This window comes from Mucilaginibacter sp. P2_D11, assembly GCF_056404435.1.
Window position 1 is genome coordinate 115,344 of the sequence record NZ_JBFUEA010000004.1, and the last position, 57,671, is coordinate 173,014.

Annotated in this window: 46 protein-coding genes (2 of these 46 cut by a window edge); 36 read left to right on the top strand and 10 right to left on the bottom strand. The window is 46.4% G+C overall.

The genetic code is table 11. From position 1 onward, the window contains the following. From AC1DXC_RS07170 to AC1DXC_RS07180, 3 genes are all read left to right on the top strand, one after another. Nucleotides 1-35, top strand: partial view of a hypothetical protein gene (locus tag AC1DXC_RS07170; protein WP_477458459.1) — the 3' end only. 292 nt of this gene lie to the left of the window's left edge; 35 of the gene's 327 nt are visible here — the last part of the coding sequence; its start codon lies off the left edge, out of view; its stop codon occupies nt 33-35. 75 nt (nt 36-110) lie between these two features. After that, nucleotides 111-317, top strand: a complete 207-nt coding sequence (locus AC1DXC_RS07175) for a hypothetical protein (protein ID WP_477458460.1) — start codon at nt 111-113, stop codon at nt 315-317. Between the two features lie 113 nt (nt 318-430). Then, nucleotides 431-1,117: a response regulator transcription factor gene (locus tag AC1DXC_RS07180; protein WP_477458461.1), complete on the top strand. Its 687-nt coding sequence runs from the start codon at nt 431-433 to the stop codon at nt 1,115-1,117. A 258-nt stretch (nt 1,118-1,375) separates the two neighbouring features. On the opposite strand, the gene AC1DXC_RS07185 is transcribed toward AC1DXC_RS07180, so the two are convergent. Continuing rightward, complete coding sequence (locus tag AC1DXC_RS07185; RefSeq protein WP_477458462.1) at nt 1,376-2,629, bottom strand: alpha/beta hydrolase-fold protein; 1,254 nt, start codon at nt 2,627-2,629, stop codon at nt 1,376-1,378. A gap of 268 nt (nt 2,630-2,897) precedes the next feature. Here AC1DXC_RS07185 and AC1DXC_RS07190 point away from each other — a divergent pair, with 268 nt between their 5' ends. After that, on the top strand, nt 2,898-3,554 hold the full coding sequence (locus tag AC1DXC_RS07190) for a hypothetical protein (protein WP_477458463.1): 657 nt from the start codon (nt 2,898-2,900) through the stop codon (nt 3,552-3,554). Nucleotides 3,555-3,560: 6 nt separating this feature from the next. Here AC1DXC_RS07190 and AC1DXC_RS07195 read toward each other — a convergent pair whose 3' ends face one another. Continuing rightward, nucleotides 3,561-4,028, bottom strand: a complete 468-nt coding sequence (locus AC1DXC_RS07195; protein ID WP_477458464.1) for a hypothetical protein — start codon at nt 4,026-4,028, stop codon at nt 3,561-3,563. A gap of 270 nt (nt 4,029-4,298) precedes the next feature. Between AC1DXC_RS07195 and AC1DXC_RS07200 the strand changes: the two genes are divergently transcribed. Beyond that, nucleotides 4,299-4,571: a hypothetical protein gene (locus AC1DXC_RS07200; protein ID WP_477458465.1), complete on the top strand. Its 273-nt coding sequence runs from the start codon at nt 4,299-4,301 to the stop codon at nt 4,569-4,571. Between the two features lie 218 nt (nt 4,572-4,789). Here AC1DXC_RS07200 and AC1DXC_RS07205 read toward each other — a convergent pair whose 3' ends face one another. The 3 genes from AC1DXC_RS07205 to AC1DXC_RS07215 form a co-directional block, all read right to left on the bottom strand. Beyond that, complete coding sequence (locus AC1DXC_RS07205; protein WP_477458466.1) at nt 4,790-4,984, bottom strand: hypothetical protein; 195 nt, start codon at nt 4,982-4,984, stop codon at nt 4,790-4,792. A gap of 278 nt (nt 4,985-5,262) precedes the next feature. Next, a complete protein-coding gene (locus tag AC1DXC_RS07210) occupies nt 5,263-6,999 on the bottom strand; it encodes a phospho-sugar mutase (protein ID WP_477458467.1) in 1,737 nt (578 codons plus the stop codon). 306 nt (nt 7,000-7,305) lie between these two features. After that, nucleotides 7,306-8,475, bottom strand: a complete 1,170-nt coding sequence (locus AC1DXC_RS07215; RefSeq protein WP_477458468.1) for a tetratricopeptide repeat protein — start codon at nt 8,473-8,475, stop codon at nt 7,306-7,308. Between the two features lie 375 nt (nt 8,476-8,850). On the opposite strand from AC1DXC_RS07215, the gene AC1DXC_RS07220 reads away from it, so the two are divergent. From AC1DXC_RS07220 to AC1DXC_RS07260, 9 genes are all read left to right on the top strand, one after another. Continuing rightward, on the top strand, nt 8,851-10,209 hold the full coding sequence (locus AC1DXC_RS07220) for a hypothetical protein (protein ID WP_477458469.1): 1,359 nt from the start codon (nt 8,851-8,853) through the stop codon (nt 10,207-10,209). 2 nt (nt 10,210-10,211) lie between these two features. Next, nucleotides 10,212-12,644 carry a hypothetical protein gene (locus tag AC1DXC_RS07225; RefSeq protein WP_477458470.1) on the top strand — a complete coding sequence of 811 codons (2,433 nt, stop codon included), beginning with the start codon at nt 10,212-10,214 and terminating at the stop codon, nt 12,642-12,644. 790 nt (nt 12,645-13,434) lie between these two features. Further along, the gene (locus AC1DXC_RS07230) at nt 13,435-16,548 is read left to right on the top strand and encodes a SusC/RagA family TonB-linked outer membrane protein (RefSeq protein WP_477458471.1); all 3,114 of its coding nucleotides are present in this window, start codon (nt 13,435-13,437) and stop codon (nt 16,546-16,548) included. A gap of 21 nt (nt 16,549-16,569) precedes the next feature. Continuing rightward, nucleotides 16,570-18,297: a RagB/SusD family nutrient uptake outer membrane protein gene (locus AC1DXC_RS07235; RefSeq protein WP_477458472.1), complete on the top strand. Its 1,728-nt coding sequence runs from the start codon at nt 16,570-16,572 to the stop codon at nt 18,295-18,297. Between the two features lie 136 nt (nt 18,298-18,433). After that, entirely contained in the window at nt 18,434-22,015 is a 3,582-nt protein-coding gene (locus tag AC1DXC_RS07240; RefSeq protein ID WP_477458473.1) for a VCBS repeat-containing protein, read from the top strand. 72 nt (nt 22,016-22,087) lie between these two features. Continuing rightward, a complete protein-coding gene (locus AC1DXC_RS07245) occupies nt 22,088-23,944 on the top strand; it encodes a 3-keto-alpha-glucoside-1,2-lyase-like domain-containing protein (RefSeq protein ID WP_477458474.1) in 1,857 nt (618 codons plus the stop codon). 64 nt (nt 23,945-24,008) lie between these two features. Then, entirely contained in the window at nt 24,009-25,934 is a 1,926-nt protein-coding gene (locus tag AC1DXC_RS07250) for a c-type cytochrome (protein WP_477458475.1), read from the top strand. Between the two features lie 96 nt (nt 25,935-26,030). Further along, on the top strand, nt 26,031-26,798 hold the full coding sequence (locus AC1DXC_RS07255) for a 3-keto-disaccharide hydrolase (protein ID WP_477458476.1): 768 nt from the start codon (nt 26,031-26,033) through the stop codon (nt 26,796-26,798). 143 nt (nt 26,799-26,941) lie between these two features. After that, nucleotides 26,942-28,570: a M1 family metallopeptidase gene (locus AC1DXC_RS07260; protein ID WP_477458477.1), complete on the top strand. Its 1,629-nt coding sequence runs from the start codon at nt 26,942-26,944 to the stop codon at nt 28,568-28,570. Nucleotides 28,571-28,999: 429 nt separating this feature from the next. Here AC1DXC_RS07260 and AC1DXC_RS07265 read toward each other — a convergent pair whose 3' ends face one another. Together AC1DXC_RS07265 and AC1DXC_RS07270 are read right to left on the bottom strand one after the other, a co-directional pair. Further along, nucleotides 29,000-29,728, bottom strand: coding sequence for an esterase family protein (locus tag AC1DXC_RS07265; protein ID WP_477458478.1), 729 nt, complete (start codon nt 29,726-29,728; stop codon nt 29,000-29,002). A 62-nt stretch (nt 29,729-29,790) separates the two neighbouring features. Further along, nucleotides 29,791-30,387, bottom strand: a complete 597-nt coding sequence (locus AC1DXC_RS07270; RefSeq protein WP_477458479.1) for a GDSL-type esterase/lipase family protein — start codon at nt 30,385-30,387, stop codon at nt 29,791-29,793. A 200-nt stretch (nt 30,388-30,587) separates the two neighbouring features. On the opposite strand from AC1DXC_RS07270, the gene AC1DXC_RS07275 reads away from it, so the two are divergent. The 12 genes from AC1DXC_RS07275 to AC1DXC_RS07330 all read left to right on the top strand — a co-directional run bounded on the left by AC1DXC_RS07275 (nt 30,588) and on the right by AC1DXC_RS07330 (nt 44,174). Further along, nucleotides 30,588-31,607, top strand: a complete 1,020-nt coding sequence (locus tag AC1DXC_RS07275) for a hypothetical protein (RefSeq protein ID WP_477458480.1) — start codon at nt 30,588-30,590, stop codon at nt 31,605-31,607. A 203-nt stretch (nt 31,608-31,810) separates the two neighbouring features. Beyond that, complete coding sequence (locus AC1DXC_RS07280) at nt 31,811-32,590, top strand: polysaccharide biosynthesis/export family protein (protein WP_477458481.1); 780 nt, start codon at nt 31,811-31,813, stop codon at nt 32,588-32,590. Between the two features lie 14 nt (nt 32,591-32,604). Continuing rightward, nucleotides 32,605-35,079, top strand: coding sequence for a GumC family protein (locus AC1DXC_RS07285; RefSeq protein ID WP_477458482.1), 2,475 nt, complete (start codon nt 32,605-32,607; stop codon nt 35,077-35,079). Nucleotides 35,080-35,128: 49 nt separating this feature from the next. Then, entirely contained in the window at nt 35,129-36,004 is an 876-nt protein-coding gene (locus AC1DXC_RS07290) for an ABC transporter permease (RefSeq protein WP_477458483.1), read from the top strand. Nucleotides 36,005-36,012: 8 nt separating this feature from the next. Beyond that, the gene (locus AC1DXC_RS07295; protein ID WP_477458484.1) at nt 36,013-37,317 is read left to right on the top strand and encodes an ABC transporter ATP-binding protein; all 1,305 of its coding nucleotides are present in this window, start codon (nt 36,013-36,015) and stop codon (nt 37,315-37,317) included. 50 nt (nt 37,318-37,367) lie between these two features. Then, nucleotides 37,368-38,306, top strand: coding sequence for a glycosyltransferase family 2 protein (locus AC1DXC_RS07300; protein WP_477458485.1), 939 nt, complete (start codon nt 37,368-37,370; stop codon nt 38,304-38,306). Then, a complete protein-coding gene (locus tag AC1DXC_RS07305; protein WP_477458486.1) occupies nt 38,290-38,904 on the top strand; it encodes an acyltransferase in 615 nt (204 codons plus the stop codon). Before AC1DXC_RS07300 ends, AC1DXC_RS07305 begins: the two co-directional genes overlap by 17 nt. Nucleotides 38,905-38,927: 23 nt before the next feature. Then, entirely contained in the window at nt 38,928-39,908 is a 981-nt protein-coding gene (locus tag AC1DXC_RS07310) for a glycosyltransferase family protein (protein ID WP_477458487.1), read from the top strand. 26 nt (nt 39,909-39,934) lie between these two features. After that, entirely contained in the window at nt 39,935-40,771 is an 837-nt protein-coding gene (locus AC1DXC_RS07315) for a DUF5672 family protein (protein ID WP_477458488.1), read from the top strand. Beyond that, nucleotides 40,761-41,927, top strand: coding sequence for a glycosyltransferase family protein (locus AC1DXC_RS07320; protein ID WP_477458489.1), 1,167 nt, complete (start codon nt 40,761-40,763; stop codon nt 41,925-41,927). Before AC1DXC_RS07315 ends, AC1DXC_RS07320 begins: the two co-directional genes overlap by 11 nt. Nucleotides 41,928-41,981: 54 nt before the next feature. Next, nucleotides 41,982-43,046, top strand: a complete 1,065-nt coding sequence (locus AC1DXC_RS07325; protein ID WP_477458490.1) for an NAD-dependent epimerase/dehydratase family protein — start codon at nt 41,982-41,984, stop codon at nt 43,044-43,046. 9 nt (nt 43,047-43,055) lie between these two features. Further along, a complete protein-coding gene (locus AC1DXC_RS07330; protein WP_477458491.1) occupies nt 43,056-44,174 on the top strand; it encodes a glycosyltransferase family protein in 1,119 nt (372 codons plus the stop codon). Between the two features lie 15 nt (nt 44,175-44,189). Here the strand turns inward: AC1DXC_RS07330 and AC1DXC_RS07335 are convergent, their stop codons facing one another. Beyond that, nucleotides 44,190-44,399, bottom strand: coding sequence for a hypothetical protein (locus tag AC1DXC_RS07335; protein WP_477458492.1), 210 nt, complete (start codon nt 44,397-44,399; stop codon nt 44,190-44,192). 211 nt (nt 44,400-44,610) lie between these two features. Between AC1DXC_RS07335 and AC1DXC_RS07340 the strand changes: the two genes are divergently transcribed. The 10 genes from AC1DXC_RS07340 to AC1DXC_RS07385 all read left to right on the top strand — a co-directional run bounded on the left by AC1DXC_RS07340 (nt 44,611) and on the right by AC1DXC_RS07385 (nt 56,323). Beyond that, nucleotides 44,611-45,741: a glycosyltransferase family protein gene (locus tag AC1DXC_RS07340; RefSeq protein WP_477458493.1), complete on the top strand. Its 1,131-nt coding sequence runs from the start codon at nt 44,611-44,613 to the stop codon at nt 45,739-45,741. A 7-nt stretch (nt 45,742-45,748) separates the two neighbouring features. After that, complete coding sequence (locus AC1DXC_RS07345; RefSeq protein WP_477458494.1) at nt 45,749-46,906, top strand: glycosyltransferase family protein; 1,158 nt, start codon at nt 45,749-45,751, stop codon at nt 46,904-46,906. Nucleotides 46,907-46,960: 54 nt separating this feature from the next. Then, nucleotides 46,961-48,049: an acyltransferase family protein gene (locus AC1DXC_RS07350; RefSeq protein ID WP_477458495.1), complete on the top strand. Its 1,089-nt coding sequence runs from the start codon at nt 46,961-46,963 to the stop codon at nt 48,047-48,049. Nucleotides 48,050-48,203: 154 nt separating this feature from the next. Continuing rightward, on the top strand, nt 48,204-49,445 hold the full coding sequence (locus tag AC1DXC_RS07355) for a glycosyltransferase family 4 protein (RefSeq protein WP_477458496.1): 1,242 nt from the start codon (nt 48,204-48,206) through the stop codon (nt 49,443-49,445). Between the two features lie 33 nt (nt 49,446-49,478). Further along, nucleotides 49,479-50,840, top strand: coding sequence for a hypothetical protein (locus AC1DXC_RS07360; RefSeq protein WP_477458497.1), 1,362 nt, complete (start codon nt 49,479-49,481; stop codon nt 50,838-50,840). 33 nt (nt 50,841-50,873) lie between these two features. Further along, nucleotides 50,874-51,965, top strand: a complete 1,092-nt coding sequence (locus AC1DXC_RS07365; RefSeq protein ID WP_477458498.1) for a glycosyltransferase family 9 protein — start codon at nt 50,874-50,876, stop codon at nt 51,963-51,965. Next, nucleotides 51,962-53,179 (top strand): glycosyltransferase, encoded by a 1,218-nt coding sequence (locus AC1DXC_RS07370; protein ID WP_477458499.1) that lies wholly within the window; start codon nt 51,962-51,964, stop codon nt 53,177-53,179. Before AC1DXC_RS07365 ends, AC1DXC_RS07370 begins: the two co-directional genes overlap by 4 nt. A gap of 312 nt (nt 53,180-53,491) precedes the next feature. Beyond that, entirely contained in the window at nt 53,492-54,049 is a 558-nt protein-coding gene (locus tag AC1DXC_RS07375) for a WcaF family extracellular polysaccharide biosynthesis acetyltransferase (protein ID WP_477458500.1), read from the top strand. Continuing rightward, on the top strand, nt 54,046-54,858 hold the full coding sequence (locus tag AC1DXC_RS07380) for a glycosyltransferase family 2 protein (RefSeq protein WP_477458501.1): 813 nt from the start codon (nt 54,046-54,048) through the stop codon (nt 54,856-54,858). The genes AC1DXC_RS07375 and AC1DXC_RS07380 overlap by 4 nt, the downstream gene beginning before the upstream one ends. Before the next feature lie 208 nt (nt 54,859-55,066). Continuing rightward, entirely contained in the window at nt 55,067-56,323 is a 1,257-nt protein-coding gene (locus tag AC1DXC_RS07385) for a WcaI family glycosyltransferase (protein WP_477458502.1), read from the top strand. 32 nt (nt 56,324-56,355) lie between these two features. Here AC1DXC_RS07385 and AC1DXC_RS07390 read toward each other — a convergent pair whose 3' ends face one another. Next, nucleotides 56,356-57,456 (bottom strand): endonuclease/exonuclease/phosphatase family protein, encoded by a 1,101-nt coding sequence (locus AC1DXC_RS07390; RefSeq protein ID WP_477458503.1) that lies wholly within the window; start codon nt 57,454-57,456, stop codon nt 56,356-56,358. 126 nt (nt 57,457-57,582) lie between these two features. Next, nucleotides 57,583-57,671, bottom strand: partial view of a glucose-1-phosphate thymidylyltransferase RfbA gene (gene rfbA, locus AC1DXC_RS07395; protein WP_477458504.1) — the 3' portion only. 772 nt of this gene lie beyond the right edge of the window; 89 of the gene's 861 nt are visible here — the last part of the coding sequence; the start codon falls outside the window, past its right edge; the stop codon is at nt 57,583-57,585.

A 57,671-nucleotide genomic window follows, 5' to 3' on the forward strand; every position in this document is an offset into this window, starting at 1 on the left:
ATAATAAGGACTATGCCACTATCGTAGTTGATTAATCATTTCATAGACGCTGTTTATGCAGGGCGCTCAGTAGAGTATCTTGCGCTAGTTTTGTAGAAAACTTGCATAGCATGAACTGGACAAAAATCAACATCAGCGCTATCGGTTTGGCGGCTTCGGTTTTTGGTTTGGTTTTGCTCATCAAAGCCACCAGGCGCGCAAGGTGGAAGGATTATAGTGTCGATTACACGTCTGGTTATGGCAGACGGTTTCGGTGGTGGATATTGTTGCCCTTGTTCATCCTCTTATCGATAGCATACCTGATCAAGGGGCTTTAGAAATATGGGCTTGCCGGTCTTATTTTTTTAAAAAGTTCTCCTAAAAGTTAAATGGCTCCTATATAATTTGTGTGTTATACCTTATATTTATCTTTTTACAAGGTACCACATACATGCCATCCATTAACCCAAAACTGCCCGATCATCTTAAAACGAAAATCAAAGAACACATAGCTACGTTTGAACAACTGCCAGGCGTAGTCATCATTCATGATATGGTGGATGGATCGGTGGCATATCTATCGCCAAGAGGGCTTGCCCTGCTGAACACTACTATGGAGGAAATAGCAACTATACCGGTGGAGGAGTATCACCGCAGGCATTTTAACGACGAGGATGCAAAGGATTACGCCCCCAAGTTATTCGATTTCATGAGCCGCAACAGCGATGAAGAGATGGTAACCTTTTTTCAGCAGGTGCGTTTTGCCGGGAGCGATAACTGGAACTGGCACCTATCCAGTTTAAAGATTTTTAGCAGGGATGATAATGGCAAGCCCCGTTTGCTGATAAGCCTGGCACTACCCATAGATGCTATGCACCACATGACTACTAAGGCCGAACGGCTATTGCAGGAGAATAATTTCCTGCGCAAGAATTTCAAGATCTTCAGCCGGCTTACCCCTCGCGAAAAAGAAGTGCTGCGCTTAACCGCGTTAGGGAAAAGTGCGGCCGAGGTATCCGCTGAGCTTTTTATTGCCGAAACCACTGCCGAAACTCACCGCCGCAATATCAAAGCCAAATTGCAGGTTAACACCTATTTCGAACTCTCGGAATACGCCCGGGCCTTTGATTTGATATAGCTGTTTTGTTGCCGGCCTGACCTACAGTAAATTACCTACTTGTAAGTATTGCAGGGGCTGGCCGCGCTTTCTACTTTTAAAAGTTTTGCAAAGGTACTGTCGCATAAAAAAATAGTACCTAAACCATTTCACATTAAAACAAGTAAAGTTTTTGCATCGCGGGGGTGGTGCAATTCGCCTCCTGGTCATTGGTCGGAGTTATATGCTTCGGCCAATGAAGCGGCGATGAGGTACTTGAACCCCTTAATTCCCGTCGCGTTATTTTTTACCCTCGCTTAATAGTTTATCCAACTTGTCCTTTGTTTCGGGTAAAGCTTTCAGCGATAAAGCGCTTTTGAAACTTTTGATCGCTTTGATTTTATCACCCGTTGCAAGATATAGATCGCCCAGGGAGTCATAGCAGTTGGCACTTTCGGGATAGTTGCTAATATTCAGTTCGAATAAAGTTTCTGCCTTTTTATACTGTTTAGCATTCAGCATTTGGTATCCAAGGCTGTTAACCTGGCTTTCGCCCGGCTTAACCATATAGCCCATTTGTTCTGACACGTTCTTGTAATGCGCTACTAATACCGAATCTATCCTAAAATTGGGGTTTTTTAGTTCGCTTTCGTAAATTTTAAGTTTGTAGAAATCAAAAATAAACCGAAGCGCATCATATTCTCCAATCAACCTTACGGATGGGTGATTGTCGTCTTCGTAATACTTGTATTTGAAGCGTAAATGGTTCTTTTTGTTTCTGGTAAGGTCATGAATCAGTTCTAAATTGCTACGGATAAGCGCCGTTGAGCCGCTGGTGTCTTTTTGCACGTTTAGCGTGTCTGCACCTTTTTCCATGCGATTAGCTATGGCCATAAACAGCGTTTTGCTTTTATAATTTTGAGCGGCCAAAATGGTTTTTGCGTCTCTAACAGGTTTTTGATGGTCCCACCATAGGGATGCTTCGAGCGAAACATAGGAATTAAACAGCTCCGGTTTATGCAGTAAGGTGTTCATCACCGTTAAGCCGCCAAGGGAATGGCCAATAATTGTTTTATAAGTTGTGGTAGGGTAAGTGGTGTCGATATACGGGATAAGTTCTTTCTCAATAAAGGCCATGAATTTTTCGCCATTTCCAACCACACCGGGTAGTTCTTTATCGGTACCTGTGGTTAGTTCGCTCAGCCTGTCTGCCTGCAAAATACCCACCACAATCATGGGCGGGCAAAGGCTCGATTCGGCCATATGCTCGGTAATGCTCACAACGGTGTTGAAATTCTCGGCACCGTCCAACAGGTAAATCACCGGGTAATTTCCCCGGTCTTTAATTTTATTCCCGCCGTTGCTGTTGGGGATATGTATCCATATTTTACGCTGCTGGCCCAGTATTTTCGAAGGGATAGTTTCCTCAAAGCCGGTAGTAAAGGGGCTGTTTTCCTGCGCATAGCCGCAAACAGTAATTAAGAGTAAGAGGATACCGCATAAAAAAGATTTAGTAAGGTTTTGTGGGGTAAAGCCGGGTAGATGGTACTTCATGAAGGGGGATTTATGTATGTAATATACAGACGCTGGGTATATCGATTATGTTACAGGATACGTCACGAGGTATGGAATTAAAGATTATGTCTAGCGGGGACGGCAGACTAATAGTTAAGCCAATTAGCCAGTACCGGCGTGCAGGTAGCTATGCTAGCAATTGATAAACACCAGCGCGTACAGTGGTGTGGGCGGAAAGAAAAAAAATCATTTCCGGTATTCTTTAATTTCCTGGCAGTATATTTACGCAGTTAAACACCAAAACCTTATGCGTAAAATTACTCTGCTTGTGCTTTGCTGCTGCGGCCTTATATCTGCCTGTTCAAATAAAGTATTTCATAACGGTTATTATTTTGATAACAACGGGAAGAAAGTAAGTGGACTAATTACCTTTCAGCCATCGGGCGATTACTTTTATTACAAAGCCGCAAAAGATGCCGATAAAGAGAAAATCAAGCTTGAAAACATCAAAGCCCTGGTAATGGTGCGCCTGAATGAGAACGACAGCCTCACGGTACTCACCGAAGGCGGTAACGTCAATAAAAAATACTTCGCCAAAACCATTGCCGTTACGCCAACAACTCACCTGTATTACAAATTCAAATCAATTTCCAGCGGTGGTGGGATGACGATGACCCAAACCCCGGCACCGTCCTTTGGCCGGCCTACCTCAACCTCACATATTACCTATAATTATGGCTGGCGAATGTCTCCTTATTATGATGCCACAAAGATGATACCGATGTATCAGGACGGTAATACCACCTACGAGTTAACCAAAGGGAACTTTATTAAAGTGCTGAGCAAAGCATTTGCCGACGTGCCCGACCTTGTGCAACAACTGCAAAACAAAAAATTCAAGTTTAAAAACCTGGACAAGATATTGGCAGCATATCGCTCGAGGACGAAATACACGGGGAATTAGCGTTATCTACTGTAAAATGCTTTCGATATTCCGGATGCTTCTGTTCCGTCCCCTGATATAAAACAGATGTAGCATTGCGCGAAATACGATAGCACCAACAGCTGCACCCGCAATGCCCGATAATAATTGCCGCAAATTGAAATGAACAAATGCCGGGATAATCATTGCCAGCGCCACAAACCCCACCCAAACTACAAACAGGATGCGGAAGGCCTTGTGTAGTGTGGTATCAATTTCTACCAGCGTAGTATATTCATCTAAGGGTATTAACTTGCCGCTGAGCACGCAGGCCGGCGACTTGGCTGATGAGCCGATAATCTTAAAATCGGTATCGTTAACTTGGCCTATAAAGTATTTAGTGGTTATTACCCTCGCCAGCGACGATTTGTAAAACGTATTGCGGCTTAAGATTTCCCTGGTTGCGGGCAGGCTTTGATTTACAGTAAAGATGTAGTTGTTTTTGCTGAGATTCATGTAAGGCTACGGTGAGATGTAAATGTAGAAATTTTGCACGGAAGGCGTTATGAATAATTTTTTGCTGAGCTCGGATGCTTTTATCGTGACCGCAGATTCGCAATACAAGATACTCTTTTTCATAGCAAGACGTTGCGCGTTGCCGATATGCTTTGCGGGAATGTCCTGCTGCCGCAGGGTCCTTTTTCAAAGAGACCCTGCGGGCACGGAAAAAATTGGTTAATCGTAATCTTATCGGTACTTTAGGCTGTACCCTATCACAATAAGTAAATGCGACTAACAGAATACATCTATTCGTTTTTTTACACAGCCTGCTTTTGCTATGCAATTTACATGGGCGTAACAACCGGTTTCAGAGGTTATCATATACCAGCTTTGCCGCTGGTTATTGAAGTCCTTACACTGCCTGTAGGCTTTATTTTGTTCCTTATCGACAGCATCAGGCTCCGGCCTCTAAGCCTCAAAAAGCTAAGGGTGCATTTGATCGGGCTGAGCGCTAATGTCGCTATTGTAGTGTTTGTATTGTTGTTGGCTTTTCATTGATTTTATCATCCGGTTGGTTAAAAGTAGGTTAGCTAAAAACTTAAATGATTGTAAGTCGAAGGTACAACCTTACCGTCTTCGCAGGGGTGTCTCGGCCGAGGACTCTGCGTTTCAGGGCGGAATGATTTTCGTTTACGTTATGCTTTGCGGGAATGTCCTGCTGGGACGGAGAGGCTATATGAAAACGACTTGCTAATTCGTATAGTCTATGGTATTTGCTAATAATTATCTTTCAACTCGATCACTCCGCAAAGGGCTAACAAGCCTAACATAAATAAAATAATGCCACTAATAAGCATTGTAATCTTATGGCGGTTATTTATAGAATTACTTTCATTATCGAATCTTAATCTTGTAAAATAAAATAATAGTGCCGCGCCTATCAAAACACATAAAATTTCGTAAACTTTCATACTTTTAATTAATGTTGGTCGTAATTTTTAGATTTAATCCATTGCTTTCGCCGTCGCTGTAGGGTCTCCGCTCATCCAGGAGCCCGCGCCTGGAGATGCCAAAATTTGTTAGCGTCTACGCTTACATCATTGAGACATAAGTGCCTAAGAATGTACGTAAGCATTGACGCTTACAATTTTATTCAATCCGGCGGACGCCGGACTGCGCGGTAGTAAGTTACGAAAAAAGCCACCAGTCTTCCAACCGATGGCTTTCAAATGTCAAAGGAGTGGAGAGCTTAAACCCCCAAATCCTTCATGATAGTATTGATCTTATCATCTAACAGCTTATCCGTTTCGGCGTAGGCTTCTTTGCTGGCCAGTTTGCCGTTTACGCTGCAATAAAATTTGATCTTTGGCTCGGTGCCGCTTGGGCGGGCCGAGACGATGCTGCCATCCTCAGTGATAAACTGCAATACATCTGATGTTGGCAGTTCGATAGGCTTGGTAGTGTTAGTGGTAAGGTCGGTCTCCACGCTTTTTTCGTAATCTTTCAGGGTAATTACTTTAGAACCGCCCAGTTCGGCAGGCGGGTTGTTGCGGAAGGTTTCCATCATGGCCACAATTTCTTCGGCACCGGTTTTACCTTTTTTGGTAAGCGATATCAGCTTTTCTTTATAGAAACCGTATTGCACGTAAGTATCCAGCAAGGCTTCGAACAGGCTGCTGCCTTTGTCTTTATAATAAGCGGTCATTTCGGCAATAAACGCGCTGGAAACTACCGCATCCTTATCGCGCACAAAATCGCCGATGAGGTAACCGTAGCTCTCTTCGCCACCACCGATGAAGGTTTGCTGGCCTTCAAATTTGGTCATCAGCTCGCCGATGTATTTGAAGCCGGTAAGCGTGTTGTAGCAGGTAACGTTTTTGGCTGCTGCTATAGCATCTATCAGGTAGGTGGTTACAATGGTTTTTACGATGTATTCCTTGCCGGTAAGCTTGCCTTTTTCTTCCCATGCGGTAAGCAGGTAGTTAATGAGCATGGTACCTGTTTGGTTGCCGTTCAGCAGTACAAATTCGCCCGCAGTGTTTTTTACGGCAATGCCTACACGGTCGGCATCAGGGTCGGTTGCTAATACCAGGTCGGCATCGGTATCCTGTGCTTTTTTAAGCGCAAGGGTAAGGGCCTCTTTCTCTTCTGGGTTGGGGTAAACCACGGTAGGGAAGTTGCCGTCGGGCGTGGTTTGCTCGTCTACCAAAATCACGTTCTCGAAACCGAAACGCTCCAATGCCTGCGGCACCAAAGTAATACCCGTGCCGTGGATAGGCGAAAAAACGATCTTCAGATCCTTTTGGCGTTTGATAGCATCCGGCGAAACCGAAAGGGTGGTAATGTTATCCAGGTAAAGTGCATCTACCTCTTCGCCAATTTCTTCGATGTTGGCATCTACGCGTGTGAATTTCACCTCGTCGATGCTTTTGATGGCGGCAACCTCGTCCATTACGGCAGCATCGTGCGGAGCAACAAACTGGCCGCCGTCATCGCCGTAGGCTTTGTAGCCGTTATATTCTTTAGGGTTGTGCGATGCGGTAAGCATTACCCCGCTTTTGCAACCGAAGTGGCGCACAGCGAAGGAAAGCTCGGGCGTGGGGCGCAGGGCCTTAAAGTAGTAAACGTGGATATCGTTTGCCGAGAAAACGTTGGCAGTAATGGTAGAGAACAGGTCGGCATTGTTGCGGCTATCGTGCGCAATGGCCACTTTTATTTTTTCGCCGGGGTAGGTTTTTTTAAGGTAATTGGCCAAACCCTGCGTAGCCGAGCCGATGGTGTATTTATTAATACGGTTGCTACCCGGGCCCATTATGCCGCGCAGGCCGCCGGTGCCAAACTCCAGGTCGCGGTAAAAGGAGTCGGTAAGTTCTGTATAAGCTTTATCGTCTATCAGTTTCTGAATTTGGGCCTTTACGTCGGCATCATAATTCCCCTCGAGCCATGAGTTGGCTTTCTGAAGGATGGTAGGGTCTAATTCCTGCATAGTAGTTTGTAGTTGTATTTCGGGTTAATAGGATTCGTACATCCAAATATGATAATAAAAATGTATTTTAAGTATGGCGAGGTTTATTCTGTAAAGAATATTAACACGGGCTTAATAGAATAATAAAAAGGGGGATTTTGTTTAGCAGAAGGGGAGGATATTTTTGTGTGGGAGGAGAGGTCTGAATCAGGGTTTTCAGAATTCAAGAATGAACAGAATTTAAAGAGAGTGTTATTAACCTCCAACATGTGCGGCAAAGAGCATTCTGAAAATCCTTGAATTCTGAAAATTCTGATTCAGATGACTTTACGGCTTTCCAACCGTATCATCAACAAACACATCATCCAAATCGGGTTTGTTGCCGTCGGTTATCTTGCCTTGCAGCATGCTTTGCCCGGTAGTGCCGGGGTTATTGCCATGGCCCAGCGGCCATTTGCCGGTAGTTCCGTTTACCTTTAAATCGGCCACGAGGGCGGCATTAAGGCTAAAATCGGTACAGTTGTTTTTGCTGAGGTGGTATTTTAGCCCTGCATATTTCTGCGTGAGCACCAGTATCTTCTCAAATTTACGTCGCGAAATGAATTTTCCGGCTACTTCGTCCCATTTATGCTGCGTATCGTCGCGGTAGCCCGAAGGCGATGAAGGGAATAAGGGCGAGCCGGCAAACGGGTGGTTCTTGTAAGGATAAAAGCCAAATGAGAGCGATACGTATGTAGAATCGCTGTTGTATTTGATGAGTGTAATAAAGGTATGCCCCGAGTTGGTGAAATGATAAACCTTGGGTTTGCCTGCTACGGGTTGTTTTACATGTATTAGCATAGCGTAGGCTACGGCTTTTTTGCCATCCTTAAAAGTATCTGATATTCGTTGGTAGGTTATTTTAGGGCTGCGCGGCTCAGTGGTTGCAGGTAAAAGCACCGCCGGCTGCCGGGCCAGCAGGGTATCATCTACCGCGTTAAAGTTGAGGTAGCGTTCGTCCAGGTCGGTAGTATCGGCGGCGAGGGAATCTGCCGGGGCCTGCATTAGCGTGTCGGCACTGGTATCGTGCTGATTGTACTGCATGGTTTTGAAAAAGCATTTCATAGCCAGTGAGTACATTTTTAATTTGGCGAAGGCATTGGCCAGGTTATATAACAGCTTTTTGTTTGATTGATTGGCATCCAAATCGGTACTGATGCTAAGCTGCTTTAGGCGCTGCATCAGCAGTTTCCGCTCGGCAGATTTACTCAATTTTACCTGAAGATCCTGCTCCAGGCCGGGGTCCTTCAGGGCGAGGTTGCTTGCAGCCCGATTGTTTATGCTGAAGCCCGGGTTTTGCGCATGCGCATCTTTAAGGTACCTCCCCGTGGTATCAACTGCATCGTATTTCGCAGCCGAAAATACCTGTGCTTTTACGCATAATTGCGCGCACAACAATAAGGCGGTAATTACTACTGCTTTTACGTTAGATGTGATATAGCGGGTTGGCATTAACATTATGCTGAGCTTGTGCAATATAGATAATACGCGCGGATTTGATATACTTACTTAGCCACCAAACCCATTTGCCGCTTATTTTTTACACAAAACCGACTGATTTGGGCGGATTAATGCGCAAAACACGCTTGCAAATACCGTGAAAACACGGTGAGCAATGGCATAGCTGATTGCTTAGTTTTATAGAAAAGGAACGGAGCTATCTACTGATTGTTAGTGATTTGCGAAGCATTGGATGCGTATTTCTCTGTGGTGAAATTTTATTACTGGCAAGAAATGTTTGGCTGTTAGGAGGCAATTTAGAGGCCTGCTTATTAAAAGGGACGTATTATGTACTGAAGTAATTTTAATTTATTTAACCTAATTCTCTTTCATATGAATTTCAAAATGAAAACAAATGGTTTAAAAAATAAACCATTTTTGCAAAGCCTGGGGCTTGTACTCATTACTTTGAGCATTGCGCTTTTATTGTTTAAACTAATATTGCTGGCGTTGCCGAATGGGAAGATTTCGTCTCTAAACGGTACGGAGATGTCTGTCATGTTTTTTATTATTATGCTTGGGATAGCGTTTGTTTTCCCGGAGCTGCTGAGTAACAAAGACAAGGAAGCCAGTACCATGCGCATTGTTGTGTTTATGATGGTAAACGTAATATGCATATTGCTCATTAAAATTGGTTGGAGTAAGCACAGTCTTGGCGATATAGGGTTAGACGCAAACTGGATGGGCGTTATAGCTTTTGTGTTTGGTGCCAAGGCAACTCAAAGCTTTTTTGAAAACAGGTCGCCGGTGCCGCCGGTGTCGGATGCGAATAGCAGTCAGCAGATAAACCAATCAGATTTAGCGAAGCGGGCAATTTTGCAAAATGAAGTTTCCTTAAAAACAAATCACCCCAATATTGCATCGATAAGCGATGCAGTGCACGATCTGAATGGAATTACCACCCATGTTGTGGCTATTTACCTATCAGATAATAATACCGTCGACCTGCCTGATAAATTGGAGGCCTTGTTAGAGGATGGCAGCAAAAGGACAATAGGAACAGAAATTATAAAAAATGTAGGGTCAGGCCAAATTCAAATAAGCCAGAAGGCCGACAATATTAGTGACTCATCATCAAGCTTGTTTAGGGGCAGCGTATGCTGCCTTGTAAAATCTACCACCAACGAGACATTTACAGGCGTGCTTACGGCCGGGCATGTTTTTAGCGACGGCCGTTTTACAAGCTGTGGTGGTTTGGTGGCGCCTCAACAACAGGGGAGTAGCCTGTTAAACCTCCAGGCAGCAGGGCACTGGCATTTACAGCTAATAAACAATTTTCAGGATTTAGCCGTGGCCCGACTAAGCACACCACCTCCTGTGGACAGTAACTATATAAAGATGGCCGGGGGCTACCATGATGTTACCGATGCCGACGTGGTTACCCCGGATACGAATGTGACGCTTATTTCATTCCAAAGCAAACGGGATGCCTTTATCATAGATTACAACGTAGCGTTTGATATTAAATATAAGGATAACCAAACCATCAGGATGAACAATATTATCCTGATAGGTACCTCACGGATCCGCGAAAATTCGTTGCCCGTATCAATTCCAGGCGATTCCGGGTGCTGCATAATCAGTAAAACGGATAATAAGCTTGTTGGAATGCTGCTCGGCGCCAACGATAAGTACTCGTTTGTGCTCCCGGTAAAGAAAACTCTAGAAACCTATAATCTTAAACCCTTGTAATCATGAAAAAACTGATCCTCCTTTTTTGTTCGGTACTGCTTTACAGCGTTGCCACGGCCCAACAGGTAAAATTTACCATCGTAAACAATGTTATTAAGAGTGATCCGGTAACTTACAGTACGTACACGCTTCCTTTAAGGTTTGAGTTTAGTAAGGATTTTAAAAATCGCCCACTTAAAATTATTGGCTTACAGGGCACGCACACTAAATCTTTATTTTCAGGGACATTTGATCTGGCACCTTTGAGTAAAGACGGAGAAACAGGCAAGTATTATGTAGAGATTGGTGCCGATGATCATCTAACGGGCGATGCCACAGTTGTGTTAACACCGGATAAATTCCGGTTCGAGGTAGGCGACCAAAAACTTGGGCCTTTTAACAAAAGGAGGCCGGTAGACCAAGCGGCCAATAACGGTGGTGCGGGTGGTACCACCACCACAACAACGGGCAGTACTGCAAATCCACTGACTACAGCACAAACGCAAGTAACAACGGCAGTTTACGAGCCCGGGTATTTGTACTACGATGCTATGAAGCTGAAGGAATTTGCTGCAAAAGCTAAGGCGGGACACGTAACTGACGATGATAAAGAGTTGGTTATAAAAATTTTGGCTTCCTATAATATTTTTGCAGCCAACTTTAACGATAATCCCTTAATAAAGGATGTTTTGGTTACCATGCCGTCTATACCCGGTTCAGCGGGGCTTGGCCAGGGAGGCGATGGCTTTAACCCCTTTGCTACAATTGGTAATTTACCCGTTACCGTTATTGCCGATGGCATTGCCAAGTTTTTAGTGAAGCGAAGCAAGGAGGAATTGAACGTTGCGTTTTTCTCTAAATTTAAAGTTTTCCTGAACAAATATCCCGAACTTAAGGTAGTGTTTCCGCAAACCTGCACGGTGTTGGGGAGCATTGCCAGTTATCAATATGCTGCTATGTTGCCTGCATTACGACAGGGTTTTAACACCGATTTGAACTTGGTAACTACCCACTTGATAGATCTGCGCGATTTAACTCCCGATGCTACTTGTGACAGCACCTGTCAGAAGCGGGTTACCATCATAACAGATTTTTTGAATAAGGAAATCGGCGGCCGGGCCGCTATTGCAAGCCTCATAATTGCCGATAACTTAATAAAGGGCCAAAACGTGAATGATGCGATAGATATAATGGCAGCTGATAAAGGCACTAATAACACCATCTTTAAAGATAACTTCTCTAATAGCATGCAGGTTGTTAAACTGATTTCCAATTCTTTTAAAAGTAACGATGGGGAACACGCATGGATATCGCGGCAGCAAGTAAAAGATTTAACAGATTTATCAAAGGGTATGGAAGGTATGGAATTGTTCCTCGGGTTGTTTGTTGCCCGCTCGGAACAATCAAAAATAATGTTTATCAAGGACACGACGACCATCACCCTGAAAAAAACCATCGAGAGCCTAAGGATTGACAAATTAAAACTTGATCCGTCACTTATTAGCAAATTTAAGGAGATGGCATCGTTGATCGCTAATATTGCTGACCAAGGCAAGCAAATTGCCGATTTGAAAAGTACAGCAACAACTGACGCTTCATCGCTCCCATACGTTAATTATGCCAACTCCGTTGTAACCATGCTTGTAAAATCCGTCGATTTTATAAAGGACCTTAAGCCCAGCGATGCTAACGTATTGGCAATCAATAGCGAGGTTAAAGTATTTGCTGGTATCGCCGGGAATTGCATTTCCATTTACTACGATATTAATTCAAAAAATTATAGTTCGTTAGTTATACACAGTTCGGCGCTTTTAGAACAGGCATTCCCTACCCAATTCACCTATAAGGAAGCCTACTTAAAATACGGAACATTTATGGCCAATATTATACAGGCGCAAAATTCCGACGAGGTAAACGCAGCTATAGAGGCGGCTGTACTTCCCGTGGGAAGCGCTTCTATAAAAAGGGAGACTGATATCAATATTTCCCTAAATGCTTACTTTGGACCGAGCCTTGGTAAAGAGTATATCCCTAAAAATCAGCAATCAACGGCGTGGGCTGCAGGTATTACCGCACCGGTAGGCGTTGCTTTTAGTTGGGGTAACATAGGTAAAACCACTGATGCAAAAACGGGCAACGCAACAGGTGGCAAAAGCTTTACCGCGTTTATATCGTTGATAGATGTAGGCGCGCTGGCATCCTATCGGATAGGGGATAACACCACTGACGTTGCCGCGGAAGTGAAACTTAAAAATATAGTTTCGCCGGGTTTGTTTTTGTACTGGGGATTTGGCAAGTGTCCTATATCATTAGGCATCGGCGCGCAACTTGGCCCGCAATTAAGGCAGGCTACCAAAACAGGCGTGGTTATCGATAATAATTACTACATTAAGTACGGTGCCAGTTTGGTGGTTGACATTCCATTATTCAATTTTTATACAAAAAGTAAAGAGTAGGAGCAATATACCCACTGCCTTTTATTGCTTTAAAGGGCGGTGGGCTTATTGATTATGCAATACTTTGCATGGCTTTTAGTTCCAAACGCCCTCAAGTAGGTCAACCTCGTCATTGTCCCGAAACCCCTTACCCCCCAGGCCATAAGCCGCAAAAACGCTCTCTAATTCAGCAACGTAATTACAACTCTACACCTTCTTCTTAAAATACTTTAAAAAGTATATCTCCGATCAACACCCCTCATAAACCCTACGAAACCACTTTTTTCAGCGAAAATAGCTATCGTTGCGCACGGATTTTTTGTCCGCTTTAAAAAGTGTGCCCTGTTTTCCCTCCCTCCAAACCGGCGCAGTACAAAGGGTAATCTCCCTTATCTCACTTTTCATTTTGCCGCAGGCGGCCATAATTCACGCTCGTATACCGTATTTGATAACCAAATTTCAGTTTAACAGGCTATCAGGTGCAAAAATATAGTGCATTCGATTGTGTTAAATTTTATAAAAAGCAACAATGTTAATCAAAAGTAAATTAATGGATCTTTTATAAGGCTTAAGCGAAAGTAATTAATCAATGGTTTAAAAGGCGCCCCTTAACATTTGTTCTATAAACGTTAACATTTGTGTTATTATCTCATTATTTACTCCAATACTTTTACTTCCGATGATTAAGGTGCAAACCGTAGTACCTTTTTATCGCAACCAATTAAACTATTAGAAAAATAAATGTATGATGAGAAAATTACAAATTAAAAATCTTGTGGTACTACTTGGCCTAAGCTTATCATTTTGTTTGATGAGTTTGGCTAGTTTTGCCCAAACCCGGCAGATTACAGGTACCGTTACCTCTGCCGATGGAGCAGTGCCCGGTGCATCTGTTTCTGTAAAGGGGACAACTACCGGCGTTATGACTGACGTTAACGGCGGGTTTAAATTATCAGTTACCGGTAACCCAACCCTTGTGGTAAGCGTTATCGGTTACACTACTAAAGAAGTTGCTGTTGGCGCTTCTAATTCTTACACCATCAGGCTCGAATCAAACGTGAGCGCCCTGAACGAAGTAGTGGTTATCGGTTACGGTACCGCAAAACGTAAGGACCTTAACGGCGCGGTGAGCAGTATAAATGCCGAAACCATTGCTAAATTGCCTGTACCATCGTTAGACCTTGCTTTGCAGGGCCGTGCGGCTGGTGTGCAGGTTACGGCTAACGACGGCGCTCCCGGTGGCAACACTACTATCCTGATAAGGGGTGTTGGTAGTTTGGCCAGCGGCGGTAATAACCCGCTGTACGTGGTAGACGGTTACCCGCTTGATGGAGGTATCAACAACTTCAACACAAATGATATTGCCACTATAGATGTATTGAAAGATGCATCGGCCACCGCCATATACGGTATACGCGGTGCAAATGGTGTTGTTATCATTACTACCAAAAAAGGCCGGAAAGACGGCGTTCAGCTTTCTGTTGACGCTTACAACTCTTTCCAGGCGCAACCAAAGAAATACGATCTTTTGAATGCACAACAATGGGCTACACTGGCCAACGAAATTGGTGATGCAGATCCAAACTTTGTGGAACTGGCTAACTGGCGCAACCCAGGTTCGCTTACCACTGCCGATTGGCAAAATGCGCTTTACCGTACCGGTAAAACCCAAAGCTACAGCATAGCTGTACGTGGCGGTAGCGACAAGGTACAAACTGCGGCATCTATCGGTTACTACGATCAAAAGGGTATCGTAGTAGGTTCGTACTTCAAGAGGGTTACACTGGGTCTTAACTCAGATTACCAGGCTACAAAATGGCTTAAATCTTCTACAAGCGCCAAATACACTTACCAAACCAGCAACAACCCTTTTGGTACAGGTGCATTGGGTAACTTAACGCAGCTTATCCCAACTTTAGATGGTGGTAACAGCGCAACCAGTCAAATAAAAGATGCCAACGGTAACTATGGTTTTTATAACCCTATAAATACTTATACTGCCAAGTATAACAACCCGCTTTACAGCATCGAAAACAACGAGTACGAAAACATCGGCAACCTGTTGCTTACCAACTCTTCGTTAGAAGCAACTATTATTGACGGGCTTAAGATCAAAACAAACGCCGGTGTAAGGCTTAACACCTACTCAGGTTCTTTCTTCCAGCCCGAAGATACCCGCGTACAGCAGCAATATCCGGGTGCCGTGCCAACTAACGCATTGTACAGCCAACGCCAGAACAACACCTTTGAGTGGCTTTGGGAAAATACCTTATCTTACGATAAAACCTTTGGTCAGCATGGGATTAGTTTCGTAGGCGGTGTTTCTGAACAAAGCACATCATTTACTGCAAACGGCGGAAGCGGTATCCCTAAGAACAGCGTTATCCGCGATTTGGCTCAACTGAGCAACTTGCAGTTCGATAATGAAGGCAACGGTAAAACCATCACTACATTGGCATCACAATTTGCCAGGTTAACCTATCGCTTTATGGATAGGTACTCAATTAACGGTACAGTAAGGCGCGATGGTTCGTCTAAATTTGACGAAGGCCACAAATATGGCGTATTCCCTGTAGCGGGTGCTACCTGGAGGGCCAAAGAAGAGCCTTTCCTGAAAAACGTTAACTGGTTAACCGACCTGAAATTCAGAGGAAGCTATGGTAAAGTTGGTAATCAGGGCTCTATTGGTTCATTCCAGTACCAGGCGCTTTATTCAACCGGTTTACCGGCAGCCAGCAGCGGTAACTTAGGTTACCCCTTTAATAAATTGTACCAGGGCGGTATAGCGCAAAGCCAGCCTGCAAACGATAAACTGCGTTGGGAAACCGATTACCAAACCGATATCGGTATGGACATATCTTTCCTGAACGGTGATTTGAGCTTAAGTGTTGACTGGTTCAAGCGCGATTCTAAGGACTTTTTATTAACCCTTGCAGCACCTGCTCAATCGGGATATAACTTTATTACCCGCAACGTTGGTAGCATGGAGAATAAGGGTATCGAAATTGCCGTGAACTACAAGCACACTGTAAATGAGGTTCATTATGGCGTATCGTTAACCATGTCGGCCATCAAAAATAAACTGACAGCCATCACCTCTGGTACCGATTTCGTAACCAACTTCGGTGGCTTAGGCTTAACCGGCCCGGGATGGAGCGATAACACATTCACCAAAACATACATTGGCCAGTCTGTAGGTTCTTTCTATGGTTACAAAACCAAAGGCATCTTCCAATCAGCTGCCCAAATTGCAGCCCTTAACGCAACAGCAGCAACTAAGTTCCCGTCGAACCCATATTACTACCAGGTGGCTACATCACCAGGCGATCGTTACTTTGAAGATACCAACGGCGATGGTCACGTAACAGTAGATGATCAGGTAAACCTGGGCAGCCCACTGCCTAAATTCTACGGCGGCTTAAACTTTGATGTTTCTTACCACGCGTTCGATGTTAATGCTTACTTCTATGGCGTTTACGGTAATAAGATACTTAACTATCAGCAGAGCTCGCTGCAAAGCTTCCAGAACAGGGGCTTCGTAGGTGTTGAGAACGTAAGCGTACAGTATTACGAAAACCGCTGGACTGCAGCTAAGCCTTCAGACATATACACAAGGGCTACTTATAGCGATGCGCAAATTCTGAGCAACGTACCATCAAGCACCTGGATTGAAAACGGCAGCTTCCTTAAATTGAAAAACGTTACAGTTGGTTACACCCTGCCTAAATCTATTACTGATAGGGTGAGTGTTGCTAAAGTAAGGTTGTATTTTTCTACCCAGAACCTCTTCACAATTACAAGTTACACTGGCTTAGATCCGGAAATCGGTATCCAGGGCGGCAACCCAACTCAAAACGGTATAGACAACGGTACTTATCCGGGTTCTAAATTCTACACTGTTGGCTTAAACGTAACTTTTAAATAAGAAGATAAAAATATTAACGATATGAAAATTAACAAGAAAAACTTCACCCTCTTAGCATTGTCTGCGGCGTTAATGATGCCACTGGCTTGTAAGAAGGACTTTTTGTCGCAAACCAACAGGTTCAAGTCTACCTCGGAAGCTACCTTCCAGAAATCGGGAGACGTGGTTGCGTTGGTAAACGGTATCTACGATGGTTACCAGAACAGCGACCTGCTTAAGAAAGCGATATGGTATTACGCTAACTTCCAAACGCACGATTTTTATAACTACGGAGCCGATGTTGCCTGGAACAATTACCAGATCAACTCCAGCTTTGGTGCGCTTTCTACCCTTTGGAACAACGCATACATTAGCATTGCCCGTGCCAATGCGGCATTCGGCATCATCGCGACTGCCAAAGAAAAAGGCGTTGTTACTGCGGCCCTTGCCGATAGATTAACCGGCGAAGCCTACTTTTTGCGCGGCATGACTTACTATTACCTTGCAGGTTCATTTGGTGGCGTACCGTTAGAATTGAACGCTATTACAGATGGTTTAACCCCGCGTAGCTCTCAGGACGATGTGTTTAAGCAGGTTGTTGCCGATATGAAAAAGGCCGAAACCCTGTTGGTATCTAAAGCAGCCTTACCCGCAGCAGATTTAGGCCGCGCTACTAAAGGCGCAGCTTACGCATACGAAGGCGCTGCCCAAATGTGGTTGAAAGACTACACCGCGGCATTAGCAGCTTTCAACAATACCGAGCTTACAAGCAATTACCACTTGTTGCCAAAGTTTATGGATGTACACGAATTCGATCATCAGAATAACGATGAATCGATATTCGAGATACAGTTTGAAGTATCAGGTTCACAAAGCTGGGACGGCGGATGGCAGAATGGCGGCGAAGTTGCCTGGATAGACGACTTTAGCTGGCCCGAAGAAATCTCAAATTTTGGTTACGATTACGCAAACCCGGGCCTTTGGTACTCTTACCAGGCCGGCGATAAACGTAAAGAAGCAACGGTAGTAGGCCCAGGCGACGAAATAAAAAGCCCCGGCATTATTGCGAAATGGGGTGGGATAAAAGGTTACCCTAACGTAACCGGCGGCTTCTCCAGCGGCAACGCACGCTACAAAGCAGATGATGGTACCATTATCAATACCGTTGGTACGCTTACCAAACCATGGTTCGGCGTGTCAGATCAGTTGCGTTCTGGTTACTACAATGCCAAAAAGTGGAGGGATCCGCAGCTTACAGGCGGTACAGGCAACCAGGTGATTTTCGGTTCGCAAAACCAGATACTGATGCGTTACGCCGAAGTATTGCTTAGCCGTGCAGAATGTAAAGTGCGTACCGGCGACGTAGCAGGTGCTATGGCCGATCTGAAAATTGTTAGGGACCGTGCCTTTGGTGGCGTTGCACCGGCAGTTATGCAGGATGGCTTAACCTACGATGGCAAGCCTACCACGCCAATTACCGATCCGTTACAGATGGTATTGAGCGAGTACAGGCACGAGCTTACCGCAGAATACTCGGTATTCTACGATCTGCGCCGCGCAGGCCCTGGTGTTGCTTCGGCATTCATCAAAGCAGCTTACGGCACTAACAGTACCTCTACACCACAACCTTATCCATACGGCCCAACTGCCGATGGTAAACCACACGGTGTTTACATTACCACACTGCCGGATGGCCGCGATATATTGCCGATTCCGCAGCAGGCTATCGGCTTAAACCCGAACCTGACCCAAAACCCGGCTTACCAATAAGCAAAGCCGGTATAGCAAAAGAGGCTTTTCCTAAAAGGGAAAGCCTCTTTTTTGCTGATTTAGTAGTTTTTTTAACCTAATTTTAAAGGCAAATCCCCTTTGATGCCGTGTTGTATCGGTAAACCTATTGTGCTGTATGAGAGTCCTTCGTAGTATCTTTTTCCTCCTTGCTTTGTGCTTCCTGTTTGCATGCGGGCGTAAAGCCAATACCCAGTTCGAACAGATTGCTTCTTCCCATTCCGGTATCGAATTCAAGAATACCATCACCGAGAATGATTCTATCAACCCGCTAGATGTGGTAAATATTTACAATGGCGGTGGGGTAGGCGTAGGCGATTTTAACAACGATGGCCTGCAGGATTTATATTTCACCGGCAATATGGTTGCCAGCAAGCTGTACCTCAATAAGGGCGATTTTAAGTTTACCGATATTACCGATGCCGCCGGCGTTAACGGCGCAGGTCGTTGGAGCCGTGGGGTTGCCGTGGTAGATATTAACAACGATGGCTTGATGGATATCTATGTTTGCAATACCATTAAAGCCGATTCTACGCAGCGTTATAACCTGCTGTACATAAACCAGGGGGCCGATAAGGATGGTGTGCCCCATTTTAAAGACATGGCTGCAGCATACAATTTGCAGGTAGGCACGCAATCAACCATGGGCAGTTTCTTTGATTACGATAATGATGGCGACCTGGACATGTACCTCACCGTAAACAATGCCAACGCTACTTATAACCCCAATATTTTCGGTCCGGCATCAAGCCGAGGCCCGCATGTAATTACCGGCAGGTTGTTCCGCAACGATTGGGACAACAAGGTTAATCACCCTGTTTTTACCGATGTTACCGATAAAGCCGGCGTAACCATCAGTGGTTTCGGCCATGGTGCTTCAACCGTAGATTTTAACGGCGATGGCTGGAAGGACATTTATGTGTCGGATGATTTTATCTCCAACAACATCCTCTACATCAACAATCACGACGGTACTTTTACCGATCATTCCAAAGAATACTTCAAGCATACCTCGCTCAACGCTATGGGGCAGGATGTAACCGACATAAATAACGACGGCCTTGCCGATGTGGTAGAGCTGGATATGAACCCGGCCGACAACTACCGCAAAAAAATGATGCTCGGCCCAAGCAGTTACCAAACCTACCAAAACTTCGATGCCTTTGGCTACCAGTACCAATACGTGCGCAATACCCTGCAATTGAACCAGGGCCCGCGCCTTGGGCAGCAGGGCAAGATAGGCAGCCCTGCCTTTAGCGAGATCGGATTTTTAAGCGGCATTGCCCAAACCGATTGGAGCTGGACCCCGTTGCTGGCCGATTTTGATAACGACGGCTTCCGGGATATGATCATCACCAACGGTTTCCCCAAGGATGTATCTGACAGGGATTTCATGATTTACCGCCAGCAGGCCTACGTCGCTGCGCCGAAGGAAACGGTGCTGAAACAGATACCCGAAATCAAGATACCAAACTACGCTTTTCAAAACAACGGCGACCTTACCTTTAAGGATGTTACCAAAGCCTGGGGATTGGATATCCCAACCTTTAGCAATGGTGCCGTTTACGCCGACCTGGATAACGACGGCGCTATGGATATGGTGATAAACAACGTAAACGACGAGGCGTTGGTTTACCGCAACACCGCGCGCGATGAGGGCAAAAACCTGGCCGCTGTAAATTACCTGCAGGTAAGCTTTAAAGGCGATAAACAGAACCTCAACGGGCTGGGCACCATCGTGAATATATATTACGATAAAGGCAAACAACAGATGTATGAGAATACGCCCTACAGAGGCTACTTATCATCGGTAGAGAATATAGCCCACTTTGGCCTGGGCAAGGTTACTAATGTTGATTCGGTGCTGATAAAATGGCCGGGCGGCAAAATGCAAAAGCTGGTTGGTGTGAAGGCTAACCAAAAGCTGGTAGTGAATATTACCGATGCAAAGGATAGCTATACCAATGCACAGCCTTTAATTGATACCAAAGCATTGTTTACCGAAGTAACAGATTCCGTAGGTCTGCATTGCTTCAACACCAGCACGCCTTTTATCGATTTCAACGTGCAGAAACTGCTGCCGCATAAGTTATCAGATTATAGTCCGGCCCTTGCCGTTGGCGATATCGATAACGATGGATTAGACGATATGGTAGTAGGGGGCGATTCTTACAACCAGGCGCAGGTAATATTCCAGTTGCCCAACGGTAAATTCAAGCAGCGTAATCTGTTGCCGGGTACTACCTTCCCGCCCATAATTTTTAAAGATGCAGGCATGTTGCTATTTGATGCCAATGGCGATGGCAAGCTCGACTTGTACGTTGCCAGCGGTGGCTACGAGGCCGGCCCCAACGATCCGGAATACCAGGACCGGCTGTACCTAAACGATGGCAAAGGCAATTTTACCCTGGCAAAGGATGCCGTGCCCACGAATTTTACCAGCAAACTATGCGTACGTGCATTCGATTATAATAAGGATGGTAAGCTGGATTTGTTCGTATCGGGCAGGGTAAAGCCATGGGAGTACCCAAAACCGGTATCGAGTATCATCTTACGTAATGATGGTAAAGATGGTCACCCCAAATTTACCGATGTTACCGCCGAAGTGGCTCCGCAGCTGAAAGATATCGGCCTGGTGTGCGATGCGCTGTTTACCGATTTCGACAACGATGGCTGGCCCGATCTGGTGTTGGCAGGCGAATGGATGCCGGTGACTTTCCTGAAGAATCAGAACGGAAAATTTGTAAACGTTACCAAAAATACGGGTATAGCAGGCCAGCTGGGCTGGTGGAACTCTATCACTGCGGGCGATTTCCGCCACACCGGTCGTATCGATTACATTGTGGGCAACGTTGGGCAAAACAGCTTGATGCAGGCCAGCGATGAATATCCCGTTTATATCAGCGCGAAGGATTTCGACAAGAGCGGTGCCTATAGCGCCATCCCGTCCATATTCCTGTTGGATAAAGATGGTGTTCGCAAAGAGTTCCCGGTGCAGGGCCGCGACGATATGACGAAGCAGATGATCAGCATGAAGAAGAAGTACACCAACTACAAATCGTACGCAACGGCCACGATGGATGATATCCTTACGCCCGAGCAGCGCAAGGGTGAATTGAGGCTGAAAGCCAATATGCTTAAATCGACCTATATCCGTAACGATGGCAACGGTAAATTTACGCTGATCCCGTTGCCCGTTCAGGCACAGGTATCTACCATAAACGGCATGGAGACCGGCGATTTCGACGGCGATGGCAACCTGGATGTGGTGATGAACGGCAACGATTTTGGTACCGAAGCCTCCATCGGCCGCTACGATGCCTTAAATGGGCTGATGTTGAAAGGCGATGGCAAAGGCAACTTTAAGCCGCTAAGCATATTGCAGAGCGGTATCTACATCCCCGGCAACGGCAAGGCTTTGGTAAAACTGCGCGATAATAAGGGTAGGGTGCTATTGGCCGCCAGCCAGAACAACGATTTTATGAAGGTATTCAAATGGAAAGCCACCGGGCGAACCATTGCCGTTAACCCCAACGATGCCTACGCACTAATCAAATATAAAGACGGGAACACCGAGAAACAGGAGTTCTATTTCGGATCTTCTTTCCTGTCGCAGTCTGCCCGTTTTATCACCTGGAACAATGGTATCGAAAGTGTTACCATTATTGACGATTCCGGTCGAAAAAGGGATGTAAAATAATCGTGCAATCGATTGTTTTTATAATATATTTGTTCAATAACTAAAACTAAATTATAGCGTAACCCGCCACTAATGGGTAACGCCCCGCTAATGATGATGAATAAAAAAATTTACACCGCCCTTGGGATAGCCCTGCTGCTATTGGGCACGGCAGGCATGCGGCAGGCCAATGCGCAGGCTTTAAAAAGTCAGGTATCGTTAACAGACCTATCGGCCTTTGCCGCCGCGCCCAAAAACTGGCAGCTGGCGGCTACTGTGCACGCCGATATGGATAAAGTAAACGAATTTGCCTTAACGCAAGGCAACGGCATACTGGTAAACAAGGTAGACGATAAGAACCCGGGGCACGACCTATACTTTACCCTCCAGCACGGCGATATCGACCTGGAGTTGGATTATATGATGGCCAAAGGCGCAAACTCGGGCATATACCTACAGGGCCGCTACGAGATACAATTGCTGGATAGCTGGGGTACAGTAAACCCAAAATCGAGCGATAACGGCGGAATTTACGAACGCTGGGACGATGCCAAACCCGACGGTATGAAAGGCTACGAAGGCCACGCGCCAAGGCAGAATGCCAGCCGCGCCCCCGGCTTGTGGCAGCACATTCGCATATCCTTTCAGGCACCAAAGTTCGACGATAAAGGCGTGAAGATCTCCAATGCTAAAATACTTTACGTTTGGCTAAACGGCGTGCTGATACAGGAGAACGTAGAGCTATCGGGCCCAACCCGCGGCGCATTCGATGCTACGGAAAGCGCCGTAGGTCCGCTGCGTTTGCAGGGCGACCACGGCGCGGTAGCTTTCAAAAACATCAGCTATACCAATTTCGACAAGCCGCATCCAACGGTAGCAAACCTTAAATACACGGTTTACAAGGGCAACTTCAATGCCGAGCCCGATTACAAGACTTTGAAGCCCGTGGGCGAAGGCGTTCCGCCGATGCTTACTTCCAACGAAGTAAAGCTAGCCAATGAGTTCCTGTTGAAATATACCGGTACTATACACGTCTACGAGCCGGGCGAATACACCTTTAAATTGAGCGTTCCCGGTGGCAAGGGTGCTTTGCGCATCAATGGCGCACCGGCGGTTACAGCAGGCGGTTTCAGGGGTACGGGTACAGCAACTTTGCCCGCAGGCGATCTGCCTTTCGAATTATATTACACCAAAAATGTAGATTGGGCCAAGGCGGCCCTGGGTCTTACCGTAAGTGGCCCCGGTGTGCGCGAGTATTTGCTGAGCGATGGCAACGTAAGTAATAACGATGCCGTGGACCCTATATTAATCAACGCTACAGAAAATGTCATCCTCCGCAGCTTTAGCGATTTGCCGGGTGGTTTCCGCGTAACACATGGCATTGGCGTGGGCAGCACCGAGCAATTGCATTATACCTACGATGCTGATAAAGGCATGATTGTGCAGATATGGCGCGGCGGCTTCCTGGATGCTACGCCCATGTGGCACGACAGGGGCGACGGCTCCTCGCGCCCGGCCGGTTCGGTACAATTTTTTGGCAAACCTGCGCCCGGCATAGCCAAATTGGCAACCGCCGATGCGGCATGGCCCGCCGATACCAACGGTACCGCCTACAAACCAAAAGGCTACGTATTGGATAACGATGGCCACCCAACATTTAAATACCTGCTTTACGGTACCCTGGTTACAGATGCCAGTTTAGTGATACCCGGCGGTCAGGGCCTTCACCGCGAAGTGAACATCGCAGCACCTGTTGCGGGCCTAACCATGCGCCTGGCACAAGGCAGCAAGATAGAACTACTGAAAGGCGGCTATTATAGCGTGGACGACCAGTATTATATTAAATTGGATGACGGCCTTACCGATAAACCGGTAATCCGCACATCGGGAGGGATGCAAGAGTTGACTATCCCCATCCAAAAGAAATTAACCTATTCCATCATTTTTTAAGAAGCAGGTTATGAAGAAGTTAATAGAAGTTAGAAAGATTGGAGATGTTAAAAAGGTTTTTAATATGATGAGAACTGCGAAAGTTATAGGGGCTTTGATGCTTGCTTTATCGTTTGGCCAGCAAGTTTTTGCGCAGGCCGAATCGCCAAAGGAGGACGACTTTTTTAAGATAATGAAAGTGCCCGCACCTGAGGGTACTATATTAGAGGTGGGCGGCTTATGCACCCTGCCAAATGGCAGCCTGGCGGTAACCACCCGTCGTGGCGATATTTTTATTGTGGAGAACCCCACCAGTCAGCACCCGTTCTTCCGCAAGTTCGCATCGGGTTTGCACGAGGTGCTGGGCGCGGCCTACAAAGATGGTGCCTTGTACGTTGTACAGCGTGGCGAGCTGACCAAATTGGTGGATACCAATATGGATGGCAAAGCCGATGTATTCGAAACGGTTTATGCCTGGCCATTATCGGGTAATTACCATGAGTACAGCTTCGGGCCGAAATTGGCACCCGATGGCTCATTCTTCGTAACGCTTAACCTGGGCTTCCCGCCGGATTGGTGGCATCCAAAGAGCTTGGTGCCATACCGTGGCTGGGCGCTTAATATTACCGAAGATGGTAAGGTTACCCCATGGGCTGCGGGTTTCCGTTCTCCATGCGGTATCAGTATGATCGATGGTCAGCTTTGGTACAGCGATAACCAGGGCGACTGGGTAGGCTCGGGCAGCATTATGCCGATTAACAAAGGCGCATTTATGGGCCATCCCGCCAGTTTGGTTTGGACGAACCTCCCAAATTCGCCGTTGAAGCTTACTTCTGACCAATTTTTTGCCAAAAACAACCCACGCATAGAGTTTGATAAGAACGGCCAGCCATTTAAGCCGCTGAACATTGTTGATGAGAAATTCAAGACCGAATTCGAGGCTAAAAAAGAAATTCCCGAATTGCAGCTGCCCGCTGTTTGGTTGCCGCATGGCATTTTGGGTATCTCCAATTCCGAAATCGTGAAAATACCCGATGGCGTGTTCGGGCCTTTTGCGGGCCAGCTGCTGGTGTGCGATCAGGGCCAGAGCATGGTTGATAGGGTATTCCTCGAGAAAATAAACGGCGAATACCAGGGTGCCGCATGGGCCTTCCGCAGCGGTTTCCAGTCGGGCGTAATACGTTTGGCCTGGTTGCCCGATGGCTCATTAGCCGCCGGCGAAACCAACCGTGGCTGGGGTTCGGCAGGGGAGGCCACTATGGGCCTGCAGCGTTTGATATGGAACAACAAAACCCCTTTCGAGATGCGCGCCATCCGCGCCATGCCCGATGGTTTCGAGATAGAATTTACCAAACCGGTGGATAGGAAAGTAGCAGAGGATATTGCCTCTTACTCGGTAGAGAGCTACATCTACAAATACCAGGCAGTTTACGGCAGCCCGCCGGTAGGTACTCAGAAATGCAATATTACAGGTGTTAAAGTATCTGAGGATGGCTTGAAAGCGCGCCTGGTGATAAGCAACCTGCGCCAGCGCTACATCCATACCATTACTTTAGATGGCGTCCGCGATAAGGAGAACTACTTTAACCTGGTACATCCAACCGCTTACTACACCCTCAACAACATCCCCGAAGGGCCGAAATTGAGCATGAGCGACGTGAGTACCAAAAACTCGGCTAAAACACCTGGGGCACCGGTTAAGGCCGCGCCGGTTAAAGGCAAGCCGCTAAAAACTGCTGCACTGCCTGCTAAGGCGCTTACTTACGATGACGTGAAACCTTTGCTGGCCAAGAACACCTGCTCGGCATGCCATAATCCGGATGCAAGGCAGGTTGGTCCGGCGTTTAAGGATGTAGCGAAACGTGGTTATACTGTTGCGCAGATAGTGGCTCTGATAAAGAACCCTAAGCCCGAGCATTGGCCGGATTACTCTACCCCAATGCCGCCGATGCCGCAGGTTAGCAACCCCGATGCCGTGAAGATAGCCACCTGGATAAGGTCGTTGAAATAAGACTAAAAGAATTTGAATAAAGAGATAAGAAAAACGAAGAAATACCCCGATTTTTCTCCGATTTTTAAAGGAAAAACATACCATAAAATGAAGTATATGAGATATAGATTTATAGCAACAGCACTGCTTGCTGGCGCAACCTTCGCGGCAAATGCGCAAAATGCCAAGCCCGAGGATACCGAGTTTTACACCCCTGTGCCACCGGTGGTTAGTCCGGGTAAGGCCCCAGGCGATGCCCCTGCGGATGCTATCGTTTTATTCGGCGGCAAAAATCTGGACGAGTGGATACTGGTAAAAGACTCTGCCGCTACCGAGAAATGGGATTTGCATAAAGGCTTTTTTACCGTCAATAAAAAGAACGGCGACATATGTACCAAACGTAAATTCACTGATTTTCAGCTGCATATAGAGTACCGCATCCCCTCTGATATCGAAGGCAGCGGACAGGGACGTGGGAACAGCGGTATATTTTTAGCCGCCCTGCCATGGGGTGCCGGCGGCTACGAATTGCAGGTATTGGATAACTACGAGAACAAAACCTACACCAATGGCCAGGCGGGCAGCATGTACAAGCAATCGCCGCCGCTGGTGAACGCCTGCCGCAAACCCGGTCAGTGGAACTACTACGACGTGGTATGGACGGCCCCCCGCTTCAATGAAGACGGAACGGTAAAAAGCCCTGCCCGCGTTACCGTGATACACAATGGGTTACTGGTACAAAACAACTATGAGCTTAAAGGCGATACCCCTTACATCGGCGCGCCGCAATACCGCAAGCACGGCCCGGCACCAATAAAACTACAATCGCACGGCGACCCGAGCAAACCCATCAGCTACCGCAATATTTGGGTAAGGAATTTGTAGATGACTTAAAATTAGATATTTAGTATAAAATGGCGCATTGTGATTAATGCGCCATTTTTGTTTTTTGATATTCTCTCAGTTCGTATCGGGGATTGGTAGATTTCCCATGCAAATGCCTATTTTGTTGGCTTAAACGTATCCCCATGAAAATCTCCCGCACGCTTTGTTGTTTACTGATGATTTGTATGGTTGGCCGCTTAGCGGCCCAGGACCGCAGCATTACTTACATGAGTGCGGGCGGCAAGCTGCGCCCTTTGCAGGCCATAATGGATATACGCCATTACACCATTGCGCTGGATGTGGATATCCCCAAAAAAAGTATAGATGGCTATTGCGAAATAAGCCTCATTCTCAGTAAACCTACCGATACACTGCTTTTAGATTTGGTGCACTTGCTAAATGTGCATCAAGTTGCCGTTGATAAGGGTAATGCAACATTCCAGCAAAAAGGGGATTCTGTACTTATCATCAACAAAGCGGGTTATAAGGCGGGCAAGCATATTATCCGCATCAACTATGGCGGCGAACCGCCGGTTGCCGTAAGGCCGCCATGGCAGGGCGGCTTCACCTGGACCACCGATAAAGCCGGCAACCCATGGGTAGTTATCAACTGCCAGTTGCAGGGCGCAAAGTTGTTCCTCCCTTGTAAAGACCACCCCAGCGATGAACCCAACGAGGGTATAGATATGTTCATCACCATCCCGAAGGGCTTATCCGTGGCTGGTCCGGGTTTGCTGAAGGGCGTGAAGAACATGTCAGGCAACAAAGCCACCTGGCATTGGAAGACTAATTATACCATCAGCACCTACTGCATGGTGTTCAATATTGCTAAGTACAAGGTTTATAGCCGCCCTTATATCACGGTTGATGGCCATACCCTGCCTATACAGTTTTATGTGCTTGAGGAAGATACCGCCCACGCCAACCATGTGCTGGATATCCGCGCCCGCGATACCCGCATACTGGAGAAATACTTTGGCGAGTACCCCTGGGTGAACGAAAAGATAGGCATAGCCGAAGTGCCCAACCCCGGCATGGAGCACCAAACCATGGTTACCTACGGCGATAAATTCAAATACGATAGATACCCCAACGGGCTCGATTACTCGGCCAACCTGTTCCACGAGTTTGGGCACGAGTGGTGGGCCAATAAGGTAACCAACAAAGATTGGGCGCACATGTGGATACAGGAGGGCATCAACACCTATGCCGAAGCGCTTTTTTTTAAAGAAACCATGGGCGAAGCAGCCTACGATTCGGTAATGGTGAGCCAGCGCGCAGGTATCCGTAATCTGAAGCCCGTAGTGCAGGGCGAGGAACTGGATATGGCCCTGGTTTACACCGGCGACGTGTACGCCAAAGGTTCTTTTTTTATGCATACCATGCGGCATGTGCTGGGCGATAGTGTGTTTTTCCCGCTGCTGAAGAAGTTTGTTACCGATGTGAAGTATCCTTACAACCGCTTCTTTACCACGCAGGATGTGCAGGAGTACTTCTGCAAAGGCTCGGGCCGCGATTTGAATGCCTTGTTCGATTTTTACCTGCGCACCACCAATACCATGGATTTCGAGCTGAGGAAATCACGACCTGATACCTACACCCTCAGCATCAAAAACTGCCCGATGGATCTTGATCTGGATATCCTCACCGATACCGGCATTATCCATACCAACATCAAAGCCAACAAAGCCACCCCGCTGAAAATCACCAGCAAAACCCTACCGGTGATTGACCCGAAAGGCTGGTATTTTAAGCGGGTAATTATGCAGTAGTTAGGGGTGAGTTTTGTCCAGTTTTTAGTTCCAGAAATTTGGAAAAACCCCGCGGAATCGGGGCGTCCTATGAATTATTTACTTGTTGGTCTTTTGCGTTTACAGCATGCGTAAATTTGCAAAAATGTCGAAAAGAAATCCGTGTTTTTCCGTGTTTTTCGAACTTTTTTGGCGTTTTTTCTTACAAGTAGCAAAAGGGCTAAATTTGCATGGAATGGCCGTTTTTAGCTAAATCTGCAGTTTAAGGGCAGAAAAAAATTTCCAGCTTTTTCCAATAAATCGTACAAATTTACCTAAGGTTTTCCAGGAATTTCCAGCTTTAAAATTGGCAAGGTAGTAGGAGGGCGAACTGCCGTTCTCCTTGATCATCATTCGATATTGAGCGTTCGGTGTTCGATATTTAAACCCGCGTTCAATATTTAAACCGGTTTACAAATACAATTGCACCATCTTTTTCCAATAACGAGGGCGGTGGGCGTAGTTATCCCATACATAGAACTCGTTGGGGATGCCTTTATCCCAAAGCAGGCGGCTAATCTCGTGGTTGTTGAACAGGAAAGGGTCGGTTTGGCCAATGGCTAAGATAATGCTAAGCTGGCGCAGGGCGGCCAGCATGGGTTCTTCATGCATGTTGGCCACGTACTGCCCCGGCATGTTAAAGTAAACCTCGGGGTTGTGGAAACCATCGAACAAATCGTTGAAGTTGTCTATTTGCCGGGTAAGGTCGTACCGGCCGCTCATGCTCACAATCTTCTTAAAAACATGCGGATATTTTAAACCGATATTGAGCGCATGGTACGCGCCCATACTGCAGCCCGCAGTTTCGAAATAACCGCTGCTGTTTTTTTGGCTCATGAGGGGCAAAACTTCGTTAAGCAGGTATTCCTCGTACTGTAAATGCCGGGCAATACGTGTGGATGGATGAGCCCATCGGTTATAGAAGCTCTCGGCATCTATGCTGTCTACGCAAAAAAGCTGTATCTCGCCGCTGTTTATCTTATGCTGCAGAGCATCCACTACGCCCCAGTCCTCGTAATCGTAAAACCGGGCCATACGGGTAGGGAAAAACAGTACCGCCCGCCCGGCATGGCCGAAGATTAAAAGCTCCATGTTGCGCTGCAACCTGGGGCTGTACCATTTATGATATTCCCTGTTCATTCCACCATAACCTTACGTGCCGAAATATCTTTACTACATGTTACCTGCAGGTAAACAACAGGTTAACTATTAACAATAATTTTACCCCTGATAACTTGCTTCCAAACCTGGTAGCCGGCACTGCTTAGGTGCAGCCCGTCGCCCGCATACAGGGCCTTCTGCGGGTAGCCCTTAGCATCAAGCATCGGCTTAAAAATATCTATAAATTGCCAGTTGTTTCCTCGTTTTATCAGTTCGTTCTCGATGATATTGTTGGTGTATTTAAACTGATCTGCCATGGGCCAGCGTGTTATGCTTGGCTTAAGCGAAATAAAATAGCAGGGGATATTACCAAAGCGTTGGTTTGCCTTTACTACCATTTGTTGAAAAAAAATAAACACCTCTTCGGGGTTGCGGCCATCGCCAAGGTCGTTATCACCAGCATAGATGATTAACCGCTTAGGGCTGTAGTTAATCATCACCCTATCAAAAAACCAAACGCATGCCGCCAGCGTAGAACCTCCGAAACCAAGGTTAATGGGGTTAAGGTCGGCAAAATCCTCGTTTAGTGTACTCCACAGCCTAACCGAGGAACTGCCGTAAAAGACAGTTTCGGCGCTGTAGCCTGCTTTCAGGCTTTTCTTTTCGAGGCCTTTTATATCATCTTCGTACCAATACATGCTGCATTTATGTTTAATCCGGCACGCAAAAATGATAGCGTGTTATCGTTCTAACTGTTCCAAACCTAAAAATTCTTTGGGTAGTTTGTAGCGGGAAGGCCAAAATTTTGTGCCGGAGCGACGCTTTTATACCTCCACAACCCCGAGGCGCTATTGCTTTGATGACCGAAAATATTATTTTTGTTCAAAATACCTACCGAATGAAAATAAAAGATACGGCACATCCTGCGCAAGTAGTACAGCAAGGTTTGCCTGTTTTCTTTTTGCAATTAGGGGAAAACACCAGTTTGTTTTTCGACAAGATACTGAAGCAGGCCGTGAAATCGAACGGTAAGGATAATGTTTATGTACTTACCGATACCAATTTTGCCGACTACCGCAACTACAACTGCATCGATGTTTCTAAGTACACAAAAGGCGTAAAGGAGTTTGATAAGGTTTACGAGCACCATTCCATCAACCCGTTTTTTTTTGAGAAAGCCTGTTTCGACAGGTGGTTCATCATTAACGATATTGCCAAAGAGCTTGGCATAGCGTATTTTGTGCATGCCGATTGCGACGTGCTGATACTACAGGATCTGAAGCCCATTTACCACGAATACATCAAAGATAAATACGATGGTACCATGATGTTTTTTGAGTTGGGCGAGCGGAGCGTAACATCTGGCCACACTTCTTTTTGGAACACCAGGCTGATCAACGATTTCTGCAATTTTGTTTTAGCCAGGTATGCGGATAAGCCGGCCTTTGAAATTGTTTTGAAGGATACCCTGGCAGGTAAATTTTTAGATAACAAAAACGTATCTGATATGATACTGTTGGATGTTTTTCGTACCGAAGCAAAACCACATACCCTCAATTTGCTTTCATTGGAAAAAGAGGGCATCAGCTTCGATTTTAATGTGAACGTGCCCTTTAACGGCTGCAAGCATTATTTTGAAACCACCGCCGGCACCAAAATAAAGAAGATGTACCGCCGCAAAGATGGTTTATACGCAAAAGTGGCTGATGCCTCGGGCGGGCCGCTGTATTATAAGTTTTATACGCTGCACTTCCAGGGATATTTAACTAAAACGCTTATACCGCTACATGCCAGCCCGCAAAATGTTATAGAACATGCCGATAATTACGTTTCGGCTAAGGCGCATAATTGGGTGCGCAGGGCTAAGCTATATAAAAACAACGTGCGCGACAGGGTTAAGAAAATACTGGGAAAATAAACCTAAATTAGCGCAGGAAGCGTGCAAAACACAGGTGTTTGCGCATTTAGCTATTTTTAGATAAAAACACGTTAAATTTTATTATTTTTAGAAAATAAGTCCATTATATTAAAAAAGTAAAATAATATTGCTTAATTATTTTTAAGTTTGCAACAAGCTCTAGTTATTTTAAGAGATACAATGGCCATACCGCTGAAAAATTTATGAAAAAAACCACCTTCTCCTTGCTTGCCATTTCGCTGGCTTTTGTGGCCTCATCATTCCTAAGTTCATGTATCAGTAGCCGAAAGCTAGCTTATTTCAATAACATCCAGAAGGACAGCACGGCTGCGATAACCGAGCAACGGCTGGAAACCAAAATAAATGTGGCCGATCTGTTACAGATCAATATGTCTACCCTCGATCCGGCAACTACGGCTATATTGAATTCATCTACTGCCGTGAATTCTGGCCAGGGTGGCCTTAGCGGATACCTGGTAGACGAAACAGGGAATATTAAAATGCCCCTTTTAGGCAGCGTAAAAGCCGAGGGCTTAACCAAAATACAGCTAGCCGATTATATCACCAACACCCTGCTAAGTAAACAAATAGCCAAAAACCCCATCGTAAACGTAAGGATAGTAAATTTTAAGGTTACTGTTTTAGGCGAAGTTGGCCACCCCGGCGTAATATCTGTACCCAACGAACGTATTACCTTGCCCGAAGCTTTAGCCTCGGCCGGCGACCTTACGCTATATGGCAAACGCAGCAACGTGCTTTTGATAAGGGAAGTTGACGGCAAACGCACCTGGAAACGCTTCAGCCTTAACGAAAGCCAGTTATTCGATAAAGATATTTACAACCTGCAAAACCAGGATATAATTTACGTAGAGCCAAATAACGCAAGGGCCGCGTCTTCAGATCGCACCACCCAGCTGATACCGTACTTCTTTAGTGCTGCATCGCTTTTGATTGTTATCTATTTACAGTTTATCAAAAAATAACATTTGTCCTGTTAATGAAAAACACTGCCCAGTCTACCAATGTTGCCAATCCGTTCGAGGGCACTACCTCAAAAAACGCAGTAGGCGCAATAGCTTTCAGGTACTTGCCTTTTTGGCCTATATTTGTATTCACCATCGTGGTGTCGCTTACCATAAGCTACTTCTATATCCATTATCAAACCCCAATCTATGAAGCCAATACCACCATTTTGCTTAAAGATTCGAGAGGGGGCGGCGCTGATGGCGCAAACGTGCTGGAAGCTTTGGGTTTGGCAAATGGCTCAAAATCGGTCGACAATGAGATAGAGGTGTTAAAATCGCGCGTGCTGATGGAGCAGGTGGTGAAGGATTTGGGCCTGTATGCGCAGGTTTATAATAAAGGCGCTCTGCGCGATATTTTGATTTACCCCAACCCGGTTAAGTTTATCGCCCTCAACCCCGAGGATTTGAAAAACTCGCCAGATCTGCCTATCTCATTCGAATACCTGCCAAGTAAGAACTATATCAAAATTGCCGGCAAGCCATATGCGTTAGGCTCGCCGGTGCGCACCCCGTATGGCGATTTTATTATCAATCCGGTTAAGCAGGATAAAAAGTTGTCGGCCCAGGTGTTCAAAGGCGAATACTACCTGCAAATACGCAGTATCAAAACAGCTGCCAAATTCACGCAAAGCGCATTGGTGGTGGCATCGCCAGTAAGATCATCGTCGCTGATATCGCTTAAGTTGGTAGATCAGGTACCCATCAGGGCTGAGGATATTCTGAATAACCTGGTACGCGTTTACAACGAGACGGGCATCGCAGATAAAAACCAAACCGCGCTTAATACGCTCAACTTCATCAATGAGCGGTTGGTGCTGGTAACCAAAGAACTCTCCGGCGTAGAGAACGAAATGCAGGATTACCGCCAAAGCCAGGGGATAGTGGATCTTTCTGCCGAAGGGCGTAACTATATAGATAATGCAAGGCAAAACACCAGCCAGCTGGCGCAGATGCAAATACAGTTGGATGTGCTTAGCCAGATAGAGAAATACATCGTGCGGAAAGGGAATACCACAGGTACCGTGCCTTCTACGCTTGGTATTTCTGACCCTATACTGTTGCAGTTGCTTGATAAGCTTTACTCTGCCGAGCTTGAACTGACCAACCTGCGCCAAACCGCGGGCGAAAATTCGCCGCCGGTAATGGCCGTGCAGGAGCGTATAAACCAGATAAAACCAGGTTTGTTAGAAAACCTGAATGCGTTGCGCCAAAACCTGCTTACTACCCAAAACCGTTTGAAGGCCGAAGGCAGCATCAATTCATCGCAATTGCGCGGCGTACCGCAAAAAGAACGTAAGTTTTTGGAGATAAGCCGCCAGCAGGCTATCAAGAACAATATTTATACCTTGCTGCTTACCAAGCGCGAGGAGGTTGCTTTATCGCGTGCCGCTGCCGTTGCTGATAGCCGCATTATCAATTATGCCGAAAGCAAGGGCACGCCGGTAAAACCCATACCTATCAACATTTACCTGGTGGGGCTCTCAATAGGCGTAATAGTAGGTATCTTGTTCGTGCTGGTAAGGGAACAATACAACCAGGAGGTGCTGTTCCGTTCGGAGATTGAACGGAAGACGGATGCTACCGTGCTGGCAGAGATTTTGCACGATGATAGCGGCGAAACGCTGATTATCAAAGATGGCAGCCGAACGGTTATTGCAGAGCAATTCAGGGCCTTGCGTACCTCGCTCAACTTCATAGGCATACAGGGCGATAAAAAAACGATTTTGGTTACCTCTTCTATATCGGGCGAGGGCAAGAGTTTCACCGCCATCAACCTCGCCGTAAGTTTGGCGTTAACAGGCAAAAAGGTGGCGATACTGGAGTTCGACTTGCGCAAACCCAAAATCAGCAAGATGATGGAAATTAACCAGGAGCCAGGTATCAGTAACTACATGGCAGGGCTGGCAACTTACGAAGAGATATGCCTATCTATGCAAGACAGGGACATCCCCGGCCTTGTTATTTTGCCCGCCGGTACCATACCGCCCAACCCTACCGAGTTGATGCTCAACGGCAGGCTGGATGTGCTGATGGATAAGATTAAAGCCGATTTCGATTACGTATTGATTGACTCGCCGCCGATTGGTTTGGTTACCGATGCCAAGATCCTGAATAAATATGTTGATGCTTGTTTATACATGGTAAGGCACAAATACACGCCTAAATACTACTTGAACCTCATCGATCACATTTATACCAATAATGAGTTGAGCAACCTCAATATCATCTTCAATGGCTTAAAGCTGCGTGGTATATTGGGCCGCTACGGCCAGGGTTATGGTGCAGGCTACGGCTACGGCTATGGCTATGGTTACGGCTATGGTTACGGTTACGGCTATGGTTATGGCTACACCCAGGAAGATGACAAGGGCAAGAGGGGCATAAAAGGCCTGCTTTCGGCCATTTTTAAGAAACCCGCTAAAAAGAGTAAAAAATCGCAAAACTAAAAGCTACCCGGCTTAATATGCGTAAGAGGATATACAGTAACAAAATATAATGGAGCAGAATACGTCACATCAGGAGTGGGATCTGGAAATTAAGCCTCATGATACCGTTTTCAACCTTCATTTAAAGGATGTTTGGAACTATCGCGATTTGCTTTGGCTGTTGGTGCGCCGCGATTTTGTATCGTTTTACAAGCAAACCGTTTTAGGCCCGCTGTGGTTTTTTATCCAGCCTATATTCACTACCGTTGTTTTTACCTTCGTATTTGGTAAGCTGGCCCATATAGAAACAGGTGCCGCGCCACAACCATTGTTTTATATGGCAGGCACCATCGCCTGGAACTATTTTTCAGATTGCCTTACCAAAACCTCCACCGTATTTAGGGATAACGCCAACATATTCGGCAAGGTTTATTTCCCCAGATTAATTATGCCGCTGAGTATAGTGGTATCCAACCTCGTGAAATTTGCGGTGCAGTTTGGCTTGTTTGTTATCGTGTTCGGCGTGTATTTTGTCAGGTACCAGTTCCTGGGTTATAAAGAACCGGTTATACCTAATTGGTATATACTGTTGTTCCCGGTTATTATGTTGCTGATGGCATTGCTTGGTCTTGGGCTTGGGCTCATCGTAACCGCGCTTACCACTAAATATCGCGATCTGGCCTTTGTGGTAACCTTTGGCATGCAGCTGATGATGTACGCTACGCCTATTATTTACCCACTGGCTACAGCTTTGCATAAATACCACGGCATTATTCAATACAACCCCATGAGCGGTTTGATAGAAACCTTCAGGTATGGGTTTACCGGCTCGGGACAGTTTTATTCCGGCGCGTTTATCTACAGCGTTGTGGCGAGCCTGGTGGTATGCCTGCTGGGCCTGATTGTATTTAATAAGGTTGAAAAAGATTTTGTTGATACCGTTTAATTTTGGCTATGGGCGATATTGCTATAAAAGTTGAGGATTTATCTAAAGCGTATCAGCTGGGCGATTTTGGCACCGGCACTCTCAGCCGCGATATTGAACGTAAGTGGGCATTGCTACGGGGGAAAGAAGACCCCTTCTTACGTGTAGGCGAAACTAACGACCGCTCTACCGCTGGCACCAGCGATGTGGTATGGAGCTTGAAAGATATCAATTTCGAAATAAAAAAAGGCGATGCCGTAGGCGTAATAGGCCGCAACGGCGCAGGCAAAAGCACGCTGCTTAAAGTGCTTAGTCGCGTAACGGTGCCTACTGTTGGGTCGGTAAAGATCATGGGCCGCGTAGCAAGCTTGCTTGAAGTAGGCACAGGTTTCCATCCCGAGCTTACCGGCCGCGAGAATATTTTCCTGAACGGTGCCATCCTGGGCATGCGCAAGCACGAGATAAAAAAACACTTTGATGCCATAGTAGATTTTGCCGGGGTAGAGCGTTATATAGATACGCCGGTGAAACGCTATAGCAGCGGTATGTACGTGCGGTTGGCCTTCGCGGTAGCCGCGCATCTGGAGAGCGAGATACTCATTGTAGATGAGGTACTGGCCGTTGGCGATGCCGAGTTCCAAAAGAAATGCCTGGGCAAAATGGGCGAGGTAAGCAAGGGCGAAGGCCGCACGGTGCTATTCGTAAGCCATAATATGGCGGCCATAAGCAACCTGTGTTCCAAATCTATATTGCTGAAACACGGGCAGCTGCAAACGATGGATTACACGCATACGGTTATAGATAAATACATCCGCACCGGCGAAAATACCGACGGGCAGGCTAATCTGGAAGATATCATCGTAAAGCAAGCCTCCACAAAAGTGGGTTTTTATGCTTTGAGGTTATTATCGCGCAGCAAAGGCATCACTGCCGATTTCGCCATAAACGAAGATATCATCATCGAAATAGAGTACGATGTTTACGAAGACGGCGCAATTATACAGCCAAGCATCCATTTGCTTGATACCATGGATACCTGTATTTTTGCCACGTTCAGCGCGCCATCGGCCTCAACTACTGTAGATAAATTTTATAACAAGCCGCTGCGGAAGGGCAGGTACAAATCTACCTGTGTAATCCCCGGGAGTTACTTAAACGATAAGAATTACAAGATAAATGCATTCCTGGTGCCCGAGGACATGGCAAATATGGCTATTGCCGAAGGCGTTTTGGCCTTTACGGTAATAGAAACCGGCGATATGCGCAAAGAGTATACCGGCGACTGGTGGGGCGTAGTGCGCCCTAAACTGGCCTGGGATACCCAAGCTATCTAAAATAGCTGCTGGTTTTGGCGGCTATCTTAATATATACACGTGAGTTTACTATGGTGCAACCACTCATAACCATTGCGATACCAACATACAACAGGGCACAGCTGCTAAGCCAGTGCCTCGATGCCTTGTTATCACAATTGAGCGATGCGGTGAAGCCGTTGGTAGAGTTCGTGGTATCAGACAACTGCTCTCCCGATGATACGCAGGCCGTAGTGATGGGATATATTGCCAAAGGCTATAGCATAGCTTATAACCGGCACAGCGAGAATATCGGGGCCGACCGCAACATCGCTTCCTGCTTCACCAAAGCATCGGCCAAGTACGTGTGGGTTTTTTCCGACGACGACTTTTTGCTGCCTGGCTACCTTAAATTTATTATCGACCTGCTACAGCAGCAGGAGTGGGGCACGCTATATATCAATACCCTTTGGTATAGCGGAGAATATACCGGCAAAACCACCCTCCCTACAGGTGTCAACCTAAAGAAATTCGACGATCCGCTGGAGTATATAGGGCAGGTAAGCTATTGGACCACCTTCATCACCGGCAACATTATCAATAAATCGCTTATCGGCGATACCGCTTATATAAAAGAGTTTTGCGAAAGCAACCTGGTACAGCTGAGCTGGACGTTGCCCGCTGCTTTTAAAGGCAAGCCAAACGGCGTCATCAATGATAAGATACTCGCCTGCCGCGCAGATAACACCGGCGGTTACAAGTTGCTGAAGGTGTTCGGTACCAATTTTAATGAGGTGATGAGCCGCCTGATAGCTATGGGCTTGATTGATAAACGCGTAAAGCGCATCATGAACCACCATCTGCTCAGCACCTTTTTCCCGATGTTTATCAACAGGCCGGGTAAAAGCTTCGAAAAAGAGAACCCGTTTAAGATAATGATACCCGTGTTTTGGAACTATAAATCGTTTTGGTTTAAAATATTCCCCCTACTATTTAGAAATCAATACTTAAGGCATGTCGGCGCTCAATAATTTTATTGGTAAGATATTTTACAAGGTAATAGCGTCGGGTTCGTACACCGGCCGTGCCGACGATGCCCGGGAATTGGCCTTATATGGCAAACTTAAGTTTCGCGGCGAGAAATGCACCCTGCCGTTGCAGGCCATCATCAAAAACCCGCAATACATCTCCATTGGCAAAAAGTTCTCGGCGTTGTACAACCTGCGCCTGGAGGCATGGGATAAATACGAAACGCAAACTTTTAAGCCCGAACTTACCATTGGCGAATGGGTAAGCATGGGTACCGATGTACACATCGGCTGTATTAACAAAGTAGTAATTGGCAACCATGTACTCATGGCCAGCCGCATTTACATTAGCGACCACGCCCACGGCGATACAACCGCCGAAAATTTTGCCCTGCCACCCATAAAAAGGCCGCTGGTTTCGCGCGGGCCGGTAATTATAGAAGATAACGTTTGGATAGGCGAGGGAGCCTGCATTATGCCCAACGTACGCGTGGGCAAAAACGCCGTTATAGGTGCCAATGCGGTAGTTACCAAGGATGTGCCTGCCAATGCCGTAGTGGGTGGCGTACCTGCGAAAATTATAAAGGTGGTTGAGGTATAAACCATAAAAAGACGGAAAGATAAATGAAGGTAGCTTATACCATATGTGCTAATAATTACCTGGCTTCGGCAAAGGTGTTAAAGGAGAGCTTTACAAAGCATCACCCGGATATCCCTTTGTTTATTGTTTTGGTGGATAAGAAATCGCAGGCGTTGAATTACGATGAGTTTTGCGGCGATAGCATCCTTTTTGTAGACCAATTGGTTGATTTGGACATAGATGCACTGAGTCTGAAATTCAGCCTTGCGGAGCTTTGCACCACTGTAAAGCCCTTCGTTTTTAAGCACTTTTTTAAGCAATACGACACCGTCGTTTACATCGATCCGGATATAAAAATATATGCGCGGATGACGGACGTTTGGGAGGCACTGGAAAAGTACACCTTTGTGCTAACCCCGCACCTGATGAACCCGGTGGACGACGGCAAGATACCCAGCGATTTTTATACGCTGCGTACCGGCATTTTCAACCTTGGCTTTTTGGGCCTGGCCAAAGGTGCCGAACTGGATAAGTTTTTGAACTGGTGGGGCGAACGCCTGCTGGTTTATGGCTACACCAATTGGGACAAGGGCATGTTTTACGATCAGATATGGGCCAACTATATCCCTGTAATGTTCGATAATTACCTTATCCTGAAACATTACGGTTATAACGTAGCCAACTGGAACTGGCACGAGCGTACGCTAGCTAAAAGCGGCGATGGTTACATCGTAAACGGCAAATATCCGCTGGTGTTTTTCCATTTCAGCAGCTACAGGTATGCAACGCCAATGGTGCTTTGCAAATATAATACGCGTTACAATCGCTTCAACAGGCCAGATATTGCCGAAGTGGTGGATGAGTATTACGCCAGCCTGAAAGCCGCAGGTGCCGATAAGGCAAAAGAAATACCTGCCGTTTACCAGGAACAGTTTCTGGTGCAGGAACTGAAGATGTTTGCGGCGCGCCCGCTTAAAGAAAAAATAAGGAACAGGCTCACTAAGATAGTAGAGCGGATATTTTAGTAATGGCAATGCCCGCAACAACAAAAATGTGCGTAATAATACCGGTGCACAAGCCGGCAATAACAGCAGACGAGGTAATTTCCCTGGCTGCTTGCAAAACACATTTAAGAGGGTTTGATTGTTACCTGCTATACCCGGAGGGGATGGATACCGGCGCATACACGGCATTGCACACAGGTTTGCTGCTGCACCCGGTTAACCCCGATTGGCTGTCATCTATAGAAAAGTATAATAAAATGAAGGTAAGCACCGTCTTTTATCAATTGTTTGCTAAGTATGAGTACATGCTTACTTACGAACTTGATGCCTTTATTTTCCATGATAATTTTGAAGCCGCCAGGGCTTTCACGTTCGATTATATCGGCGCGCCGTTTTTTGAGGGGTACTGGGCTGCGCAGCCCGGGGCTAAATTCCTGAAGGGCTGCAACTCGGGCTTTTCTGTGCGTAACATACAGGCTTGCATCAATGCTTTGCAGGCTGTGGGTAAGTTTCGCTGGCAATGGCTGCTTTACAGGTTATCGTTGCTGCATTCATCGCGCTTGCGCAAAAAAATTAATGAATGGACTAAGGGCAAATACGAGGTTTTTGTGACCGGGAGGTTTGCTTTCAATTTCGCCAACTTTCATTTGAACGAGGATGTGATATGGTCTGAAGTGATTCCGCAACTGGTGCCTTCTTTTACCGTGGCCGGCCCGATGAATGCTTTGGCTTTCAGCTTCGAATATAATCTTGACGAATCTCTTCGGTTGAACAAAGGAGAGTTGCCGCTGGGCTGCCATGCCTGGGCCAAGCACCTCGATTTCTGGAGCAAGTATATCGACACCAAAAGCTTAAAAAGAAAGGAACAAATTGATGAAGTTTGATTTTTACCTTTCGGAGATGTCGGTATCTGATAAGCATGGCGGCGGATTAACGCTGCAACGCATTCTGGGTGATGATTTGAACGATATAGCGCATTTTATACACGTAAACCGCTTTGCTGCTGATTTACCGGCCAAAGGTGAGTTTTTGAAACGCAGTACGGATGTATTGTCGGTATGGGAATCAGATTTGATGCGGAAACTTATCGGCCGTTCGCGGGCATCAAAAATAAGCAAGAAGCTTTGGGCAATACAAACCCGGGCCAATGTGGCTGCCCGCAAAACGGCGGCGATATTTAAAGATAAGCAGGAAGTTACCGGCTTGGTTTGTCCGCAAGGAGCCAACGCCATCTTCGCCCTGGAGGCCTTAAAGAAGAAGATGAAGGTAAAGTACATAACCTGGGTGATGGATGACCACCTGGTACGATACGATGACGACCATTGGCAATACCCCGAGGGCACGGAAGCCGTTTTTGCCAGGCACCTGCGCGAGGCGGAGAAAGTGCTGGTGATAAGCCCGGCCATGCAACGCTTCTATAAAGACCGCTTCGGCGTGGCATCTACCGTATTGTTCGGTTCATCCGGCCTGGTAGAGGGTGCGGGGCAATTTGAGGTAAAGCAAGGCCCTTTAAAAATAGGCTACTTTGGTGCGGTTGCTGCCTGGCAGAAAGATGCTTTAGCAGCAGTTGCCGCAGCGCTGAAAGGTACCGATGTAGAGCTGGATATTTACTCGGGCATAGATAAACTGCCTGCCGAACTGGAAGCCGATGGCGTGCTTTTTAAAGGCAGTGTAGCACCCGAACAGGTGCTGGCCCAAATGCAAAATTACGATGCTGTGCTTTTGCCCATCAGTTTTAAGCAAAAAATGCGTAATATGTCGGCATTTAATATTGCTACCAAAATGAGCGAGTATTTAGCTTGCGGTGTGCCGATATTGGCCGTTGGGCCGGTATACGCGGCCATGATTGCTTATCTTGATGAACATGATGCCGCCATTACGGTAGCATCCGCCGAAGATGACGCCATCAGGGATGGCTTTAAGCACTTGCGCGATTCGCAACGTGTTGCCCAAATTTTAAAAAATGCCCAAAAGTTAGTGGTAGCTGAAGTTGGCACAGAGCCGATGCGTGGGGTTTGGCAATCCGTTATTAACGGGTAACGCCGGCCAAAACATATTTTAATTTACAATATACATAACCTTTGCTTAAACACTATGGCAAATTCAGCTAAAAAATTACTGGTAACCGGGTCGTCCGGCTTAATAGGCTCAGAAGTTTGTTATCATTTTGCAGCGCTTGGCTGGGAAATACATGGTGTAGACAATAACCAGCGTGCCGTATTCTTTGGCGCGCAGGGCGATACCCGCTGGAACCAAAACCGCATCCAAACAGATCTGGGCGCAAAGTTCATCCATCACGAAGTAGATATCCGCGACCGCGCAGGCGTGCTTGCGTTGATGAAAGAAGTGAAACCCGATGCCATCGTACATACCGCTGCCCAGCCATCGCACGATCGTGCTGCCGCTATCCCTTTCGACGATTTCGATACAAACGCCGTAGGTACCTTAAACCTGCTGGAGGCCGTAAGGCAAACCTGCCCCGAATCGCCGTTTGCGCACATGAGCACCAACAAGGTTTACGGCGACAGGCCCAACACCATCGATTTGGTAGAATTAGAAACCCGCTGGGATTATGCCGACACCTTTTATGCCAATGGTATTACCGAGGAGTTTTCTATCGACCAAAGCAAGCATTCGCTATTCGGTGCCTCTAAAGTGGCTGCCGATATTATGGTACAGGAGTATGGCCGTTATTTCGGCATACCTACTTGCTGCCTGCGCGGGGGCTGCCTAACCGGTCCGAACCACTCGGGTGTAGAGCTGCATGGTTTTTTGAGCTACCTGGTAAAATGCAACGTAGAGGGCCGTCAATACAATGTGTTCGGTTACAAAGGCAAGCAGGTGCGCGATAATATACACTCCTACGATGTGGCGAGCTTTATTGATGCCTTTATTGCCGCGCCACGCATTGCCGAGGTGTACAACATAGGTGGCGGCCGAGCCAATTCCTGCTCTATATGGGAGGCCTTCAAAATTGCCGAGAAATTCACCGGGAAAGAACAGGTTTATAAATATGTAGATGAGAACCGCATAGGCGATCATATGTGCTATATTTCAAACCTCGATAAAATGCGCGCGCATTATCCAAACTGGGATATCACCATCTCGCTGGAAGAAACCATCAGGCAGATAGTGGCAGCGCAAGGCACTCACATATAACCATACCTTGTGAAGCTATTAACCTATCAGCCGTTTTCCTTATACTCCAATGGTGGCGGCAACCGCATCCTGCGCCGCTTATTTATGAGCCGCGAAATGGATGTTGTATCGCTAGTGGTAGAAGAGAACCCCCTGCACCCCCGCCACGGTGCCATAGCCGAAGTAATTGTATTTGCTGCGCCGCTGGTGCGCAAATGGGCCCGATGGAAAGTACGTAACTTCCGCACATGGCTTAGGTATGGGCTTTATAAGCCATCTACCATCAAAAAGATACAACAGGCCGCCAGCGAAATTGATTATGAGATACTGCACGTGGTAGACCATGGTCCCTTTTCGGCAGCTTTGTGTACCGATACGTTCTGCAAGAGCAAAGAGCTTTGGGTATCCTTCCACGATCATTTTTCTACCACTTATGGTTTATCGGAAAACAGCGAGGCCCTGTGGAAACGAGCCGACCGCAGGCTGGTGATATCGGAAGAATTGGGCATCGAATATGGCCGTCTTTTCGGCACGGCCGATTACGAACTGATAACCGATGGCGTAGCCGCTAAAGAAGTAAGCGAACCAAGGGAGAGCAATAAACAGCCTATGGCGGTTTACTTTGCAGGGCTTTTGCACCTGGAGTACATCCCCTTGTTTAAGGTGTTGGCCGATGCATTGGAGCTGTTGACCGCGCAGGGCCATCAGTTCAAATTGATATTGCGGGCTACGCAACACATGCCGTTTTTAGAGAATCGTACGTTTAAGACCGATTACCGCCCCATGACCCTGGATGATGCCGAGTTGAAGCGCGAACTGGATAACTGTGCCATACTGTACCTGCCCATCAAATTTACCCGGCCCGATTTTTACTTGTATAGTCTTTCTACAAAAATGGTGGGCTATTTGGGCGGGGCCGGTGCTATACTATACCATGGCCCGCAGGATAGTGCGGCTTGCAACCTGCTCACAAAAAACAGTGCGGCAATATGCTGCGATAATTTAGATGCGGCGAAACTGGCGGAAGATGTCTTGAGTTTGCTGGCAAATCAGGCAGGCATATCTGCCAACGCAAAAACGCTGGCAAAAGAGCAATTTAGTTTAACCCATATACAGGAACGTTTCTGGCGGCAGGGTGCAAATGCATAATTAGCATCCGCAAGCTTAAACCTGGTATTTGCTGAACTCTTCGTGGCTGATGATTTTGTAGCTCGAAGAAAGGCACTTGGCACAGAAAAGCCTTTGTATAGGCACAAAAAAGGCAACGGGCTTTAATAAAAGCGGCAAGGGTTTTTTGTAATGAAACGGTTGCCCGCAGCAATCGCAATAGAGAAAAGGTTTTTGCATGGTAGTATATACTGTACGTTTTGGCATAGATGTTAAAGTATCGGCTTGTACTTAAACAATAGCAGTATATAATTAGGGAGAGGCGGTGCAAATATATTTAATCGTTACGAATATCATTAACGAAAAGGTAAATTTTTAGACGCAACGCATAAAATAACAGCCGATGGTGAAGATTGTTTTCGTTTATCGTAAAAAAATATTTTTTTAAATATCACATTATCAGTGCTTTTTTAGCCTCATGGCAAAAAAAATAAAAATAGTTTTCATCTGTAGCTCCTTAGAGCCCGGGCATGATGGCGTAGGCGATTACGCACGCCGCATGGCTGCGGCGTTGATAAAGGCCGGCCATAGCTGCGCGGTAATATCCCTTGCCGATAGGCATATTGCGCGGCAATGTGCCGGCACGCAGCAGGCCGACGGCATAGATGTACGCGTGATGCGCCTGTCATCAGCCATAGAAATAAAACAAAGATTCGCGCTGGCCAAGGAGTGGGTGGATGAGGTAAACCCCGAATGGTTAAGCCTGCAGTTTGTACCATTTGGCTATCACCCTAAAGGGCTGATGACTGGCTTGAGCAGATTGCTGCTTGAGCTGAGCAAGGGCCGTAAATGGCATATCATGTTCCACGAGCTTTGGGTGGGCATAGCCAACGAAGAATCGCAAAAACTGAAGTGGTGGGGCAAGGCGCAGCGTATGCTTATCAAATCGCTTGTAAAAAACCTTAAGCCAGCGCTTATACATACCCAAACGGCACTGTACCAAACGCTGCTGGCAAAAATAGGTTTCGAGGCCGCGTACCTGCCACTTTATGGCAATATACCCGTGATAGGGGAGGCCAGGCAAGAGTGGACACCAAAAGACAGGATTGATTTCGTGGTATTTGGCGCTATACACGATAGGGCACCAATCGCCGCTTTCGCGCAGGAGGCGGCTTTATATCAGCAAGCACATCAAATACCCATCAGCCTTACCATTATGGGCCGCGGCAATAGCGAGCAGGAACGGTGGGCAAGCGAGTGGCAAAAAGCGGGCTTAACCTTGCAGCTTCATAAAGAATTATCGTCGGAGCGCATTTCGGAAATACTCTCGGGCTCCACCATCGGTCTATCGGCAACGGCATTGGCGGTGATAGAGAAAAGTGGCTCTTATGCGGCCATGCGCGAACATGGCCTGCCCGTAATATCCGTATCCAAATCCTGGACACCCGGCGGCGTTGCCCGCCCGGCCATACCACTGGGCGTGGCCGAATATATTGGCGGTAACTTTGAGGAGTGCATTTCCCGCAGCACATTTATACCATACGGCACAGATGTTACCGCCATAGCAATTAAATTTGCCGGGGCATTAAATAACTATAAAGCAGATTAGATACTTAATGAGAAACCCCCAAATATGCCTTTTTACCGCGCATGCCCCAAACGTTGGGGGCGGCGGTGCCATATTGCGTAGCTTGCTGGCCAACTTGCCCGGCCTTGATGTGCACTGGTATTATATTGGCAGCGGCCCTGTGGCGGGCTACGAAAGCGGTTACCTCGGCACGGCTTTGATGGGTGGCCCTATGCTGAAGGATATCACTCAAACGCGCAAGATGCTCAAGGGCGGTGAATTGCCCTTTATTGATGAGCTGTCCCAGAAATTACTGAGTATAGATTGCGATGGCTACTGGATAGTATCGCATAATGAGGGACTGCGCATGGCTATTGAACTTGCTGTGCGCCAGCATGAACGGCCCGTACACATGACTGTTCACGATGATTGGGCCGGCGCGCTGTGCGCCCGTTCGGTGCGTTATCGGCTGATGGCCGGGGCCGCAAAAAAACTGACGGGTAAGGCCTTAAAAACGGTGCCCTCTTTCGATTTGATAAGCGGAGGCATGCGCAATTATTACCGTGGCTTAACTGCCCGCCGGGGCGAGGTTTGCCACCGCTACCTGCCCGAAAGCACCATATTGGCCGCCCCAGAACCAGAAACCGGGGATAGTATTTTGATAGGCCATATAGGTTCCATCTATGATAAAAAGGATTTGTTCGCGTTCGTGGCCCTGGCCAAAGCGTTTTATCAAGAGCAAAGCAGAACGGTAATGCTGCAAATGTGGGGCTGCCATTTAAAGCCAATAGACGTGCCTGCTGCATTGCGGGCCAACATTAAATTTTACGATACCCTGCCCGAGGAGAAAGTAATACCCCAACTGGCAAAATGCCATTTTGTGTATTGCATGTACCCCTTGAGCAAGGCTCTGCATGTCTTTTCTCAAACAAGTCTGCCAACCAAGTTAAGCAGTTATTTGCAAGCGGCTCGCCCCATATTTGGCCACGGCCCGGCCGATAGTACATTGGCCGAATTCCTGGGTACCACAAAATTGGGCGCTATTTGGAGCGCTGCTGATAAGCAAAAGGGTTTCGAATTGCTTGAAGCCATCAGTAGTTTGAGGCCTTCGCGTGCCGATTGGCAGAAGGCCCGTAAGCAATACTTCGGCGAGATGAATTTGGAGGTGATGAACAAAGTACTGAACCCGCATAGAACAACGGATTGAACTTAATTTAAGCAGATTTAATAACTTGCGGCAGCATGCCAGCACATAAACAAAATGTTAAATATAAAACCACGCGTTATCATAGGCAGCTCAAGCATCTTTTTAGATGCCTTGCGCATTGGCGCTGCTTTAACGGTTTTATACATCCACGTTTACGACCGCTGGTTTCCGAGGTTAGCCCACCCGCACGATATGCCGGGCGAACCTTCTCATGCGGCGGTGGTAATCTTCTTCGTATTATCGGGTTATGTTATAGCGCATACCACCATCAGTAGGAACCGTGGTGCTATACTGTATGCCCAGGCGCGTTTGAGTAGGCTCTGTTCAATTGTTATTCCGGCACTGTTGATTACGGCCGTTATAGCAGTAATTGTTAAGCAGGTAAACCCAGAATTGCTGGCCGCTTACTCGCGCGGGCACGATTGGGTGCGGTATATTGCTTCAGGGCTTTTTGTGAACGAACTTTGGCTGTTTTCGGCGGCTCCGCCGCTGAATGGCTCGCTGTGGTCTTTAAGTTTCGAGTTTTGGTATTATGCTATATTCGGGCTTTGGTTCTTCCGTAAAGGCGGGTGGCAATCGTTCATACTGCCCGTATTGGCGGTACTGGTGGCCGGGCCCAAAATCATCCTGATGATGCCTGTGTGGCTGTTGGGCTACCTGGCCTATATATTGCCACGCCCATCCTTAAGAGCGGCAAACGCCTGGTTTTTTGTGCTGCTGGGGCTTTTTGCGGCCTGGCTGGCGGTAACTTACGTGCCTTTTTATCCGGGTAAAATCGGCTATAAGCCCTTATACTATGCCAACCAGTTCGTTACCGATTGGACGGTAGGCCTGTTTATAGCTGCAACCCTGTGGATATTACCCACCGGCGACCACCTCAGTACCGAACTGAAGTTTGCCAACGGGTTCCGCAAGGCGGCTGATTTAACTTTCCCGCTGTATGTGCTGCACTTCCCCCTTATCGTATTATGGCGGGCTTTATTTGGTTATAAGGCATACGACATGTTGCAGCTTTGGCAGGTAATTGCATCAGTATTGGTAGTAGCCTCGCTACTGGGCGTTTTGCTGGAGATGCAGCGCCCCCTTTGGACACGGTTTTTCAAATGGCTTTTAGCCACCCCTAAACCATCGGCGAAAGCCTAAAGCCATTTCATTTTGCGAAATATAAAGCAACAATAAGCAATATTTAAGCTGATAATTACAATTTCAATGATTATACTTGTATATTCTTACGAATATGTTAATTTGTAGGATATCTATATGGGATTTATAGCTGATTGTAGTCGGCTAAGCATTTATGAAAGTACTACTGTCGCATCCAACGGGTAATGAATTTGTGCGGGCATTGATAAATGCATTGTCGCAACAAGGCATGCTTGCGGAGTTTGATACCACGGTGGCTGCAGATCCCGCCTCGCCCTGGTTGAAAATGCTGCCGGGCAGCGTAAGACAGGAGTGGCTGAGGCGTACTTATCCCGTCCCCCAAAACGAAATCGTTACGCACCCGTTACGCGAACTTGGCCGGATGATATTGCCACGCCTGGGACTGAAAAGTGCCGTAAAACACGAAACCGGATGGGCCAGCGTTGATGCTGTGTACCGTAACCTGGACCACAAAGTGGCCGACAGACTATCCTCATTGAAAAACGGGAACAAACCCGACGCTATTTATGCTTACGAAGATGGCGCACTGCGGTCTTTTACCAGGGCGAACCAGCTCGGCATAAAGTGCATTTACGATTTGCCCATTGGCTATTGGCGCGCGGCGCGCGAAATGCTGGGCGCCGAACGCGAACGTTGGCCCGATTGGGCGGCAACCCTAACAGGTTTGAGAGATTCGCAACCCAAGCTCGACCGTAAAGACGAAGAATTACGCCTGGCCGAAAGTATTTTTGTAGCCAGCAGTTTTACGGCAAAAACGCTTGGGTATTTCCCGGGTGATTTGCCAAAAGTAGAGGTAATACCTTACGCTTTCCCGCCGGTTTTGGGCGAACGCAGCTATGACACGATTACCGCTGCAAGGCCATTGAAGCTGCTTTTTGTGGGTGGCTTATCTCAGCGCAAAGGCATTGCCGATTTGTTTGCGGCAGTAAAAACTTTTGGCAACAGGGTGCAGCTTACGGTGGTAGGCAGTAAAATGGTTGATGATTGCGCCGTTTTGAACGAGGCCCTGGCGCAGCACCTGTGGATACCCAGCATGCCGCATGCTGCAGTTTTAAAATTGATGAGAGAAAACGATGTGTTGCTTTTCCCGTCGTTATTCGAAGGATTTGGGCTCGTGATTACCGAAGCCATGGCACAAGGCACGCCGGTAATAACTACCGACCGTACCGCCGGGCCCGATATCATAACCCATAACGATAACGGGTGGTTGATAGAGGCTGGCTCTACCTATAGCCTTCGGGCGGCAATAGAAAATATATTGATGAAGCCTCAGCTGATTGAGGCGGCCGGCCGGTCGGCAATGGCAACGGCGCAAAAAAGGCCATGGGCGGTATATGGGCAGCAATTAGTTAACGCTATTATCCGTAATAATTGATTATTTTTAAGGTTTCATAATCTATCGATATTAATGAGTACTACCCTCGATAAGAATATAGCTGTAGTAGCCCGCGATTCGGCCCAGAAATTTCAGAGCCGGATTGATCGCGAAGCCGTCTTAGCATCGCTGAAGAACGGTATATGGGTGTATTTCGTTTTATTGATTTTTGAAGGGGCCCTGCGTAAGTGGGTGCTGCCTCAGTTGGCTACCCCATTGCTGGTAGTGCGCGATCCGGTTGCCATCTGGCTGCTTATCACTGCCTGGCGCAACGGGTACCTGCCATCTAATAACTATGTTTACATTATTGGGTTTATCGGCAGTGCTGCGTTGTTTACGGCTATTACGGTTGGGCACCACAGCTTACTGGTGGCTGCATACGGTACTCGTATATTGCTCTTCCACTTCCCGCTTATATTTTTGATAGGGAAAATTTTCGATCGGGACGACGTTGTTAAGCTGGGTAAAATAGTGCTATGGATGTCTATACCTATGTTTTTGCTCATCGCGCTGCAATTTTACAGCCCACAATCGGCATTCGTAAATAAAGGGATAGGATCAGATTCGCAGGGTGGGGGGTTTAGCGGGGCACTGGGATATTTCAGGCCGCCGGGTACTTTCTCGTTCACAACAGGCAATACACAGTTCTTCTCGTTCGTGGCGGTTTTCGTGGTATATTTTTGGCTTACTTCTACCGAACAAATTAACAGGATATTATTGATAGCAGCCACCGTATCGCTTATTGCGGCGATCCCGATATCGATAAGCCGGGGTTTGCTCATACAAGTGATACTTACCGGGGCATTCGCCCTGGCTTCTGTGTCTCGTACCCCCCGGCTTTTGGGGAGGATGTTTTTTGCAGCCATAGGCCTTGTTATTATTTTGGCACTGCTAAGTAACCTCGATTTCTTCAAGAACGCTATTGCCGTATTAACCTCGCGGTTCGATACGGCTAAGGAAAGCGAGGGTACCATTAACAATACCATCATCAACCGTATGGGTGCTAGTATTTTGGAGCCTTTCGCCAACTCAGATTTGCCCTTTTTTGGCTTCGGCATAGGGATGGGCACTAACGCTGGTGCCAGGTTGCTTATTGGCCGATCTGACGTGTTTTTGATTGCAGAAGGCGAATGGGGCCGAATGATAGGCGAGATGGGAGCCATTTTTGGCATGACAGCTATTATTGTGCGCATGGTAGTGAGTATCAAGATGTTATCACAATCTTACAAACGCCTGCGGCTTAATAACATGCTGCCATGGCTTATGGTGAGCGTTAGTTTCCAGGCGGTAGCGCAAGGGCAATGGGCGCAGCCAACGGCGCTGGGGTTTGGTATAATAATGGGCGGCTTAACTATTGCAGCCATGAAAGCGCCTGCCCCAGCACAGGTACAATAGCTTACATTAATGGGTAGCCCTCCAAAAAAAATAATGATATACAGGTTGGGGAGCCTTGGCGATACCGTTATTGCCTTGCCCGCTTTTCATAAAATAAGGGAGGCTTACCCCGATGCAGATATTACCCTTTTAACAAATAACCCTGTAGCTGCAAAGGCTGCCCCGCTGGAGAGTATTTTGGGGCAGGGCTATTTCTTCGATAGAGTGTTGGCTTACCCGGTTGGCACCCGCAACGCCAAAGTTTTATTGGAGTTGATAAAGCAGATAAGGGCTCTCCAAATAGATACCGTAGTGTACCTTGCCGGCGTGCGCATCTTAAATACGCTTTTAAAAACCAAGCTCACCGTTTTTAGGGATTGGCTTTTTTTTAAAGCCGCCGGTATCAAAAACTCCATAGGTTTCCCGCAGGTTTTGCCCGATTTTATATTGTCGGTTGATGAGTTGACAGGGGATTTGGAATGGGAAGCTAAGAGGCTGGCCCGAAGGGTAAGAGCGCTTGGCCCGATACCACTGGATGATGAGAAATACTGGGACTTGCGTTTTACGGAACAAGAACTGGTAACCGCCGGCGAAAAGCTTAGCATGCTTGCGGCGGGGCAGCCTATAATAGCGGCAAGCACGGGTACTAAAAACCAGGTAAATGATTGGGAAGAAGCTAATTGGCAAAGCATGCTGAAGCAATTGGGGGCGTTGCTGCCCGGTTGGCAGCTGGTAATGCTTGGCGGCTCCGATGAAGCCGGCAGGGCCGATGGATGTATAGCCGCATGGGGCGGCAACGGCATCAATTTATGCGGGCAAACCTCGCCAAGGGTTTCCGGCGCGGTAATGAAGCAAGCAGAGCTATTTATTGGCCACGATAGCGGTCCTATGCATATGGCCGCAGCAGTGGGCACGCCTTGCGCAGCCGTTTTTTCGGCAAGGCACCACCCGAGGCAATGGTACCCGCGTGGCAACGGCAACAAAATCATCTATCATAAAACAGATTGCGCCGGCTGCTGCCTGGATGTATGTGTAACGCAGCATAAGAAATGCATCCTATCGATAACGCCCGATGAGGTGATAGGGGCAGCCATGGATATACTTAAAGCAAAGGGGCATAATAAAACTAATATATCATTTAAATGAAGCTGTTGCACATTATTGCAAGCATGGATCCGGCCAGTGGTGGCCCCTGCCAGGGCATACGGAATACCAACCCTCAGCTAATGCATAACGGCATCAGCAGGGAAGTGGTGAGCCTTGATGCGCCCGATAGTCCGTTTTTAGGGATGGACAATTTTACCATACATGCCTTAGGCCCAGCCAGGGGCAAGTGGCAGTATTCTGATAAATTACGCCCCTGGCTGTTATCCAATATGGCGCGGTTCGATGTGGTAATCATCAACGGCTTGTGGCTATATTCGAGCTATGCGGGCTGGAGCGTAAAGCGGGAATTAGAAAAAAACGCCCAAAAAAATGCACAACTGCTTGCGCCGCCCAAGTTATATGTAATGCCGCATGGCATGCTAGATCCGTACTTTCAGCGCGCTGCCGATCGCAGGCTAAAAGCCATACGCAACTGGTTTTATTGGAAGTTGATAGAAAGTAAAGTAGTTAACGATGCCGATGGCCTGTTTTTTACCTGCCAGACCGAGCTGGAACTTGCCCGCATGGCGTTCTCGCCATATCATCCCAAAAAAGAGATGAATGTGGGATACGGCATTATTGCGCCACCACGGCATTCCGCGCAAATGGACGAAGCCTTTTATAGTAAATGCCCTGACGTCAAAGGCAAGCCCTTTTTGCTTTTTTTTAGCCGCATACACAAAAAGAAAGGGGTAGACCTATTAATAAAAGCCTACGCCGAAATAGTGAACAAAAAAATAGACGGCACAAACGCCTGTTATAAATTAATTGTTGCGGGGCCTGGTCTAAATACATCTTACGGCAAGGATTTACAACGGTTGCTGGCCCATTACCCCGATGTAAAAGAAAACATACATTTTACGGGCATGCTTAGCGGAGATGTAAAATGGGGCGCCATTTACAATTGTGATGCTTTTGTGCTGCCCAGCCATCAGGAAAATTTTGGTATAGCCGTTGTGGAAGCCCTTGCCTGCGAAAAACCTGTGCTGGTATCGCAGCAGGTAAATATTTGGAAAGAGATAGAAAACGGCGGCGGCGGTGTAACGGCTGCCGATACGTTTGACGGCACCCGCCAACTGCTAAGCACATGGGTAGGTTTGTCTCCTGCCCAAAAAACAAGCATGGCACAAAAAGCCCTTGTGGTATTTAAAGAACACTTTGATATAGAACGCGTTGCCAAGCACTTTATAAAGGCAATTTTTGAGGGACAGTAGCTGGTGGGTAAATACTCATTTTTTTTCTTTTATCGCAATCGGCTTTCCTGTTGTTGCTTACACTCCGGCTTGCCAGGGAAGGCTGATGCAGCGCTTTAAGATATTGAAAATTTAATAATTGCAGCAATCTGTTGCTATAAATAAATAATATTGGTAAAAATTGTATAAGTTTAGTATTATTGCTTAAAATAGTAACGAATGTAAAGGCGCACTTTTGCGCAAAATAAATCCGCTTTTTTTTATTGAAAGTACATCGCGAATTAAACAAATATTATTGTGGCGTATCCAATTTCAGTATTTCTTATTGATTAAATGATTAATCAGGATACATACACCGGTCCATCTTTTTCTGTAGCCAATCGTGCGGCCAGGGTTATATGGCAAATTACGTCGCTATTTTTTTTCAGGCTTTCGCCAAGGCCTTTCCATGCGTGGCGCTCGTTTTTGCTCCGTTGTTTTGGGGCAAAGGTTGGTAAGGGGGTGCACGTGTATCCGGGCGTAAAAATATGGGCGCCCTGGAATTTAGAGCTGCGCGATGAATGCGGGGTTGGCAGCGGCGCCACACTGTATTCGCAAGGTAAAATTACTATAGGGCGCAGGGCGGTAATTTCGCAGGGTGTCTACTTGTGTACAGGTACGCATGATTATACAAGGGCCGGTTCGCCTCTGGTTACTAAGCCTATTTACGTGGGCGAGAATGCCTGGATAGCAGCCGAAGCGTTTGTTCATCCCGGTGTAGTTATTGCAAGCGGCTGTGTAATTGGAGCCCGTTCGGTAGTGATAAATGATATGCCCGAATGGACGGTATGCGCCGGTAATCCGTGCAGGCCGCTTAAGGCAAGGGTAATGGTTAATGATATTGATCGATGATATCTGTTTTAATACTTACCAAAAACGAAGAGCAGGATTTGCCTGGTTGCCTCGAGTCTGTTGCCTGGTGCGATGATATACACGTGTATGATTCGCTGAGCGATGATAAAACGATTGAAATAGCCGAAGCGGCGGGTGCAAAAATCACTAGCCGTAAGTTTGATAACTGGTCGGCCCATCAAAACTGGGGTTTGGCCAATATAGCTTTTAAATACCAGTGGGTGCTATATATTGATGCCGACGAGCGGGTTTCGGAAAGTTTGCTTAAATCGTTGCAATTGTTTGATGCCAGCAATACTAACGTAGCTTATGAGATACGGCGCCGCGATTTTGCCTGGAACGGCAGATGGTTAAAGCATGCCCAGGTATCGCCATTTTACTTGCGGCTTTTCCGGCCCGGCAAAATGCGGTACGAAAGGTTGGTTAACCCTGTATCGGTGCCGGATGGTACGGTGGCTCGGATAGACGGTTACCTGGATCATTACCCCTTTAGCAAGGGTTTTAGGTTTTGGTTTACCAGGCACCTTGGATATGCAGATATGGAAGCGGCTATGCGGTTGCAGCAAATGGATGCAAATGAGAAGTTCTCGGTACGTAAAGCATTGTTTAGTGCCGATTTTACGAAGCGCCGTTATCACCAAAAAGGCCTTTTTTATAAGTTGCCAGGCCGGCCTGTTATTAAATGGCTTTATATGGTAGTGGTAAGGCGGGCTTTTTTAGATGGTGCGGCGGGTGTTACTTACGCAACAATGCAAGCTATCTACGAATATTTTATAGTGCTGAAAACGAAAGAAATGTTGAGCAAATGAAGTGACATCCGAAAAACAATGTAATCATGCCATCGGCAACATGATGGTTATCAGCATGTTTTTGAAACACCTGTTTCCATTTAACGGTTGATATAACTTAATCGCTGTTTTAAGGCGTAAGCATTAGTAAATTCCGTTATATTTAAATATTTATTTGCCGGGTTTTTACCGGCCCAAACGTGTTACCGGCCAAAGGCTTAGTTTATAAATGGATAAGAAAAAAATACTGTTGATTAGTCATAATTTCTCTCCTGAACCAATTGGTATTGGAAAATATAACGGCGAGATGCTGAGCTGGTTGGTAAATCGTGGCTATGACTGTACAGTAATTACTACTTTTCCGTATTATCCATTTTGGAAGGTGCAAGAGCCTTACACCAACCATTGGTATAAAAAAGAGGTAATATATAATGAAAAAAGTGGTGCTACCTTAACTATTTACAGGTGCCCATCCTACATCCCCAGCGACCCTACCGGCAAGCAGCGCGCCATACAGGATTTCTCGTTTTGGGTTACCAAATTCTTCATGGTTTTTAAGCTTATTTTGTTTAAGCAGAAATTCGACCTGATTATTACCGTTGCCCCGCCTTTCCATTTGGCCTATTTGGGCCTAATGCTAAAGAGGTTTAGCGGCGGTAAGCTGCTGTATCATATACAGGATATGCAGATAGAAGCCGCGCGCGACCTGAAGCTGTTTTCTAAAAAGATGGTGTTGGCGGGCTTATTTAGGGTAGAGCATAAGATACTGATGAGTGCCGATTTTGTGAGCAGCATATCTGATGGGATGATAAAAAAGATAAAGGCGAAATTTAACCGCGATATTGTTTTTTTCCCCAATTGGGTAGATACCGACTACTTTTTCCCTTTGCCCAATCGCGAAAAGCTTAAAATCAAATGGGGCTACAAGCCCGACGATATCGTGTACCTGTACTCAGGCGCGGTAGGGGTAAAGCAACGGCTCGAAAGGATATTGGTAACTGCCGAGGAACTGCTGCACATGGAACACATCAAATTTATCATATGCTCATCAGGCCCTTATAAAGATCAACTGCATGAACAGGCAAGGCGCAAAGGCTTAACTAATATTTCGTTTTTGCAAGTGCAGGAGAGAGATGTGTTCAACGAATTCCTCAATATGGCCGATATACACCTGGTGCTGCAAATTGCTGACGCAGGCGACCTGGTAATGCCATCTAAACTTACCACTATACTTGCCGTAGGCGGCGCCAGCATTATTACCGCTTCGCTCGGTACCTCGTTGTACGATATGGTGCATGATTACGATTTCGGTTACGTTGTTGAGCCTCAAGACAGGGACAACCAGGATTTGCTAACCAACCAAATATTGCAGATAAAACTGGATTACGAATTGGAAGCCAAACGCGAAAACGCCCGGAAATATGCGGTGCAATACCTTAACGTTGATAAGGTGATGAATAAGTTTGTTGAAGATTTCTTAGGATAAATTCCCCAATACTGCTTATTATTAGAATATCCTTACTTAAGTTTTAGATCACTAATAATCGCTTTATGATCAGATATTTTTTTATTTACTGCTTGATAGTTTAATATATCAAACTGCTTGCTTGCAAAAATGTAGTCAATTTGCAATGGTAAAGTGGAATAATAAGTTGTTTGTAGCCCGCTGCCTTTTTCAACAAATGCATTTTTTAGCCCGTCGCCTAACTCATTAACGGCATAGGAAATCGGCGTATCATTAAAGTCTCCGGTAACGATAAAAGGATACGGGCACGAGTCGAAACTTCTTTTTATCTGATCAACCTGATAGCTGCGTGTGACAAAGGCCCCGGTTAGCTTATTAAATATAAATGTTGTATTATCTATACCTGCGCTACCGCTTAAAATCTTTTTCTTTGATCGTGCCTTAATTTCAACGGCTATTAAATGAATACAATAAACCCGCACAATTTTGCCCTTGTATTTTATATCAATAAATATGGCTTTAGTATTTACCAAATTACGAGGATCTACCTCCCCGGCATTAATAATTGGATACCTGGAAAACATGATATTACCAGTTGAATCCCCTCTAATCACTTTATCTATATTAAAATAGGCGTACTTGAGGTTATAGGTAGTTTTTATTTGATTGCTAATCGAATCGCGGTTTACTTTGTATTTTACAAATTCTTCTAAATTAAGAATATCAGGTTGTTTATTGCCGATAATATCTAAAACCTCATTTTGAATAGGCATGTCTTCAAACCTATCTATACCTTTTAGGCCATGTACATTATATTGCATCACCCTTACGCTGTTCGAATCGATTTTTTCATTAGCAATAAGCTGCTTGCGAAAACCGTATTGCGCGCTCATCATTTGAAATCCTAATAACACGCATACTAACGATATCAACATTAATAGCGGTTTTCTAAAAACCCAGTAAATCACAAAAATCAGGTTGGCACCTACTAAAAATAAATATCCAAAACCCAACGTGGCAATAATAACAGAGTCGCGCGGATCTGTGCTGGGAGCCAGGTAACTCAATATAAGGCATATTGCTGTTACTATGTTTAGCCCCAAAGCAATCTTATCAATAAGGTGAAATTGTCGTCTGCTTTTTTTTGGTTTCATGGGTAACTTGTAAAGTTGCCTAAAACTAGTTGCTTGTAATGATTATAAGAAATAAAAATTAAAAAATTCGTTTAACGCACTATCAGATGATCATTATTATGCGATGGTGTAGGGTAATGCAAGCCTTTATTGCTCAATATTTTGCAGATATTTGCCGTAACCACTTTTTATATACTTTATTGCCAGTTGCTGCAGGGCTTCGTAACTAATAAATC

Bases quoted from the DNA above. Each gene is read 5' to 3' on its own strand.
- AC1DXC_RS07175 (WP_477458460.1), top strand. From the start codon at position 111: ATGAACTGGACAAAAATCAACATCAGCGCTATCGGTTTGGCGGCTTCG.
- AC1DXC_RS07180 (WP_477458461.1), top strand. From the start codon at position 431: ATGCCATCCATTAACCCAAAACTGCCCGATCATCTTAAAACGAAAATC.
- AC1DXC_RS07185 (WP_477458462.1), bottom strand. From the start codon at position 2,629: ATGAAGTACCATCTACCCGGCTTTACCCCACAAAACCTTACTAAATCT.
- AC1DXC_RS07190 (WP_477458463.1), top strand. From the start codon at position 2,898: ATGCGTAAAATTACTCTGCTTGTGCTTTGCTGCTGCGGCCTTATATCT.
- AC1DXC_RS07195 (WP_477458464.1), bottom strand. From the start codon at position 4,028: ATGAATCTCAGCAAAAACAACTACATCTTTACTGTAAATCAAAGCCTG.
- AC1DXC_RS07200 (WP_477458465.1), top strand. From the start codon at position 4,299: ATGCGACTAACAGAATACATCTATTCGTTTTTTTACACAGCCTGCTTT.
- AC1DXC_RS07205 (WP_477458466.1), bottom strand. From the start codon at position 4,984: ATGAAAGTTTACGAAATTTTATGTGTTTTGATAGGCGCGGCACTATTA.
- AC1DXC_RS07210 (WP_477458467.1), bottom strand. From the start codon at position 6,999: ATGCAGGAATTAGACCCTACCATCCTTCAGAAAGCCAACTCATGGCTC.
- AC1DXC_RS07215 (WP_477458468.1), bottom strand. From the start codon at position 8,475: ATGTTAATGCCAACCCGCTATATCACATCTAACGTAAAAGCAGTAGTA.
- AC1DXC_RS07220 (WP_477458469.1), top strand. From the start codon at position 8,851: ATGAATTTCAAAATGAAAACAAATGGTTTAAAAAATAAACCATTTTTG.
- AC1DXC_RS07225 (WP_477458470.1), top strand. From the start codon at position 10,212: ATGAAAAAACTGATCCTCCTTTTTTGTTCGGTACTGCTTTACAGCGTT.
- AC1DXC_RS07230 (WP_477458471.1), top strand. From the start codon at position 13,435: ATGAGTTTGGCTAGTTTTGCCCAAACCCGGCAGATTACAGGTACCGTT.
- AC1DXC_RS07235 (WP_477458472.1), top strand. From the start codon at position 16,570: ATGAAAATTAACAAGAAAAACTTCACCCTCTTAGCATTGTCTGCGGCG.
- AC1DXC_RS07240 (WP_477458473.1), top strand. From the start codon at position 18,434: ATGAGAGTCCTTCGTAGTATCTTTTTCCTCCTTGCTTTGTGCTTCCTG.
- AC1DXC_RS07245 (WP_477458474.1), top strand. From the start codon at position 22,088: ATGGGTAACGCCCCGCTAATGATGATGAATAAAAAAATTTACACCGCC.
- AC1DXC_RS07250 (WP_477458475.1), top strand. From the start codon at position 24,009: ATGATGAGAACTGCGAAAGTTATAGGGGCTTTGATGCTTGCTTTATCG.
- AC1DXC_RS07255 (WP_477458476.1), top strand. From the start codon at position 26,031: ATGAGATATAGATTTATAGCAACAGCACTGCTTGCTGGCGCAACCTTC.
- AC1DXC_RS07260 (WP_477458477.1), top strand. From the start codon at position 26,942: ATGAAAATCTCCCGCACGCTTTGTTGTTTACTGATGATTTGTATGGTT.
- AC1DXC_RS07265 (WP_477458478.1), bottom strand. From the start codon at position 29,728: ATGAACAGGGAATATCATAAATGGTACAGCCCCAGGTTGCAGCGCAAC.
- AC1DXC_RS07270 (WP_477458479.1), bottom strand. From the start codon at position 30,387: ATGTATTGGTACGAAGATGATATAAAAGGCCTCGAAAAGAAAAGCCTG.
- AC1DXC_RS07275 (WP_477458480.1), top strand. From the start codon at position 30,588: ATGAAAATAAAAGATACGGCACATCCTGCGCAAGTAGTACAGCAAGGT.
- AC1DXC_RS07280 (WP_477458481.1), top strand. From the start codon at position 31,811: ATGAAAAAAACCACCTTCTCCTTGCTTGCCATTTCGCTGGCTTTTGTG.
- AC1DXC_RS07285 (WP_477458482.1), top strand. From the start codon at position 32,605: ATGAAAAACACTGCCCAGTCTACCAATGTTGCCAATCCGTTCGAGGGC.
- AC1DXC_RS07290 (WP_477458483.1), top strand. From the start codon at position 35,129: ATGGAGCAGAATACGTCACATCAGGAGTGGGATCTGGAAATTAAGCCT.
- AC1DXC_RS07295 (WP_477458484.1), top strand. From the start codon at position 36,013: ATGGGCGATATTGCTATAAAAGTTGAGGATTTATCTAAAGCGTATCAG.
- AC1DXC_RS07300 (WP_477458485.1), top strand. From the start codon at position 37,368: ATGGTGCAACCACTCATAACCATTGCGATACCAACATACAACAGGGCA.
- AC1DXC_RS07305 (WP_477458486.1), top strand. From the start codon at position 38,290: ATGTCGGCGCTCAATAATTTTATTGGTAAGATATTTTACAAGGTAATA.
- AC1DXC_RS07310 (WP_477458487.1), top strand. From the start codon at position 38,928: ATGAAGGTAGCTTATACCATATGTGCTAATAATTACCTGGCTTCGGCA.
- AC1DXC_RS07315 (WP_477458488.1), top strand. From the start codon at position 39,935: ATGTGCGTAATAATACCGGTGCACAAGCCGGCAATAACAGCAGACGAG.
- AC1DXC_RS07320 (WP_477458489.1), top strand. From the start codon at position 40,761: ATGAAGTTTGATTTTTACCTTTCGGAGATGTCGGTATCTGATAAGCAT.
- AC1DXC_RS07325 (WP_477458490.1), top strand. From the start codon at position 41,982: ATGGCAAATTCAGCTAAAAAATTACTGGTAACCGGGTCGTCCGGCTTA.
- AC1DXC_RS07335 (WP_477458492.1), bottom strand. From the start codon at position 44,399: ATGCCAAAACGTACAGTATATACTACCATGCAAAAACCTTTTCTCTAT.
- AC1DXC_RS07340 (WP_477458493.1), top strand. From the start codon at position 44,611: ATGGCAAAAAAAATAAAAATAGTTTTCATCTGTAGCTCCTTAGAGCCC.
- AC1DXC_RS07345 (WP_477458494.1), top strand. From the start codon at position 45,749: ATGAGAAACCCCCAAATATGCCTTTTTACCGCGCATGCCCCAAACGTT.
- AC1DXC_RS07350 (WP_477458495.1), top strand. From the start codon at position 46,961: ATGTTAAATATAAAACCACGCGTTATCATAGGCAGCTCAAGCATCTTT.
- AC1DXC_RS07355 (WP_477458496.1), top strand. From the start codon at position 48,204: ATGAAAGTACTACTGTCGCATCCAACGGGTAATGAATTTGTGCGGGCA.
- AC1DXC_RS07360 (WP_477458497.1), top strand. From the start codon at position 49,479: ATGAGTACTACCCTCGATAAGAATATAGCTGTAGTAGCCCGCGATTCG.
- AC1DXC_RS07365 (WP_477458498.1), top strand. From the start codon at position 50,874: ATGATATACAGGTTGGGGAGCCTTGGCGATACCGTTATTGCCTTGCCC.
- AC1DXC_RS07370 (WP_477458499.1), top strand. From the start codon at position 51,962: ATGAAGCTGTTGCACATTATTGCAAGCATGGATCCGGCCAGTGGTGGC.
- AC1DXC_RS07375 (WP_477458500.1), top strand. From the start codon at position 53,492: ATGATTAATCAGGATACATACACCGGTCCATCTTTTTCTGTAGCCAAT.
- AC1DXC_RS07380 (WP_477458501.1), top strand. From the start codon at position 54,046: ATGATATCTGTTTTAATACTTACCAAAAACGAAGAGCAGGATTTGCCT.
- AC1DXC_RS07385 (WP_477458502.1), top strand. From the start codon at position 55,067: ATGGATAAGAAAAAAATACTGTTGATTAGTCATAATTTCTCTCCTGAA.
- AC1DXC_RS07390 (WP_477458503.1), bottom strand. From the start codon at position 57,456: ATGAAACCAAAAAAAAGCAGACGACAATTTCACCTTATTGATAAGATT.